General features: G+C 55.8%; 45 protein-coding genes, 1 other RNA gene and 1 pseudogene (1 of these 47 cut by a window edge). 36 read left to right on the top strand and 11 right to left on the bottom strand.

The genetic code is table 11. From position 1 onward, the window contains the following. Positions 1-42: 42 nt before the first annotated feature. The 6 genes from rpsI (at position 43) to ACN0V1_RS17445 (ending at position 4,471) form a co-directional block, all read left to right on the top strand. Positions 43-435, top strand: a complete 393-nt coding sequence (gene rpsI / locus ACN0V1_RS17470) for a 30S ribosomal protein S9 (RefSeq protein ID WP_096783517.1) — start codon at positions 43-45, stop codon at positions 433-435. Positions 436-678: 243 nt separating this feature from the next. Then, positions 679-1,272, top strand: a complete 594-nt coding sequence (gene petA / locus ACN0V1_RS17465; protein ID WP_417546217.1) for a ubiquinol-cytochrome c reductase iron-sulfur subunit — start codon at positions 679-681, stop codon at positions 1,270-1,272. Continuing rightward, the gene (locus ACN0V1_RS17460) at positions 1,272-2,504 is read left to right on the top strand and encodes a cytochrome b (RefSeq protein ID WP_417546216.1); all 1,233 of its coding nucleotides are present in this window, start codon (positions 1,272-1,274) and stop codon (positions 2,502-2,504) included. Before petA ends, ACN0V1_RS17460 begins: the two co-directional genes overlap by 1 nt. Next, a complete protein-coding gene (locus tag ACN0V1_RS17455) occupies positions 2,504-3,259 on the top strand; it encodes a cytochrome c1 (RefSeq protein ID WP_417546215.1) in 756 nt (251 codons plus the stop codon). Before ACN0V1_RS17460 ends, ACN0V1_RS17455 begins: the two co-directional genes overlap by 1 nt. Before the next feature lie 109 nt (positions 3,260-3,368). Next, the gene (locus ACN0V1_RS17450; RefSeq protein ID WP_417546214.1) at positions 3,369-3,998 is read left to right on the top strand and encodes a glutathione S-transferase N-terminal domain-containing protein; all 630 of its coding nucleotides are present in this window, start codon (positions 3,369-3,371) and stop codon (positions 3,996-3,998) included. 59 nt (positions 3,999-4,057) lie between these two features. After that, positions 4,058-4,471 (top strand): ClpXP protease specificity-enhancing factor, encoded by a 414-nt coding sequence (locus ACN0V1_RS17445; protein WP_417546221.1) that lies wholly within the window; start codon positions 4,058-4,060, stop codon positions 4,469-4,471. A gap of 53 nt (positions 4,472-4,524) precedes the next feature. Here the strand turns inward: ACN0V1_RS17445 and ACN0V1_RS17440 are convergent, their stop codons facing one another. Genes ACN0V1_RS17440 through ACN0V1_RS17430 form a run of 3 tightly spaced genes read right to left on the bottom strand, consistent with a single transcriptional unit; the run spans position 4,525 to position 7,384 of the window. Next, complete coding sequence (locus ACN0V1_RS17440; RefSeq protein WP_417546213.1) at positions 4,525-5,115, bottom strand: SIS domain-containing protein; 591 nt, start codon at positions 5,113-5,115, stop codon at positions 4,525-4,527. 6 nt (positions 5,116-5,121) lie between these two features. Further along, positions 5,122-5,490, bottom strand: a complete 369-nt coding sequence (locus ACN0V1_RS17435) for a YraN family protein (RefSeq protein WP_417546212.1) — start codon at positions 5,488-5,490, stop codon at positions 5,122-5,124. Positions 5,491-5,521: 31 nt separating this feature from the next. Further along, complete coding sequence (locus ACN0V1_RS17430) at positions 5,522-7,384, bottom strand: penicillin-binding protein activator (RefSeq protein WP_417546211.1); 1,863 nt, start codon at positions 7,382-7,384, stop codon at positions 5,522-5,524. A 159-nt stretch (positions 7,385-7,543) separates the two neighbouring features. Between ACN0V1_RS17430 and rsmI the strand changes: the two genes are divergently transcribed. From rsmI to lpxC, 18 genes and pseudogenes are all read left to right on the top strand, one after another. Beyond that, positions 7,544-8,413 carry a 16S rRNA (cytidine(1402)-2'-O)-methyltransferase gene (gene rsmI / locus ACN0V1_RS17425; RefSeq protein ID WP_417546220.1) on the top strand — a complete coding sequence of 290 codons (870 nt, stop codon included), beginning with the start codon at positions 7,544-7,546 and terminating at the stop codon, positions 8,411-8,413. Between the two features lie 56 nt (positions 8,414-8,469). After that, an RNA gene (gene rnpB, locus ACN0V1_RS17420) (RNase P RNA component class A) lies at positions 8,470-8,831 on the top strand. 306 nt (positions 8,832-9,137) lie between these two features. Next, a complete protein-coding gene (mraZ, locus tag ACN0V1_RS17415) occupies positions 9,138-9,590 on the top strand; it encodes a division/cell wall cluster transcriptional repressor MraZ (protein ID WP_144780444.1) in 453 nt (150 codons plus the stop codon). Further along, positions 9,587-10,570, top strand: a complete 984-nt coding sequence (gene rsmH / locus ACN0V1_RS17410) for a 16S rRNA (cytosine(1402)-N(4))-methyltransferase RsmH (protein WP_417546210.1) — start codon at positions 9,587-9,589, stop codon at positions 10,568-10,570. The genes mraZ and rsmH overlap by 4 nt, the downstream gene beginning before the upstream one ends. Before the next feature lie 2 nt (positions 10,571-10,572). After that, the gene (ftsL, locus tag ACN0V1_RS17405) at positions 10,573-10,977 is read left to right on the top strand and encodes a cell division protein FtsL (RefSeq protein WP_417546209.1); all 405 of its coding nucleotides are present in this window, start codon (positions 10,573-10,575) and stop codon (positions 10,975-10,977) included. A 59-nt stretch (positions 10,978-11,036) separates the two neighbouring features. After that, positions 11,037-12,749 carry a peptidoglycan D,D-transpeptidase FtsI family protein gene (locus ACN0V1_RS17400; RefSeq protein ID WP_417546208.1) on the top strand — a complete coding sequence of 571 codons (1,713 nt, stop codon included), beginning with the start codon at positions 11,037-11,039 and terminating at the stop codon, positions 12,747-12,749. Positions 12,750-12,753: 4 nt separating this feature from the next. Then, a complete protein-coding gene (locus ACN0V1_RS17395) occupies positions 12,754-14,238 on the top strand; it encodes a UDP-N-acetylmuramoyl-L-alanyl-D-glutamate--2,6-diaminopimelate ligase (protein ID WP_417546207.1) in 1,485 nt (494 codons plus the stop codon). Then, complete coding sequence (locus tag ACN0V1_RS17390) at positions 14,235-15,626, top strand: UDP-N-acetylmuramoyl-tripeptide--D-alanyl-D-alanine ligase (protein WP_417546206.1); 1,392 nt, start codon at positions 14,235-14,237, stop codon at positions 15,624-15,626. The genes ACN0V1_RS17395 and ACN0V1_RS17390 overlap by 4 nt, the downstream gene beginning before the upstream one ends. Beyond that, entirely contained in the window at positions 15,611-16,696 is a 1,086-nt protein-coding gene (gene mraY, locus ACN0V1_RS17385; RefSeq protein WP_417546205.1) for a phospho-N-acetylmuramoyl-pentapeptide-transferase, read from the top strand. The genes ACN0V1_RS17390 and mraY overlap by 16 nt, the downstream gene beginning before the upstream one ends. Positions 16,697-16,711: 15 nt before the next feature. After that, complete coding sequence (gene murD / locus ACN0V1_RS17380; RefSeq protein WP_417546204.1) at positions 16,712-18,067, top strand: UDP-N-acetylmuramoyl-L-alanine--D-glutamate ligase; 1,356 nt, start codon at positions 16,712-16,714, stop codon at positions 18,065-18,067. After that, on the top strand, positions 18,067-19,269 hold the full coding sequence (gene ftsW / locus ACN0V1_RS17375; protein WP_417546203.1) for a putative lipid II flippase FtsW: 1,203 nt from the start codon (positions 18,067-18,069) through the stop codon (positions 19,267-19,269). The genes murD and ftsW overlap by 1 nt, the downstream gene beginning before the upstream one ends. Next, positions 19,262-20,368, top strand: coding sequence for an undecaprenyldiphospho-muramoylpentapeptide beta-N-acetylglucosaminyltransferase (gene murG / locus ACN0V1_RS17370; RefSeq protein WP_417546202.1), 1,107 nt, complete (start codon positions 19,262-19,264; stop codon positions 20,366-20,368). The genes ftsW and murG overlap by 8 nt, the downstream gene beginning before the upstream one ends. After that, positions 20,361-21,806: a UDP-N-acetylmuramate--L-alanine ligase gene (gene murC, locus ACN0V1_RS17365; protein WP_417546201.1), complete on the top strand. Its 1,446-nt coding sequence runs from the start codon at positions 20,361-20,363 to the stop codon at positions 21,804-21,806. The genes murG and murC overlap by 8 nt, the downstream gene beginning before the upstream one ends. Beyond that, positions 21,799-22,773: a D-alanine--D-alanine ligase gene (locus ACN0V1_RS17360; protein ID WP_417546200.1), complete on the top strand. Its 975-nt coding sequence runs from the start codon at positions 21,799-21,801 to the stop codon at positions 22,771-22,773. Before murC ends, ACN0V1_RS17360 begins: the two co-directional genes overlap by 8 nt. Then, positions 22,766-23,605 (top strand): cell division protein FtsQ/DivIB, encoded by an 840-nt coding sequence (locus ACN0V1_RS17355; protein WP_417546199.1) that lies wholly within the window; start codon positions 22,766-22,768, stop codon positions 23,603-23,605. The genes ACN0V1_RS17360 and ACN0V1_RS17355 overlap by 8 nt, the downstream gene beginning before the upstream one ends. A 36-nt stretch (positions 23,606-23,641) precedes the next feature. Beyond that, a complete protein-coding gene (gene ftsA / locus ACN0V1_RS17350) occupies positions 23,642-24,877 on the top strand; it encodes a cell division protein FtsA (RefSeq protein WP_417546198.1) in 1,236 nt (411 codons plus the stop codon). A 95-nt stretch (positions 24,878-24,972) separates the two neighbouring features. Next, a pseudogene (gene ftsZ / locus ACN0V1_RS17345) lies at positions 24,973-26,014 on the top strand (cell division protein FtsZ); the annotation flags it as partial. A 323-nt stretch (positions 26,015-26,337) separates the two neighbouring features. Then, on the top strand, positions 26,338-27,255 hold the full coding sequence (gene lpxC / locus ACN0V1_RS17340) for a UDP-3-O-acyl-N-acetylglucosamine deacetylase (RefSeq protein ID WP_417546197.1): 918 nt from the start codon (positions 26,338-26,340) through the stop codon (positions 27,253-27,255). Between the two features lie 11 nt (positions 27,256-27,266). On the opposite strand, the gene ACN0V1_RS17335 is transcribed toward lpxC, so the two are convergent. Then, on the bottom strand, positions 27,267-27,713 hold the full coding sequence (locus tag ACN0V1_RS17335) for a DciA family protein (RefSeq protein WP_417546196.1): 447 nt from the start codon (positions 27,711-27,713) through the stop codon (positions 27,267-27,269). 212 nt (positions 27,714-27,925) lie between these two features. Here ACN0V1_RS17335 and ACN0V1_RS17330 point away from each other — a divergent pair, with 212 nt between their 5' ends. The 6 genes from ACN0V1_RS17330 to ribA all read left to right on the top strand — a co-directional run bounded on the left by ACN0V1_RS17330 (position 27,926) and on the right by ribA (position 35,442). Continuing rightward, the gene (locus ACN0V1_RS17330) at positions 27,926-28,879 is read left to right on the top strand and encodes a M23 family metallopeptidase (protein ID WP_417546195.1); all 954 of its coding nucleotides are present in this window, start codon (positions 27,926-27,928) and stop codon (positions 28,877-28,879) included. 178 nt (positions 28,880-29,057) lie between these two features. Continuing rightward, positions 29,058-31,808, top strand: coding sequence for a preprotein translocase subunit SecA (secA, locus tag ACN0V1_RS17325; RefSeq protein ID WP_417546194.1), 2,751 nt, complete (start codon positions 29,058-29,060; stop codon positions 31,806-31,808). Between the two features lie 115 nt (positions 31,809-31,923). After that, positions 31,924-33,141 carry a bifunctional glutamate N-acetyltransferase/amino-acid acetyltransferase ArgJ gene (argJ, locus tag ACN0V1_RS17320; protein WP_417546193.1) on the top strand — a complete coding sequence of 406 codons (1,218 nt, stop codon included), beginning with the start codon at positions 31,924-31,926 and terminating at the stop codon, positions 33,139-33,141. Positions 33,142-33,143: 2 nt separating this feature from the next. After that, positions 33,144-34,127 (top strand): Nudix family hydrolase, encoded by a 984-nt coding sequence (locus tag ACN0V1_RS17315; RefSeq protein WP_417546192.1) that lies wholly within the window; start codon positions 33,144-33,146, stop codon positions 34,125-34,127. A 108-nt stretch (positions 34,128-34,235) separates the two neighbouring features. Beyond that, positions 34,236-34,718: a cyclic pyranopterin monophosphate synthase MoaC gene (gene moaC, locus ACN0V1_RS17310; protein WP_417546191.1), complete on the top strand. Its 483-nt coding sequence runs from the start codon at positions 34,236-34,238 to the stop codon at positions 34,716-34,718. A 109-nt stretch (positions 34,719-34,827) separates the two neighbouring features. Then, on the top strand, positions 34,828-35,442 hold the full coding sequence (gene ribA, locus ACN0V1_RS17305; RefSeq protein WP_417546190.1) for a GTP cyclohydrolase II: 615 nt from the start codon (positions 34,828-34,830) through the stop codon (positions 35,440-35,442). A gap of 75 nt (positions 35,443-35,517) precedes the next feature. On the opposite strand, the gene dxs is transcribed toward ribA, so the two are convergent. The 4 genes from dxs to ACN0V1_RS17285 form a co-directional block, all read right to left on the bottom strand. Further along, a complete protein-coding gene (gene dxs / locus ACN0V1_RS17300) occupies positions 35,518-37,449 on the bottom strand; it encodes a 1-deoxy-D-xylulose-5-phosphate synthase (RefSeq protein WP_417546189.1) in 1,932 nt (643 codons plus the stop codon). Positions 37,450-37,564: 115 nt separating this feature from the next. After that, on the bottom strand, positions 37,565-38,461 hold the full coding sequence (locus ACN0V1_RS17295; protein ID WP_417546188.1) for a polyprenyl synthetase family protein: 897 nt from the start codon (positions 38,459-38,461) through the stop codon (positions 37,565-37,567). Next, positions 38,461-38,715 carry an exodeoxyribonuclease VII small subunit gene (locus ACN0V1_RS17290; protein ID WP_417546187.1) on the bottom strand — a complete coding sequence of 85 codons (255 nt, stop codon included), beginning with the start codon at positions 38,713-38,715 and terminating at the stop codon, positions 38,461-38,463. The genes ACN0V1_RS17295 and ACN0V1_RS17290 overlap by 1 nt, the downstream gene beginning before the upstream one ends. 55 nt (positions 38,716-38,770) lie before the next feature. Further along, positions 38,771-39,544, bottom strand: coding sequence for an NRDE family protein (locus ACN0V1_RS17285; RefSeq protein WP_417546186.1), 774 nt, complete (start codon positions 39,542-39,544; stop codon positions 38,771-38,773). A 103-nt stretch (positions 39,545-39,647) separates the two neighbouring features. On the opposite strand from ACN0V1_RS17285, the gene ACN0V1_RS17280 reads away from it, so the two are divergent. The 4 genes from ACN0V1_RS17280 to ACN0V1_RS17265 all read left to right on the top strand — a co-directional run bounded on the left by ACN0V1_RS17280 (position 39,648) and on the right by ACN0V1_RS17265 (position 42,775). After that, complete coding sequence (locus ACN0V1_RS17280) at positions 39,648-40,445, top strand: sulfite exporter TauE/SafE family protein (RefSeq protein ID WP_417546185.1); 798 nt, start codon at positions 39,648-39,650, stop codon at positions 40,443-40,445. 10 nt (positions 40,446-40,455) lie between these two features. After that, entirely contained in the window at positions 40,456-41,244 is a 789-nt protein-coding gene (gene lgt / locus ACN0V1_RS17275; RefSeq protein ID WP_417546184.1) for a prolipoprotein diacylglyceryl transferase, read from the top strand. Then, complete coding sequence (locus ACN0V1_RS17270) at positions 41,241-42,080, top strand: thymidylate synthase (protein ID WP_417546183.1); 840 nt, start codon at positions 41,241-41,243, stop codon at positions 42,078-42,080. Before lgt ends, ACN0V1_RS17270 begins: the two co-directional genes overlap by 4 nt. A gap of 179 nt (positions 42,081-42,259) precedes the next feature. Further along, positions 42,260-42,775, top strand: a complete 516-nt coding sequence (locus tag ACN0V1_RS17265) for a dihydrofolate reductase (RefSeq protein ID WP_417546182.1) — start codon at positions 42,260-42,262, stop codon at positions 42,773-42,775. Here the strand turns inward: ACN0V1_RS17265 and ACN0V1_RS17260 are convergent. Beyond that, complete coding sequence (locus ACN0V1_RS17260) at positions 42,754-44,283, bottom strand: DEAD/DEAH box helicase (protein WP_417546181.1); 1,530 nt, start codon at positions 44,281-44,283, stop codon at positions 42,754-42,756. The two genes, ACN0V1_RS17265 and ACN0V1_RS17260, sit on opposite strands and share 22 nt — an antisense overlap. Before the next feature lie 196 nt (positions 44,284-44,479). Between ACN0V1_RS17260 and ACN0V1_RS17255 the strand changes: the two genes are divergently transcribed. After that, positions 44,480-45,268 (top strand): acyl-CoA thioesterase, encoded by a 789-nt coding sequence (locus tag ACN0V1_RS17255; RefSeq protein ID WP_417546180.1) that lies wholly within the window; start codon positions 44,480-44,482, stop codon positions 45,266-45,268. A gap of 32 nt (positions 45,269-45,300) precedes the next feature. Here the strand turns inward: ACN0V1_RS17255 and ACN0V1_RS17250 are convergent, their stop codons facing one another. Next, a complete protein-coding gene (locus ACN0V1_RS17250) occupies positions 45,301-46,200 on the bottom strand; it encodes a haloalkane dehalogenase (protein WP_417546179.1) in 900 nt (299 codons plus the stop codon). 97 nt (positions 46,201-46,297) lie between these two features. Further along, positions 46,298-46,645, bottom strand: a complete 348-nt coding sequence (locus ACN0V1_RS17245) for a hypothetical protein (protein ID WP_417546178.1) — start codon at positions 46,643-46,645, stop codon at positions 46,298-46,300. 121 nt (positions 46,646-46,766) lie between these two features. Here ACN0V1_RS17245 and ACN0V1_RS17240 point away from each other — a divergent pair, with 121 nt between their 5' ends. Then, positions 46,767-47,467 carry the 5' portion of an AI-2E family transporter gene (locus tag ACN0V1_RS17240; RefSeq protein ID WP_417546177.1) on the top strand. The gene runs 355 nt beyond the window's last position, so the window shows 701 of its 1,056 coding nt (coding positions 1-701); the start codon lies at positions 46,767-46,769; its stop codon lies beyond the right edge, outside the window.

Raw genomic sequence — 47,467 nt, 5'->3', positions numbered from 1 at the left:
GCCCAGCAGCCCAAAGAACTCGACATTTAACGGAAGGCGGATATGTCTGTAGCACAAAATTACGGTACTGGTCGCCGCAAAACGTCCACGGCTCGGGTGTTTATCAAGCCGGGAAGCGGTAATATTTCTATCAATGGTCGCACCATCGAAGATTTTTTCGGTCGTGAGACGCTGCGTATGATCGTGCGCCAACCTCTGGTTGTAGCAGAGTCTGCAGATCGTTTTGATATCAACATTACCGTAAAGGGTGGTGGTATCAGTGGCCAGGCAGGCGCTATTCGCCACGGCCTGACCCGCGCTCTGATGGATTACGACGAAACTCTGCGCCCAGCGATGCGTAAAGCGGGTTATGTTACCCGTGATGCTCGTGAAGTTGAGCGTAAGAAAGTTGGTCTGCGCAAGGCGCGTAAGCGTCCTCAGTACTCCAAGCGTTAAGTTTCGCTGGAGCAGATCTCAGGAAAACCCGGCTATTTGGTCGGGTTTTTTTGTTTCAGGGTCAATGGTGGTCAAATTGATCTGGAGCAGAGAAGAGGCTCTGGCGGCGGCTTTCCGACTTGTAAGGACATGGTAATTTCATTACCATTTGAGCGCTTATATTTTTGGATTGTGAAGTCCTTTTCGATGCACACTGTCGGCTTTCTTGCGGGCTGTGACATCGCCTGATGGGAGAAAACCATAATGAATAATGGCGACGTGAGCCAAGGTCGACGCCGGTTTCTGATCGGTGCTACGGCTGCGGTAGGTGGAGTCGGCGTCGTCGGTGCGGCAGTTCCTTTCGTGGCATCCTGGAATCCCAGTGCCAAAGCGGAAGCAGCTGGAGCGCCGGTAACCGTCAATATCAGTAAGATTGAACCGGGTCAGCAGATCACCGTCGAGTGGCGAGGTAAGCCGGTTTGGGTTATCCGCCGTACTCAGGAAATGCTGGATAATATTGTAAAGCTCGACGATAAGGTAAGAGATCCCCAGTCAGAAGAGTCGCAACAGCCAGGTTATGCCAGTGATGAGTACCGCTCAATCAAGCCGGAGTTCGCCGTGCTGGTTGGTTTGTGTACCCATCTGGGTTGTGTGCCTAGCTATCGCCCGGACGTCGCTCCGGCAGATCTGGGTAGCGAGTGGTTGGGTGGTCTGTTCTGTCCTTGTCACGGTTCCCGCTACGATATGGCCGGCCGGGTCTATAAAGCGCAGCCTGCTCCGCTGAACCTGGAGGTCCCACCCTATCGTTACGACGATGATGAGACTCTCACGATTGGTCTTGATCCGGAGGCAGCGTAATGCAGAAGCTTCTTAATTGGGTGGACGAACGTCTGCCAGTTGTGGATGCCTGGAATAAACACCTGGCAAAATATTATGCGCCGAAAAACTTCAACGTCTGGTATTTTTTCGGTTCTCTGGCGATGCTTGTACTGGTGAATCAGTTGGTAACCGGTATCTGGCTTACCATGAGCTACAACCCGACAGGCGAGGGGGCGTTTGCTTCCGTTGAGTACATCATGCGTGATGTACAGTGGGGTTGGCTCTTGCGCTACCTGCACTCCACGGGTGCCTCCGCTTTCTTCATTGTGGTTTATCTTCACATGTTCCGCGGCCTTATGTACGGTTCGTATCAGAAGCCGCGGGAGCTGATCTGGCTATTCGGCATGCTGATTTACCTGGTGCTGATGGCAGAAGCTTTCATGGGCTATCTGCTGCCTTGGGGTCAGATGTCCTACTGGGGCGCGCAGGTGATCGTAAACCTGTTTGGTGCCATCCCTGTTATTGGTGAGGATCTGTCTCTGTGGATTCGTGGTGACTACCTGATCTCCGGTATTACCCTGAACCGCTTCTTCGCCTTGCACGTGGTTGCGCTTCCGATCGTGCTGCTTGGCCTGGTTGTTCTCCACATTCTTGCTTTGCATGAAGTGGGTTCCAACAACCCGGACGGCATCGATATCAAGAAGAACAAGGATGAAAACGGAATTCCCAAAGACGGTATCCCGTTCCATCCCTACTACTCTGTGCACGATCTCGTGGGCGTGGCGGTATTCTTCTTTATCTTCTTTATTGTGGTGTTCTTCTTCCCTGAGATGGGCGGACTATTTCTTGAGGCACCGAACTTTGAGCCTGCGAACTCGCTGAAGACGCCTGCGCATATTGCGCCTGTCTGGTACTTCACGCCTTTCTACGCCATGTTGCGCGCGGTCACGATTGATCTCTTCGGGTTGCCGGCGAAGTTCTGGGGTGTGGTTGTCATGGGCGGTGCGATTGCGATCCTGTTTGTTTTGCCCTGGCTGGACAGAAGCCCGGTGCGCTCCATTCGCTACAAGGGTTGGCTGAGCAAGATTGCACTGGCGCTGTTCGCAATAAGCTTCGTTATTCTCGGCTATCTTGGCCTTGTGCCTACAACCGAAGGTCGTATCATTGTTGCCCAGATTCTGACAGCAGTGTACTTCCTCTACTTCATTCTGATGCCGTTCTATACGCGCATGGAGAAAACCAAGCCAGTACCAGAGAGGGTGACAGGATAATGAGAAAGCTGATTTTTGGTCTTTTCATCGCATTCCTGCCGGTTCTCGGACTGGCAGCCGGCGCTGGTGTTCATCTTGATCACATTAAGACGGACCACACAGACAAAGCATCTCTCCAGCGTGGTGCTACCACGTTCACTAACTACTGCATGGGGTGTCACTCCATGGAGTACGCTCGTTACAAGCGGGTCGCTGACGATCTGGAGATTCCAGTCAAGCTGTTCGAGGAGAATCTTATTTTCACCGGCGCTCAGATTGGCGAACTGATGAAGAACTCCATGAACAAGGATATGGCAGCAGGCTGGTTTGGTGCTCCGCCACCTGACCTTACCCTGGAAAGCCGCCTGCGTGGCGAGTCCTGGGTTTACTCCTACCTGCGTGGTTTCTATAAGGATGAAACCCGCCCTTTGGGTGTAAACAACGTGGTGTTCGACAAGGTGGGCATGCCCCATGTTATGGTCGAACTGCAGGGGTTGTGTGCAGTGGAGCCTAACATCGGTAAAAAAGCCAGTGTTGAGCCGCTGAGTGGCAATGTCAATAACGGAAATGTCTGCCCCGAGTATGCCATTGAAGGTAGCATGACCGGCGCCGAGTTTGACCGTGCCATGTATGACCTGACGAATTTTATGTCTTACATGGCGGATCCTATCAAGGTTGAGCGTGAACGCCTCGGGATTTTCGTATTGATCTTCGTTGCTATTTTCTTTGTCTTTACCTACCTGCTCAATCGTGAGTACTGGAAGGACGTGCACTGAAAAATAGGGTATAATCCCGTTCCCTGAGTTCCAGTGGGCGTTAACCGGCCCGCTGGAATTTTTGCGTTTTTCAGGACCATTTCGGTTTGTTTATTTGTGAGGTAGTTCTATGGGCGTTGTGACCAAGCGGTCATCGATGACATTTTTCTCAGACCCGACCAGCCACTATAGCCACAGAGTGCGCATTGTGTTGGCAGAGAAGGGTGTTACCGTTGATGTCGTTGATGTTGACCCGGACAGTCCGCCAGCCGAGCTGGCTGATCTGAATCCGTATAACGCCCTGCCGACTCTGGTGGATCGTGATCTGGTTCTGTATGAGCCTAACATCATGATGGAATATCTTGATGAGCGCTTTCCGCACCCGCCGTTGCTGCCGGTTTACCCGGTTGCCCGTGCCAACAGTCGGCTGATGATTCACAGAATCCAGAAAGACTGGTGTGGTTTGGTGGATCAGATTTTGCACCAACCAAACGTCAAGGCGTCAGAAGCCGCGCGTAAAGAGCTGCGCGAAAGCCTGCTTGCTACGGCGCCGTTGTTTGGTGAAATGCCGTTTTTCCTTTCTGAAGAATTTACCATTGTGGATTGCTGTATTGCACCTATCCTCTGGCGTTTGCCGTCACTGGGTATTGAACTCAATGACAAGCAAGCCAAGCCGCTGCAGAAGTATATGGAGAGTATTTTTGATCGCGAAGGTTTTAAGGCAAGCCTTTCTGATCTTGAAGAAGACATCCGTAGCTGAATTGGCGGGGTTTTGCCATACGGAACAGGAGGCAAGCAGTGTCTGATAACAAGATCACCATGACATCCAGTCGTCCGTATCTGGTACGTGCATTCAATGAGTGGATACTGGATAACGACTGCACGCCCTATATAGTTGTGGATGCGGGCGTTCAGGGTGTTCAGGTGCCCACGGAGCATGTCGCGAACGGGCAGATCGTTCTGAATGTCAGTCCTGGTGCTGTGCGTAACCTGGTAGTGGGTAATGGCGCTCTGGAGTTCAGCGCCCGTTTCGGCGGTGTGCCTATGCAGGTATTCATTCCACTTCAGGCAGTGATGGCTATCTACGCCAAGGAAAACGGTGAAGGTATGGTTTTTGGCAGTGAGCCGGGCTCTCCGGATCCTGACGGCACTAATGATCGGGATGGCGGTCGGTCGTCTGAAGGCCAGGAAGAGCGCCCGTCGGGTCGTCCGACTCTCAAGGTCGTTAAGTAGGTTTTAGCCAATAACTGTGCTGACAAAAAAGCCGGCTGATGCCGGCTTTTTTGTCAGCCCCCAAACAGTTTCCCGTCTACCAATGAGCACAGCGCATTGATCACAAGCAGTAGCAAAGGCGTAGCCTCTGCAGGCGAGAGGTCGTTCAGAGCGATCTCGTGGTCTTCTGAATGCATCAGGGAGGTGATGTCAGACTTCTCCCTCGCGCTCAACACCACCACGTTCATTTCCCGGTCATGGGCTGCCTGAATGGCCTGAATAAGGTTCGCTTTGTGGCCATCATCAACTATCACGAATAGTAGGTCGCCGGGCTTACCGATAGCTTTGACCTGGCGTGAGAAGGTATCGTTGAAGCGGTTGTCGCGGCAGATGGCCGAGAAAGTAGTTGCGTCGGCTCCCAGGTTGATTGCCGGCAGCGCCGGCCGATCCTGCTCGAAGCGGTTCAGAAAGGCTGTGCAGAAATACTGGGCGATTACGTTGGCATTGCCGTTGGCGCAGGTGACAATTTTCCCGTCATTGAGAAGGGCGTTTACAAACGCCTCTGCAGCATGCTCGATAGCGGGCCCCACGGTACTGGCTGCTTGGGCAGTATGCTCCATGTGGCTCGCAAACAACTGGTTGATCAGGTTTCCCGTTTCGTTCATCAGAATCTATACGTCCGCCTGGATTGCATTTTTGATCCATTGTACCCGGTATTTTTTTACGGTTCCCGGACTGATTGCCACCACGTCTATCCGGCTGAGCGCGTTCCAAAGGTTGTGTCGGTGCAGATAAAACGAAGCGGCTTTTAGCAGCCGCTGTCGTTTCGGATAGGAAATGGAGCTTGCCGGATCGACAAGGCTGTCCGTCCCCCGGTAGCGCACCTCAAAGAAGACAAGCGTACCCTTGTCTTGCCCTATCAGGTCGATTTCACCGCCGCGGTTATAAATGTTGCGCTCAAGTATCTCCACGCCTCGAGAGCTGAGGTACCGTGCTGCAACCCCTTCAAAATGTGTTCCGATTGCTTTGCTGCCTTCCATGGCGCTTATCTTGTCCTTTTGCGACTCAGGGTTAGTTTGTCAACGACTGCGCCGGTTTGTCATCTTCGGCACCAAGAGGTTTGGGCTGGGGTAGCAAGTTGGGCGTTCCACTGCGGAATTGCGCCCAAAGCTGGGTCCTGTGAATGCTGCCCTCGCGAGTCATGCTTAGCTGGCCGGTCTGGCCATCCACTTGCGCGGTTTGAACCTGGCGCAGTAGAGGCAGTCGTTTGCTCAGTTGCCATGCGTCCGCTCCCATGGCAAACAGCCTTCCCAGCTGACCTTGAGTGCCAGGCAAAACCTTGGTGGCTTCTTCGCGCAACGGGTTTTTGGCGTCGAGTACCCAGGGAATATCGGTGAATATAACCTGATTGAGGTCGCGATCCCGGGCAGCGTCCGGTGTGCCTTCGTAAATGATCGAAGGGGAGTACACAGGCAGGTCGCCGCCAAAGTAAAACGCAAACAGGGGTTTGAACTGGCGCGCTACTGCTGGCTCGGCCACCATAACAATCGCTTCAGCATCCTGCCGGCGCCGTGGTTCGAACTCAACATTGAGGCCAATGGTGCGTTCTACCTGAATGGCGCGGTCCCGGGATACGGTAATGCCCAGCAGGTCCGCCGTCACCGCGCGCAGGTTATCTTCTCGAAAGAACCGCTCGATATCCAATGCAATCGCGCCGTTGTGCTGCATGCGTTTCAGCAATGCGGCCTCTACGCGATCACCCCACTCACCCTGCGGGATGAGCACCAGAACCTGGTTGATGTTCTGCTCCGAGAGCCGGTCAGCAATCTGTCGGGCTTCGTCCTCTGCGGAAAGACCAAACTGATAAAGGCCGTCCGGTGCCTTCTTGTCTGCAGCCAGATAGTTTAAGCCCAAAGCGGGAACTGGAAGCGTTTTCATGCTGGTAAGGCTTGCCAGCGCTTCTTTCTCAAGCGGCCCGATAATCAGATCGATATCCTGAGTGGCCAGTTCCCTGTAGAGCTCATCAAAGGGTTGGCCTGAGGTGTCCACAATACGGATGTCAGTTTTGCTGCGGTCTGCAGAGCTATCCTGATAGTAGGCGGCCAGAAATCCGTCGCGAATGGCTTTGCCAGCGCTCGCCAGGGGACCTTGAAGCGGCAGTGCCAGGACAACTTTTTCGGGCCGGTTTGCGGCAAGGCTGGCAATGAGCTGCAGTTCGGATGGCAGTATCTGTGCGGCAGGGTGGCCGGGCCAGTTGTTTTGCCAACGACGGATAGCCTTGCCCTGATCGTCAATGCTCAGCCCGGGAGCGCGCACGTTGGCGGCGAGTTCGAGCCACCCCTCGGTCTCGAAACCGATGGTGTTCTCACCTGCGGCAGAGAGTTTCTGGTCCGGAACGGCTTTCAGAAAGGTCCAGATCTGATCGTGGATCTGCTGCGGGTTAACCTTGCCGTCTGTCTGTGAAAGAAGCATCAGGGTCATGGCGGCCGAGAGACGGTCGCCCGCGAGCGCGTACGTTTCAGCCTGAAGGCCTGCCGCGCGGTTCACGAGATCCGAGTTGTAGCCTCTGAAATTGTCTGGTGAGAGTTTTGTCACGATACTGCCCGCCCACTCTCGGTCTTCCAGTGCTACAGCGCCGGCCATGGCAAGTAGCTGTTTTTGGGCTTGCAGTGATGGCGCAGGTTGCGCCAGTTGAGTGCTCTGCAGTAATGTGCGGGCCGCCCGATGGTCGCCGCGCTCCTGAAACCGGCTTGCGACCTTCAGCAGGTATTGCTGCGCCGTTTCAGTGTTTCGCTCCTTTGCGGCAAGCTCAAGAGCCTGCGACGGGGATTGGGCAACGTGTGACTCCAGGTCGATACTGGCGCAGCCTGCAAATAGCAGGGTCAGGGTAAATATACCGGCCAGGGCGCGATGGTTAATACGGTTCTTAGTCATGGCAAGCTCTATGGATTCCGGGGTTTGGGGCTTGTAGCGCCGATCTGATGGTGGCAAGTTTAACAGCTCCCGGGCCAATTCACATGACGCAGGTGTCATGGTAATGCTGCCCCTGTGCTCGAGGCATACATTTTGAAAACTGAATCGGATCAGTCAGTCATGCAGGTAATAAAGCCGGGCGATACCCGTGGAACGCTCTATATTGTCGCTACCCCTATTGGTAACCTGGAGGACATTTCTGCGCGCGCGGTGAGCGTGCTCTCGGAGGTGACGGTTATTGCTGCAGAGGATACCCGTCACAGCGGGCGCCTGCTGCAGCATTTAGGGCTTAACAAGCCGTTGATTGCATTACATGATCACAATGAGCGCGGCAGGGTTCAGGGCATCCTGGATCAGTTATTGGCGGGCGCTGATGTTGCGTTGATTTCAGACGCCGGTACGCCGCTGATCTCTGATCCGGGCTATGTGCTGGTTCGGGAGGCAAGAACCGAAGGGCTGCGGGTAAGTCCGATTCCCGGGCCATGTGCGTTGATTGCCGCGCTGAGTGCTGCGGGCCTCCCCACGGATCGCTTTTTGTTTGTCGGCTTTCTTCCTGCAAAGCGCTCTGGCCGACGCACCGCTCTGGAGGAGCTTCGCAAGGAGAATGCGACTCTGGTTTTTTACGAGTCACCCCACAGGATACTGGATGCCGTAGCCGACATCGTTGAAATCATGGGGGGGCATCGTGAGATTGTGCTGGGGCGTGAGATTACTAAAGCTTTCGAGACGTTCTACTCCGGGGAAGCGACTCAAGTACTGGCGACCCTCACGAATGATCCGCACGGCAGTCGGGGCGAATTTGTTGTCATGGTGCGGGGTGCTGAAAAAACGGAAAGCTCCCTGATGGCCGGCGCACTTGATGTAGATCGACTGCTGAGTCTGCTGATGGAGGAGCTGCCGCTCAAGAAAGCGGCAAAGATTGCCTCCAATCTGACCAGCCTGGGTAAAAACGAACTGTATCAACGGGCGTTGGATCTCAAAGACAGTTGACCACCGGAGCGGTGCTTTTCCTTGCATGGCGCGTGGTGCAGGAGTATTGTCTCGCCCGAGCTCGCCAGACAGTCGCCGCCGGTTTATCCGGGGGAGGAAAGTCCGGGCTCCGCAGGGCAAGGTGCCAGGTAACTCCTGGGCGGCGTGAGCCGACGGAAAGTGCAACAGAAAGCAGACCGCCTAAGTTTTCGTGACACGTTTGCGAGGACCGGTAAGGGTGAAACGGTGCGGTAAGAGCGCACCGCGTGACTGGCAACAGTTCACGGCGATGGTAAACCCCACCTGGAGCAAGACCAAATAGGAGTCCTATGGCGTGGCCCGCGCTGGACTCGGGTAGGTTGCTTGAGGCCTGTGGTGACGCAGGCCCTAGATGAATGACTGTCCACGACAGAACCCGGCTTATCGGCGAGCTCACCTTCTTTTCCTCAGTGCATAAAGCGTGTTCATTCTCATGGCACGCTTCTTATAGCCAAAAAATCTTAAACCTCACTTGTCTTCTTCAGACCTTTTTGCAGGTGGTTGATTTTCCTTCTTTTCTTATTCGTAATGTCACGTTTTGCTCACGCCATTCTCTCTAACCTGTTGTCATAAAAGGAACTTTCCCAAGAGGGACGCTGTTTGCGGCGCTTGCATTGTGAATTGCGTGTTTCTATAGTGTGCACAAGTGGGAAAAAGTGGTTTCTAGTGGTTATTTGTGGTTTTCAGGTCCCCAGAGACAGTGTAAATGAGCAATTTTCTCGGCAGTCATGCCATCAATATGGATGCAAAGGGTCGCCTGGCGATCCCCACCAAGGTGCGCGAAGGCCTCGCGCAGGCCTGTGGTGGGCGCATTGTATTGACGGCGAATGCTGATGAAGAGCGTTGTCTGCTGGTTTACCCGGAGCCAGAGTGGGAGATTCTCCGCCCCAAAATCGAAGCACTTCCCAACATGAATAAAGCGGCACGACGCCTTCAACGCCTGCTGCTGGGTAATGCTGCACCCATGGAGATGGATTCTGCCGGGCGCATTCTGGTGCCGCCCACACTGCGCAGCTACGCCCACCTTGAGAAAAAGCTGATGCTCATCGGGCAGGGCAAAAAACTGGAGCTTTGGAGCGAGGAGCGCTGGTTTGCATGGCTTGATGAATCCTCTGGTGACGAAGATATGCCGCCTGAGATGGAGGCGCTTTCCCTATGACCACCGATCACCGTCAGGAGGTCGGGGCAGAGTTTTCGCATCGCTCGGTCCTTCTGGACTCGGCGGTTGACTATTTGGTCCGCGATCCCGATGGCAAATATGTAGATGGCACCTTTGGCAGAGGCGGTCATAGCCAGCTTATTCTCGGCCGCCTGGGTACGTCTGGCCAGTTGCTGGGTATCGATAAGGACCCTGAGGCCATCACTGTAGCTGAAGAGCTGGCTGCAGATGATTCGCGATTTGGATATTTTCATGGCTCCTTTGCTGAGCTCAGTCGCGCGGTATCCGATGCTGGCTGGGAGCAGGTTGATGGTGTGCTGATGGATTTGGGGGTGTCTTCGCCGCAGCTTGACGATGCGTCGAGGGGCTTCAGCTTTATGCGTGATGGCCCGCTCGATATGCGCATGAATCCGTTGCAGTCGCCAAGTGCGGCTGAGTGGCTCGCTTATGCGGAAGAGCGCGATATCGCGGATGTGATCTTTCGCTACGGTGAGGAGAGATTTTCTCGCCGCATTGCCCGCCTGATTGTCGAGCGCCGCAAAGAAGTGCCGATCGAAACAACGCTTCAACTGGCCGCGCTGGTCAGCGAAGCAGTACCGAAAAAAGAGAAACATAAACACCCGGCAACCCGCACTTTCCAGGCGGTTCGCATTTTTATCAATCGCGAGCTGGAAGACCTGGAAGCAGGACTGCAGGCGTCCGTTGATCGGCTTGCGCCGGGTGGCCGGTTAGTTGTCATCAGTTTTCACTCGCTGGAAGACCGGCTGGTGAAGCGTTTCATGCGAGACCTCGCTCGTGGCCCAAGGTTGCCCAAAGGCATACCCGTGACGGCAGAGCAGGAGGCTTCGGATTTCAGGTTAATAGGCAAGGCCAGCAAGGCCGGTGTTGGTGAAGTCAGTGAGAATGTTCGCGCCCGCAGCGCTGTTATGCGGGTTCTGGAACGTATCGACAAAAAACAGACATCCCAGGGGAGCGCATAAATATGGGCGCAGTAGCCATAGAGCCGGCGGTAAAACCGGCCAAGCTGAATAAAGAAAAGGTTCGCGAGGGTGTCGTTGCAGCCGTGCGGATTTCGCGGCGTGTTTTTGAAGCCACGCGGCAGAAGCGGGTTCTGGTATCGCTGGTCCTTGCCGCGCTGCTTGTGAGTTCATCGATTGGCGTTGTTATTAGTGCCCATGAGAACCGTGTGCTGTTCAACACGCTGTCCCAGCTTCAGGCAGAGCGTGACAGCTTTCAGGCCGAGTGGAGTCAGCTGCTTTTGGAGCAAAGTTCCATGGGTGGCCACGGGCGGGTAGAGAAACTTGCAGCAGAGCGCTTCAATATGGTGGCTCCCGGGCGCCAGGACATTGTTCTGGTGCCTTTGATGTCACCGTTGGCGTCCCGGTAATTCACGATAATCACAATCTCAGGGTGATCTGATTGTCCACTCCGGAATCAGCAAGAACAATGGGTCAGAAAGTGGCGGCAGGCATGAAAGCCTGGCGCTTTGGCTCTGTGCTGGGAGTGTTCCTGGTGGTCGTGCTGGCGCTTGGCTGGCGCCTGGTCGACCTGCACGTTGTCGATAACGATTTCCTGCGTAAGCAAGGTGATGTTCGCACCATCCGTGTAGAAACAATCGATGCTCACCGTGGGGTGGTCACTGATCGGTACGGCGAGCCTCTGGCAGTGAGCACTCCAGTGCAGACGCTCTGGGCCAACCCTTCAGAGACAGATCCCGCCGAGCCGCGTCTGGCAAACCTGGCGCGGGTGCTGGAAATCAGCGAGGCAAGACTGCGCGAGCGCCTTGCAACTTATGCTGGCCGCGAATTCATTTATCTGCGCAGAAAAGTCCAGCCCGGATTGGCCGCAAAGGTCATGGAGCTGGATATCCCGGGTATTTATACGCGCCAGGAGTACCGTCGTTATTACCCGGCTGGCGAGGTAACGGCGCACGTTGTCGGGTTTACCAATATTGATGAGCGCGGCCAGGAAGGAATGGAGCTGGCCTATAACGAGTGGTTGTCTGGTGAGTCTGGCCGCAAGCGTGTTTTGAAGGACAATCGCGGACGGATTATCAAGGACCTGACGTTAATCCGGGATGCGGCCCCCGGTCATAATCTTGAGTTAAGCATAGATCTGCGCCTGCAGTACCTGGCTTATCGCGAGCTGAAAGCTGTTGTCAGCGCCCATGGCGCCCATGGCGGCACCCTCGTTATGCTCGATGTCGAGACCGGTGAGGTGCTCGCTATGGTCAATCAGGGGTCTTATAACCCCAACGACCGCAGTCAGTTTGCACCGGAAAATCTCCGCAACAAAGCCATCACGGATCTGTTTGAGCCCGGCTCAACCATGAAGCCGATTTCGATGGCTGCTGCGCTTGAATCCGGCCAGTACTCCGTTAAGGCAACAATTGATACTTCGCCCGGTTATCGGCGCTTTGGCAGGTTTACGATTCGTGATTACCGGAACTACGGCGTCATTAGCCTGACAGACATCATTGTCAAATCCAGCAACGTAGGTATCAGCAAAATCGCCACCGAGTTGGGTGGCGATACGATTCGCAACCTGTACGCTCGGCTTGGATTTGGCCAGCCAACCGGTATCGGATTCCCGGGAGAGGCTGTGGGTGTGTTACCCGCACCACCAAAGTGGCGCCCTTCGGAAGAAGCAACGCTCTCATACGGTTACGGGATGAGTGTGAATGCACTTCAGTTGGCCCAGGCCTATATGGTTATTGCCAATGGCGGTGTGCGGTATCCGCTAAGTTTGATGAAGCTGAATGAAAAGCCCATTGGCGAGAGGGTGCTCTCCGAGCAGGTAACAAGCGATGTAAGAACCATGCTTGGAGAAGTGGTTGCCAGGGGGTCTGGTAAGCGTGCTCAGCCAGGTTTCTATAGCGCTGGAGGCAAAACCGGAACCGTTCACCTGGTCGGCTCCCAGGGTTATGAAGACAGCCAGTACAAGGCAATTTTTGCCGGAATGGCGCCTATTGATAATCCGAGAATTGTAACGGTTGTGGCGGTGGATGCGCCCCAGTCCGGCGAATACTACGGTGGCGAAGTTGCCGCGCCGGTGTTTTCACGGGTGATGAGTGACGCCCTCCGGCTGCTTAATGTGAAACCGGAGCTTGAAGTGGGCACAGCGGGCTCGCAAACGGGACAGACAGGGGAGAGGGGGTAAGCCTATGAGCATGACATCTCTCAGTACCTTGTTGCAGGGTATTGTTTCAGTGCCTTCGGTTTTCGATGTAACGATTCATGGTCTACAAACCGATAGCCGTGAAATCAGCCCCGGCGACGCGTTTGTGGCCTTGGCTGGCGCCGCGACGCCGGCGAACCAATACGTCGATAAAGCCATAGCCGCCGGGGCGACGGTTGTGCTGCTGGAATCTGACGAAGAGCTGGAGTGTTCGGAGCACCACGGTGCGCTGATAGTGCCAGTTGTCGGGCTCAAGCAGTTGACTGGCAAAATTGCAGCCCGCTTCTACGAGCACCCTTCCCGGAGGCTGCGGCTGATAGGTGTTACCGGTACTAACGGAAAGACCTCAGTTAGCCATTATGTGGCCCAGCTAATGAGCCAGGCCGGCACGCCTTGCGGCATTCTGGGAACCCTCGGTTATGGCATGCCAGGTGCCTTGAAAAAATCCACGCACACTACGCCAGACGTGGTTCAGATCAATCGGGCATTGTCGGGGATTATTGCCAAGGGCGGGCGTGCTGCGGCGATGGAAGTGTCATCTCATGGCCTGGATCAGGGGCGTGTGGATGGGCTGACCATAACCGCAGCTGTCTTTACCAATCTGACGCGGGATCATCTCGATTACCACGGTTCCATGGACGCCTATGGTGCAACCAAGGCCCGACTGTTTGAGCGTGAGGACGTGCACTTCTCGGTGATCAACTTTGATGATCCTTTCGGTCGTCAGTTATACGAAAAGCTTGAAGGCAAGTGTGATCGCGTTCGCTATAGCCTTCACGAATCCGAGATGGAGTTGTGGCTAAAGGAGTTCCACCCTACGGACGAGGGCTTTGATGCAACAGTCGACGGGGAATGGGGCAGTTTTGAGTTCTCGGCGCCTCTTATGGGCAGTTTCAACGCCAGTAATGTGCTCGCAGCAATTGCAACAGTTATGACACTGGGGGTGACGGTAGAGCAGGTTCAGCAGGCGGTGAAGCAACTGACGCCGCCTCCTGGCCGACTTGAGCGCTTCTCTGGCGCAGACGGTGTTCGTGTCGTTGTGGATTACGCCCATACACCGGATGCCCTGGCGAATGCTCTGGCTGCGTTACGACCGCACGTAACGGGCAGGCTGATCTGTGTGTTCGGTTGCGGAGGCGACCGTGACAGCGGAAAGCGCCCGGAAATGGCGAGGGAAGCAGAACAGTGCGCGGATGTCATCGTCGTTACAGACGACAACCCACGAACGGAAAGCCCGGTGGCGATTGTGCAGGGTATTCTGGCTGGCTTCTCCCGCCCGGACGCTGCAACGGTCATTCACGACCGGGCTGAGGCGATTCGTTTTGCTATCAATATGGCCGGGCCGGACGATCTTGTTCTTATCGCAGGAAAAGGCCACGAATCCTGGCAGGAGATCGCGGGTCAGAAGCTTCCGTTCAGCGACGCTGCCCAGGTTCGCCATTGGCTGAAGCTCGAAGGAGGTGTCGCATGATGCGTGCTTTCTCCCTCACCGAGGCTTTGCGCTTCACTGGCGCAACCTGCGAAATCCAAGGGTTGGACGAGATCCAGTTTGAGAGTGTTTCCACGGATACACGGTTTTTGAAGCGGGGTGATCTGTTTGTTGCTCTGCGCGGCGAGAATTTTGATGGTCACAAGTTTTTGCCGACTGCGCAGGAACTTGGGGCGTGTGCTGCGGTGGTTGATGCGTTCGACAGCAGTCTCGATATGCCTCAGTTGGTCGTGGCCAGCACCGTTCAGGCGCTGGCCGATCTGGCGGCGGGCAACCGGAGCGAGAGTGATGCGAAGCTGATTGCCATCACTGGTAGCAGTGGTAAAACCACCGTGAAAGAGCTGACTGCAGCCATTCTGGTGCGTATGGGCGATACCCTGGCGACCCGCGGCAATCTGAATAATCACATTGGTGTGCCGCTGACTCTGTTTGGCCTGAAACCGGCACACCGGTATGGCGTTATCGAGTTGGGTGCCAGCGGTCCTGGTGAAATTGCTCGCACCGTAACAGTCACAAAGCCTCAGGTCGTGATTCTCACGAACGCGGGCCAGGCGCACCTCGAAGGGTTTGGCAGTTACGAGAATATTGTTCAGGCCAAGGGCGAGATTATTGAAGGCGTTACCGAAAGCGGCTTGGTGGTTCTGAACCGGGACGATCCTGCGTTCGATCAGTGGCTTGCCCGAGCTGGCAAGCGTCGGGTTGTCAGTGTCAGCCGTTTTGATCACCCGGATGCGGACTACCGCGCTGATTTAAAAAAGCCGCATACCGAGAAGCCGCAAATTGCGGTTGCGGGGCCTGGCAGTTGGTCTTGCACATTCAAGCTGCCTCTGGAAGGCGAACACAATATAACCAACGCGCTGTTAGCGATTGCGGCCACGCGTGAACTGGGTGCGCCGGATACGGCCATTGTTGAAGGTTTGGCCAGCGTGCAACCGGTAAGCGGGCGTCTGCAGATGGTCAACTTGCCGGGCAAGTTGTCGGTGATCGATGACAGTTACAACGCCAATCCTGCCTCCATGAAAGCGGCGCTGAACGTTCTTGTAAAACGCGAAGGCAAGCGCGTTGCGGTTTTGGGTGCCATGGGCGAGCTCGGGCCCACTGCTCATGAGTTGCACCGTGAAGTCGGCGCCTTTGCCTTCGAGCTGGGTATTAACCGCCTTCTGACGGTAGGCGTTGGTTGCGAAGGCTATGCCGATGGTTTTGGTGCCGCAACCGAGATGTATCAAACACACGACGAAGCCGTGCAGGCCATCGTTCGCACTCTTGAACCGCCTATGACCGTGCTGGTGAAAGGGTCCAGAAGTTCCGCCATGGACCTCGTGGTGGAAGGGATAAAAAACAAGGTGAATAACGCATGCTGCTCTGGCTGACAGAGGTTCTATCACAATATTTTTCGGCGCTGACGGTGTTTCAGTACCTCACCGTGCGCGGGATTCTGGGAACATTGACTGCGCTCCTGATCTCGCTGGTTATCGGGCCGTTGATGATCCGCAAGCTGAGTCAGTATCAGATTGGCCAAGCCATCCGTGATGACGGGCCGCAGACGCACCTTAGCAAAGCAGGCACCCCAACCATGGGTGGTGCTCTGATTCTGGTATCTATCGGCATCACCACAGTACTGTGGGCGGATCTGTCCAATCGTTATGTGTGGGTCACTTTGCTGGTTACCCTATTATTTGGTGCGGTTGGCTGGGTTGATGATTACCGCAAGGTAGTTGAGCGTAACCCTCGCGGCCTGCCTGCGCGCTGGAAGTATTTCTGGCAGTCGCTGATTGGTGCCGCTGCAGCCATCGTGCTGTATTTCAGCTCCGCGCTGCCTCAGGAAACATCACTGTACCTGCCGTTTGTCAAAAACGTGTCACTGACCCTCGGGCCGGTGCTTTTCATACTGCTGACGTATTTTGTGATCGTCGGGAGCAGCAATGCGGTGAACCTGACAGACGGTCTGGATGGTCTCGCAATCATGCCTACGGTTATGGTCGCCGGCGCTCTCGGCATTTTCGCGTACGTATCCGGCAACGTTCAGTTCGCTAACTATCTGTTGATCCCACACTTGCCTGGAACTGGCGAGCTCATTGTGTTTTGCGGGGCCCTGGTTGGGGCCGGGCTAGGCTTTCTCTGGTTTAACACCTATCCCGCTCAGGTGTTCATGGGCGACGTTGGCGCGCTTGCACTGGGTGCAGCCCTGGGTGTGGTGGCGGTGATCGTGCGCCAGGAAATCATTCTTTTCATCATGGGCGGCGTGTTCGTGATGGAGACCGTGTCTGTGATTTTGCAGGTGGCTTCCTTCCGGCTGACCGGTCGCCGGATTTTCCGGATGGCGCCATTGCACCACCATTTTGAACTCAAAGGCTGGCCGGAACCGCGGGTGATTGTGCGCTTCTGGGTGATCACTGTAATTCTCGTTCTGATTGGCTTGGCCAGTCTGAAGTTGCGATAGGAAACCGGACTGATTATGAGTGTCATCACGTCAGATCGTCGCACACTGGTAGTAGGGCTCGGTAAAACCGGGCTCTCCTGCGTGCGCTATCTGTCTGCTCAGGGGCGGGACATTGCGGTGGCGGATAACCGCGAAGCACCCCCAGGGCTGGATGACCTGCGTACCGGGTGGCCGGATATTCCGGTTTACCTGGGTCAGTTTGATCAGGACCTGTTTGCTGGCTTTAACGAGCTGATTGTGAGCCCCGGAATTAACATAGCCGAGCCCGCTATCGCACGGGCTGCTGAGCAGGGCGCGCGCATCCGGGGCGATATCGATTTGTTTGCAGAGGCTGCCGACGCGCCTGTGGTGGCCATAACTGGCTCCAACGGCAAAACCACTGTCACCACACTGCTGGGCGAGATGGCCAGGGCTGCTGGTCGCAAAGTTGAAGTTGGCGGAAATATTGGTACTCCTGCACTGGATTTGCTGGGCCGGTGCGCTGATTTGTACGTGCTTGAGCTCTCCAGTTTTCAGCTGGAAACCACTGCGGAACTGAATGCACTGGCGGCAACGGTATTGAACGTCAGTGACGATCATCTGGATCGTTATCCGGACAAACTGACGTATTTCCAAGCCAAACAGAGAATTTTTCATGGATGCCAGAACGCCATTGTGAATCTGGACGACGCTCTGAGCACACCCATGGCACGGGATAATCTGCGCTTTATCTGCTTCGGATTCCATCGGGTCAATCCGCAAACGTTCAGCACCCGGGAAGACGATCAGGGTCTCTGGCTAACCTTCGGGTTCGATAACGTTTTGAACGCCAGCGAGCTCAAGCTGATGGGCCGGCACAACCTCAGCAACGTAATGGCGGCGCTGGCGCTGGGTCAGGCGGCTGGGTTGCCGATGGAAGCCATGCAGAAGGCGGCCCGCGAATTTAACGGATTGCCGCACCGGTGCGAGTTTGTCCGCCGGGTCAACGGTGTCGATTATATCAACGATTCCAAAGGTACGAATGTCGGAGCCACCGTCGCAGCGATAGAAAGTCTCACCCCTGAGGGCGACGGACAAATAGTTCTGATCGCAGGCGGTGAAGGTAAAGGCGCAGAATTTTCCCCGTTGGCGGGGCCGATCAGAACCGGATGCAGGGCGGTCGTATTGATCGGAACGGACGCAGATCGCATTGCTGAAACGCTAGGGTCGGATCTGCCGGTATATCGGGTCGCCTCTCTGGCGGAGGCCGTGAAAAAGTCTGAAGCGCTTGCTTTGGAAGGCGACAGGATTCTGTTTTCCCCTGCCTGCGCAAGCTTCGATATGTTCCGGGATTATATTGATCGCGGTGATCAGTTCCGCACACTGGTGCAGTCTCTCGGGGAGGTGCTGTGATGCAGGCAGGACTATCGGCAGCACCCGCACGGACTCAGTGGGTGGGTGAGATTCAGCCTTTGGCGGTACTGGTGATCACCTCGGTTGCTCTGCTGATCATCGGCGTTGTGATGATTTCTTCAGCGTCCATGGATATGGCTGTCGAGGTGATGGGCAATGGTTATCACTACGTCATTCGCCAGCTTATATTCGCCGCCATGGGCTGCATGCTTGCACTGGTAGCGGTCAACGTCCCGGTGGCCTGGTGGGAGCGCAGTGGCTGGTTATTGCTTGGTATCGGTTTGTTGGTGTTGGTGCTGGTTCTTACGCCTCTGGGTCGCACGGTTAATGGATCAACCCGCTGGATTCCGTTTGGTTTGTTCAACGTGCAGGTCTCGGAAGTGGCAAAGCTTTGTCTGATTGCCTATCTGGCTGGATACGTCGTCCGTCGGCGCGATGAATTACTGAATACCTGGGCTGGTTTTCTGAAGCCTCTGGCGGTCCTGGGTGTGGCTTCTGCGCTGCTGGTTATCCAGCCAGACTTCGGGGCCACGGTGGTTCTGGTTACGGCGGCGGCCGGCATGATTTTCCTGAGCGGCGTGCGTTTGAGCCGGTTTGTGCCATTGATTGCGACACTGGTGGTTATCGGCGCCGTATTGATCCTGACCCAACCCTACCGCCTGAAGCGCGTAGTGAGTTATCTCGATCCCTGGAAAGATCAGTTTGATACCGGCTATCAGTTAACCCAGTCGCTGATTGCCTTCGGGCGTGGTGAGTGGGGTGGCGTTGGTTTGGGTAACTCGATACAGAAGCTGTTTTTCTTACCCGAAGCGCATACCGACTTTATTTTCGCGATTATTGCGGAAGAGTTCGGGTTGTTGGGTTCATTGATTGTGCTTGGGCTGTTTACCGTGCTTGTTGTAACCGGTTTCGTGATAGCCCGTCGAGCCGAAAAGGCGCATATGCCGTTCGGTGCCTGCTTCGCCTATGGCATTACCCTGCTGATCGGGCTGCAGGCCGGTATCAATATGGCGGTCAGCACCGGATTGCTACCCACCAAGGGGCTGACCTTGCCTCTGGTGAGCTACGGCGGCTCCAGCCTGATGATCAGCTGCGTTTGTATCGGGATTCTGGCAAGGGTTGAAATGGAACGGCTCGACAAGGAAAAACAGGCTACGGAAAAGACCGGTTCCCGTAAGCGGGGAGGAGCGCGTTATGACTGAGTCGCGCCGGTTTTTGATGATGGCGGGAGGTACCGGAGGCCACGTGTTCCCGGCACTTGCGACTGCCCGGGCGCTTGAAGCGAAGGGGCACGAATTGTACTGGCTGGGCGCCACGGGAGGCATGGAGGAGAGGTTGATTGCCGACACGGGCATTCCGCTGTCGCTTATTCACATCTCCGGGCTCAGGGGTAAAGGCAAGCTGGCTCTCATCATGGCGCCTTTCCGCCTGATGCGGGCATTGGGGGAAGCCTTCACCATCATGCGTCGCATCCGCCCGGACTGCGTGGTTGGCATGGGTGGCTTTGTGACAGGCCCCGGCGGTCTGGCTGCATGGCTGACACGAACGCCCTTGGTTATTCACGAGCAGAACGCCGTTGCCGGAATGACCAATCGCATTCTGGTCCGGTTTTCGAAAACCGTGCTGGAAGCCTTTCCCGGAAGTTTTGGCAAAGACGTCATCACCCGGTGCACAGGCAATCCAGTGCGCGAAGATCTTGCAACTCTGCCAGAACCGGAACAGAGAATGGCCGGGCGTTCGAGCGAACACGGTGAGCAGAACAACCCGCTGCGTATTCTGGTGGTGGGCGGCAGTCTGGGAGCTCAGGTGTTCAACCAGCAGCTACCAGAAGCCTTGGCAATGCTGCCCGAACAGAAGAGGCCGCAGGTTCGCCATCAGTGCGGTGAAACGCACCTCGAAGCTGCGCGTGCTTCTTATGAGCAGCACGGTGTCGATGCCGATGTGGAGCCGTTCATTAAAGATATGGCAGAGGCCTACAGCTGGGCGGATATCGTGTTATGCCGAGCGGGTGCACTGACGGTTTCAGAACTGTGTGCGGCAGGCATTGGTGCAGTGTTGGTGCCATTTCCTCACGCGGTAGACGACCACCAAACGAAAAACGGTCAGCAAATGGTGAATGTCGGTGCGGCCGTGCTGATACCACAGTCACAGCTTACGCCGGCGATACTGGCTGAGACCCTGGGCGATCTCGCGAACAATCGCGCCCGGGTTATGGATATGGCAGAGGCTGCACGCACGCTGGCTCGCCCCGATGCAACGGAGAGAGTCGTGAATTATTGTCTGGAGGCCGCAAATGGTTGATACAACCAATCCGCCGCTTGTTTTTCAGGTACCGGAAATGCGCCGGATTCGTCACATTCACTTTGTGGGTATCGGCGGCGCAGGTATGAGCGGTATTGCTGAAGTCCTGAAAAACCAGGGCTATGAAGTGTCGGGATCAGACCTGAAAGAAGGTGTCGTTACCAGCCGTCTCAAGGCCATGGGTATTGAGGTTCAGATCGGCCACCGCCAAGAGAACAGCGCCAGAGCCGATGTGGTTGTGGTGTCTTCGGCGGTAGGTTCAGATAATCCCGAGGTGGCTTCGGCCCGCAGTCGGCGGGTGCCCATCGTGCCCCGTGCGGAGATGCTGGCGGAGATTATGCGTTACCGCCATGGCATTGCTGTCGCCGGAACCCATGGGAAAACCACCACCACCAGCCTGATTGCTTCAGTGTTTGGTGAGGCAGGGCTTGATCCTACCTTTGTGATCGGCGGCAAATTGAACAGCGCGGGCACCAACGCCAAGCTGGGCGGTTCTCGTTATCTGGTTGCAGAAGCAGATGAAAGCGATGCGTCGTTCCTTCACCTGACACCGGTGATCTCTGTGGTCACGAACATCGAAGCGGACCACATGGATACCTACGACGGCGACGTCGAAAAGCTCAAGCAGACCTTTGTGGACTTCCTCCACAACCTGCCCTTTTACGGCGTGGCAGTAATGTGCGTCGATGATGACTATGTGCAGGAAATTATTCCGCGTATCTCCCGCGCGATTATCACCTATGGCATCGACAATCCCGACGCCGATTATCGCGCCGAGAATATTGTAACAGACGGTCTGAGAACCCATTTTGTTGTGAAACGCCCCGGCGGGCGCAGTGATCTGACGGTCGACCTGAAGATGCCCGGGCGCCACAACGTGCTGAACTCACTTGCGGTGATTGCGGTTGCAACAGATGAAGGCGTTGCTGACGAAGCCATTTGCCAGGGGCTGGCAGCTTTTGCGGGTGTCGGGCGGCGTTTTCAGGTCAATGGCGATTATAAAACACCGAAGGGCACGGTCACCCTGGTGGATGACTATGGCCACCACCCGACTGAGGTGGAGGCTGTGATTCGTGCAGCTCACGATGCCTGGCCGGGACGGCGGCTGGTGATGTTGTACCAGCCCCACAGATTCACCCGTACTCGCGATCTGTATGAGGATTTTGTGCGGGTTTTGTCTGAGGTCGATGGCTTGTTGCTGATGGATGTTTACTCCGCTGGCGAACCAGCTATTCCTGGCGCGGACGGCCGTGCATTGTGTCGAAGCATACGGCAGCGCGGCAAAGTGGAACCCGTGTTTGTAGACGATAACCGCAAGATCGAGAGCTTGCTGGAAAGCGTGCTTCGGGACGGTGATCTTTTGATTACACAGGGTGCTGGCGACATCGGTGGTGTGGCGAGTCGGCTGGCAGCAGCAGGAGTAATTTCAGGTGAGTGATATACAGCATCCCAGGATACCAGCGTATCAGGCCGAGCCGGAATTGGTCCGGGCGCTGGGGCGTGTGGCTGTTTTTATGGGGGGAGACTCTGCTGAACGTGACGTCTCGCTCAAAAGCGGTAAGGCAGTTCTTGCTGCCCTGGTATCTGCCGGCGTTGATGCGTTTGGCGTGGATGTTCAAGGCTGCCTGTTGAAAACCGTAGAAAACCCCGCGTTTGATCGGGTTTTTATAGCGTTGCACGGCCGCGGTGGGGAAGACGGAACGCTGCAGGCGATCCTGTCTCAGGCTGGTATTCCTTACACCGGCAGTGAAGTGATGGCGTCTGCCCTGGCGATGGACAAGCTGCGTACCAAGTACGTGTTCGCGGGTTGCGATTTGCCGACACCGAAATTCAGAACCATGACATCAGTTGATGATGCCGAACAGATTGTCCGGGAATTACGCCCGCCGCTGAGCGTCAAGCCTTCCCGTGAAGGTTCCAGCATCGGCATCCGCAAGGTGAACACCGTTGCCGAACTGGTTGAGGCGTACGAAGCCGCAACAGCGCTGGATACCCTGGTGCTGATTGAAGAATGGATCGAAGGCCCCGAGTTTACCGTCAGCCTGCTGCAGGACAGTGCACTCCCGGCAATAGGGCTTAGCACAGATCACGTGTTCTACGACTATGACGCGAAATACCTGGCGGATGACACCCGTTACAGAATTCCATGCGGCCTGTCGCCCCAGGACGAAGTGAAGCTGCAGAATCTTGCTCTCGAGGCTTTTCGGGTAGTGGGCTGCCGCACCTGGGGCCGTGTAGACATCATGCAGGATGCAGAGGGTGAATTCTGGTTGCTGGAAGTGAATACGGTACCGGGCATGACCGATCACAGCCTTGTACCTATGTCTGCGAAAGCGGCCGGTATCAGCTTTGAAGAGTTGGTCGTACGGATTCTTCGCGACACGCTGGAGGGTGCCAATGCTTGAAACACTGCTGATCCGGAGTCGGGCGATACCGTCCGACCCTCCCCGGCGCCGGGGAGCAACCTCCCTCGGGCCGGAGAAGGACCGGTTTGGCGTGCTGAGGGCGGTGCTGGCAGCGGTGCCTTGGCTGCAGGCCGGTATGGGTATTGCGATTCTGTTTGCAGCGGGCCTGGTGCCTTGGGCAACCGGCAAAGTACTGGGGGCTATGGATCAGCAAATACTGGCAATTGATGTGAACGGTGAGTTTGTCGGAGACACTCGCGTAGCCATTGAACGTCAGGCGGGGAACTGGATCGGTAAGAGCTATTTCTCGACCGATCTCGCCGACATCAAGGCCGATCTCGAGAAGCGGCCCTGGGTTGAGACAGTTGCGGTACGCCGGGTGTGGCCGGATCGCCTGGAAATCAACATCCGGGAGAAAAAGCCGCTGGCCTACTGGACCGATGGTCGCCTGGTCAGTCGCACTGGCGAGCTGTTTATGCCGCCTAACCCCGACGTGGCCGGGCGCTTGCCGCAGCTTTCCGGGCCTGATGGGCGGGTCCGTGATGTGATCGCCATGGCGCGGACCATGAGTGACAAGCTGGTGGGGCATGGCCTGGGGTTTTCCGGGCTGACACTGGAGCGGCGAGGGGCCTGGACTCTTCGTCTCTCAAATGGAATTGAAGTGGTGCTGGGCCGGGATCAGGTCGCGAAGCGCTTTGAACGTTTTATAACGGTTTATGAAAACCGGCTTATATCACGGTCGGACGAAGTTAGCCGGGTAGATGCCCGCTACACGAATGGTGTAGCGGTTCAGTGGAAGCCAGCACAGGCTGCTTCCGGCCCGAAAACATAGAAACAGTAAATTCAGACCTACGGTTTGGTGGAATACATGTCATCGGTTGAAACGGAAAACATGATTGTCGGCCTCGATATCGGAACCTCAAAGGTGGTTGCGATCGTTGGCAAGCGCAAGATGGACGGAACCATTGAGGTGGTGGGTATTGGTTCCCATCCGTCCCGGGGGCTGAAGCGGGGTGTGGTGGTCAATATCGAAACCACGGTTCAGGCGATCCAGCGCGCGGTTGAGGAAGCCGAGCTGATGGCGGGTTGCCGCATTCACTCGGTGTATGCGGGGATTGCCGGCAGCCATATAAAAAGCCTCAATTCACACGGCATCGTTGCCATCCGAGATCGGGAAGTAACTCAGGCGGATATCGACCGGGTCATTGATGCGGCGCAGGCTGTCGCCATTCCTGCGGATCAGAAAATCCTGCACATACTGCCGCAGGAATTTGTGATTGATAATCAGGAAGGGATCAAGGAGCCCATGGGTATGTCCGGTGTACGCCTGGAGGCGAAGGTGCATCTGGTGACCTGTGCCGTCAACGCAGCTCAGAACATTGAAAAATGCATTCGCCGCTGCGGTCTGGAGGCCGACGACATCATCCTGGAACAGCTGGCTTCCAGTCACGCGATCCTCACCGAGGACGAAAAGGAACTGGGTGTCTGCGTTGTGGATATGGGAGGCGGTACCACGGACATCGCCGTGTTTACTGGCGGTGCTATCCGCCACACTGCGGTTATTCCCATTGCCGGTGACCAGGTCACTAACGACATTGCTATGGCTCTGCGTACGCCTACGCAGAACGCTGAAGAGATCAAGATCAAATACGCCTGTGCCTTGACGCAACTGGCTGGCGCTGACGAAACCATCAAGGTTCCGAGCGTTGGCGACCGTGCGCCCCGTGATCTTTCACGCCAGGCGCTGGCAGAGGTTGTTGAACCACGGTACGAGGAGCTGTTTACCCTCGTGCAGTCGGAGCTGCGCCGTTCAGGTTTTGAGGATCTGGTTCCGGCGGGCATCGTTATTACAGGCGGCGCCTCCACCATGGAAGGTGTAGTGGAGCTGGCGGAAGAAATCTTCCATATGCCGGTACGGCTGGCGTGTCCGCATGCAGTCTCCGGTATGACAGAAGTTGTTAATAACCCCATCTACGCCACCGGCGTCGGGTTGTTGATTCATGGTTTCCGGCAGATGGATCTTGGCCGGGCACCGGTGCTCAAGGGTGAAGATGCACCCACGCTGTTTGAGCGCATGAAGGCCTGGTTCACCGGTCATTTCTGACGGTGCCGGGAAGGCAGTAACGAAGGTATCTCGAAAAATACACTCTTGAATTAACAGCCTGGAAAAGGCTGAAAACAGCACGAAGGAGAAGGGGAATGTTTGAACTAGTCGATAATGTCCAACAAAACGCTGTCATTAAAGTAATCGGTGTTGGCGGCGGCGGCGGTAACGCGGTGCGCCACATGCTGAACAGTGACGTTGAGGGTGTGGATTTCATCTGCGCCAACACAGACGCCCAGGCACTGGCTGGTATGGATGCCCGCCAGATTATTCAGTTGGGTGGAAACATTACGAAAGGACTGGGAGCAGGAGCAAACCCGGAGATCGGCCGTCAGTCCGCTCTTGAAGACCGCGATCGTATCGCCGAAGCCATCAAAGGCGCGGATATGGTGTTTATCACCGCTGGCATGGGCGGCGGTACCGGCACTGGTGCCGCACCGGTAGTTGCCGAAGTTGCGCGGGAAATGGGCATACTGACCGTTGCCGTGGTTACCAAACCTTTCAATTTTGAAGGTGGCAAACGGATGAGCCTGGCCGACGTGGGGCTCAAAGAGCTCGAAGAATGCGTTGACTCGCTGATCACCATTCCCAACGAAAAGCTGCTCGCCGTGCTGGGTAAAAAGACCAGCCTGCTGGACGCCTTCGCTGCTGCGAATGATGTTCTGCTCGGTGCGGTTCAGGGTATTGCTGATCTGATTACCCGCAATGGCATGATCAACGTCGACTTCGCTGACGTTAAGACGGTTATGTCCGAGATGGGTATGGCCATGATGGGCACAGCGACCGCGACCGGCGAGAACCGCGCACGGGAAGCTGCAGAAGCAGCCATTCGCAGCCCCCTGCTGGAAGATGTAAACTTGCAGGGTGCCAAAGGTATTCTGGTCAACATTACCGCAGGTATGGACCTGAATCTGGGCGAATTCTCCGAGGTTGGCGATATTGTGCGTGAGTTTGCGTCCGATTCTGCCACCGTTGTAGTCGGTACCGTCATCGATCCGGAAATGACCGAAGAGCTGAAAGTCACGGTCGTTGCGACAGGGCTTGGTGGGGATCGTGAAAAGCCTACCAAAGTAGTTGATAACACCCGTACTCTGGATGGCAAAACGGATTACAACCAGCTGGACCGCCCTGCAATCCTGCGTCGTCGTGCCGTATCGCACGGTAATGTGGCGGTTGACCAGAGCAAAGAAAGCGAGGAGCAGGGCGTCGACTATCTCGATATTCCCGCATTCCTTCGCAGGCAGGCGGACTGATAACCTGTTGCAACTGACATCCGGTTAGGGTTCATATTTGCGCAGTCAGGACGCAACGCCGGATAACAAAACGCTGACAGCCAAGGGCTGATGTTGCATGAATTTCAGGCAATGTCGGGCGGGGCAAATGGTACTCAGTCTTATTTTTTGATATTCTGCGCCCAGATTTTTGTTTGGAATATCGCCATTTTACGGAATAACGAACTGATGATCAGACAACGGACACTAAAAAACACGATCCGTGCTACCGGCATCGGGCTGCACTCGGGGGAAAAGGTTTACCTTACCCTGAAGCCGGCGCCAGTAGATTCGGGAATCATTTTCCGGCGCACCGATCTTGACCCAGCGGTTGAGATTCTGGCCTGCGCTGAAAATGTGGGTGAGACCATGCTGTCAACGACGCTGGTAAAAAACGGTGTCCGTGTGGCGACGATTGAGCATTTGCTATCTGCCATGGCTGGTCTCGGTATCGATAACTGCTTTGTTGAATTGAGCGCTGCAGAAGTGCCGATCATGGACGGCTCTGCCGGCCCGTTCGTCTTTCTGCTGCAGTCTGCCGGCATCGCTGAGCAGGAAGCTGCCAAGCGATTCATTCGCATCAAGCGCGAAGTAACCATTGAAGAAGGCGACAAGAAGGCTACCTTCCTGCCGTTTGAAGGCTTCAAAGTGAGCTTTGGCATCGACTTTGATCATCCTGTGTTCAAAGGCCGTGCCCAGACCGCGACCGTCGATTTTTCAAGCACGTCTTTCGTGAAGGAAGTCAGCCGCGCACGGACTTTCGGTTTTATGCGTGATATTGAAAAGCTGCGGGCGATGAATCTGGCGCTGGGCGGCAGTGTGGATAACGCCATTGTGGTAGACGACTACAAGATTCTGAACGAAGACGGTCTTCGTTACGAGGACGAGTTCGTCAAACACAAAGTACTGGACGCAATCGGGGATCTGTACCTGCTAGGCAATAGCCTGATTGGTGAGTTTCGTGGCATCAAGTCCGGTCACGATCTGAATAATAAGCTGCTGCGCAAGCTCAGGGCAGAAGAGGATGCATGGGAGGTGGTGACGTTTGATAATGAAGAAACCGCGCCTATCTCCTACATGAAGCCTGTGCTGGCGGTGCCGGCTTAGGGCTGGATGCCTTAATCCCGGACGTGGCTTGCGAGTTTTTCGAGAACCTCGCGTAGTTTTTTATCCTTCGTGTGCCCGGCTTCCTCTTTGAGGAGTCGGGCATTTTCTTTGCTCAGAGGTATTTTTTTAGCCGGCGGCTTTTCACTAAACCTTGGAGGAGCCACTTTTACCTTGAGTTTCCAGACAAAACGGAACAGGTCGTTTTCACGGAGTTTTTCCATAATCTCGTGCTGTCGGAAACGAATCTGGCTGGCGTTGCCTGCATTCTCCGCAGATAAGGTGAGCTCTCCCTCGTGGCAGCAAACAAACCGGGTGCCAGTCACAAGCGCAGGCGGTAATGAGGCCATAACCTGTTCTTCCGCCTGGTGGTGCATATCGGCTTTTGCCACCAACTCTCGAAGAACCGGTGTCCTTCCCAAGTTGTCGAAGGTCATTTTTTGATCATTTTTTCGTTTCATAAGGCGTTTTCTTCTCGACGGCCACGATAACGATTGGTTACACTTCGGCACGTTTTGTGCGTAGTGCCAAAGCTGCTCTTGTTTTACCTTGTTGTAATTGAGTATGTCTACCGGGCGCTGCGATTTATCAGTACGTAGTTGTTGTCAAGGATGGCTGACCCACTTGGAACATTCAGGGCTGAAACACTACAGGACACGGTTGCAGCTCGTCGATGAAACCAGAAGACAATATGAATATCATTCTTGTAGGCAAAAGCCACGGCAAGTCCCGTGTGCTGGCGCTGAATGGCACGGTTGCTTTTGCACTGGCGCTTGCCGCCGCTGCATTGATTGCAGCAGCAGGCTGGGGCGGATACAGCGTGGCGGTAAGCCAGGCAGAGGCCGTCGAGCCTTCAGACTCCGAACTCGTAGCAGAGTGGCAGAGCAAACTTAGCGAACAAAAAGCTGAGCTTGCCGGGCTGCAGCAGAATGTGCAGGATCAGGTAGATGCCCTGACACTGCGTCTTGGAGAAATTCAAGGCCGTTTGCTGCGTCTTGATGCGCTGGGTCAGCGCTTTGTAGAGTCCGGCCTGGTTGCCAGTGATGAATTCGATTTTAACCAACCGGCAGCGGTTGGTGGCCCCGAAGATTCACTGCTTGCAGATTCCTTCTCAGCACCCGAGTTGACCCGGATGATAGACGAGCTGGAGCACAAGATACAGGATCGCGAGCAACAACTGCGCCTGCTGGATCAGGTCTCCTCCCGGCAGAAGCTGGAAGACGAATTGTACCTGGAAGGCCGCCCGATCACCTGGGGCTGGTTATCTTCTCGTTATGGTTACCGTTCTGATCCGTTCACCGGAAAGCGTACCTGGCATGCCGGCGTTGATCTTGCGGGAAAGGACGGCAGCGATATCATCTCTGTAGCGGGTGGCGTTGTATCCTACGCAGGTGAGCGTCATGGCTACGGCAATCTGGTGGAGATTGATCACGGCGATGGCCTGATTACCCGCTACGCTCACTGCAAAACGATCAAGGTTAATGTGGGTGATGTCATCCAGAAGGGACAGGTGTTGGCGTTGATGGGGAGCACGGGTCGCTCCACCGGGCCCCACGTTCACTTCGAGGTTATTCGTAACGGAAAAAGCGAGAATCCGGAAACCTACATCAAGAGAGCCAGTCGCTAGGATTTCAGGTTTAGCCTGACGTTTACCCAGTTCCCGCCAGTTTCATCAGGTTCGTTACCCCCGGTATTTGGCACAGCATAGCCGTGGAACTTTGGCTATGAGGGCCCTGCCTTTTTACTGTTACAAAATAAGGTTAGAATGCCGGCTTCCTCCGTTTAATCTAAAGAAGCAGTGGTCTATGTTCTCAAAGTTTGCAACCAAGATGTTCGGCAGTAAAAATGCCAGAGAAATCAAGAGAATGCGCAAAACAGCCTTGCGCGTTAATGAGCTTGAGGAGCAGTTTGGTAATCTGGCGGACTCCGAGTTGCAGGGCAAGACGGCCGAGTTCCGTCGCCGGCTCGAGGAAGGCGAGAGTCTGGATGCGCTTTTGCCCGAGGCTTTTGCGACGGTCCGTGAAGCCGGGCGGCGTGTTATGGGCATGCGCCACTACGATGTACAGTTGGTTGGCGGTATTACCCTGCATGAGGGTCGGATTGCGGAGATGAAGACCGGTGAGGGTAAAACGCTGGTCGCGACCGCTGCTGTTTATCTCAATGCCTTGCCTGGCAAAGGCGTGCATGTTGTAACCGTTAACGATTATCTGGCCAGCCGTGATGCCGAATGGATGGGCAAACTGTATCGCTTCCTTGGCATGCAGGTAGGCGTGGTCGTTGCCGGTCAGGCACCGGAGCAAAAGCGAGCCGCGTACCAGGCCGATATTACCTACGGCACGAACAATGAATTTGGCTTTGATTACCTGCGTGACAACATGGCGTTCAGCACCGATGACAAGGTGCAGCGTGGCCTCCACTATGCGATTGTGGACGAAGTCGACTCGATCCTTATCGACGAAGCCCGCACCCCTTTGATTATTTCAGGCGCAGCTGAAGACAGCTCGAAAGCTTATCTGGCTATTAACGAACTGATCCCCAATCTGCAAAAAGGTGAAGTCAGTGAGGAGGGTGAATCCACCGGCGATTTTACCATTGATGAAAAGTCGCGCCAGGTCGAACTTACCGAGGCGGGCCATGAGCGGGTTGAAGAACTGCTGCTGAGCCGCCAACTTCTGGAGGACGGCGAGAGTCTATACTCCGCAGCAAACCTCAGCCTGCTGCATCACGTGCATTCTGCGCTCCGGGCCCATCACCTGTTCCAGAAAGATGTGGACTACATTGTTCAGGGTGGCCAGGTCGTCATTGTTGATGAGCATACCGGCCGAACCATGCCGGGCAGACGCTGGAGTGAGGGTCTGCACCAGGCGATGGAAGCCAAAGAAGGCTTGAAAATCCAGGCCGAGAGCCAGACGTTGGCTTCGACGACCTTCCAGAACTATTTCAGGCTTTATGAAAAGCTTGCCGGTATGACCGGTACTGCTGATACAGAAGCTTTCGAGTTTCGGCAGATTTACGGCCTCGATGTGGTGGTCATACCGCCCAACAAGCCGATCCAGCGAGTTGATTTCAACGACCTTGTTTACCTGACTCAGGATGAAAAATTCCACGCCATCATTGATGAGATCAAGGATGTGACAGGTGAGGGGCGGCCAATCCTTGTGGGTACGGCGTCTATCGAGGCATCTGAGCTGCTCTCCATGCTGCTGAAAAAGGCGCGTATAGAGCACAAGATTCTCAACGCCAAGCAGCACGAATCGGAAGCCCAGATCATTGCTCAAGCCGGCCGTCCGGGCGCTGTTACCATTGCTACCAACATGGCTGGTCGGGGCACAGATATTGTGCTGGGTGGCAATTGGGAGCACGAAGCTGCTGTCCTGGATAGTGCCTCTGAGGAAGAGGTTGCTCGCCTCAAGGCAGAATGGACGGAGCGCCACAATCAGGTACTGGAAGCCGGTGGCCTGCACATTGTCGGCACCGAACGCCACGAATCCCGTCGGATAGATAACCAGTTGCGCGGCCGGGCCGGCCGTCAGGGTGATCCGGGTTCTTCCCGCTTCTTCCTGTCACTGGAAGATAACCTGATGCGGATTTTTGCGCCGGATCGGGTGAAAAGCCTGATGCAAGCCATGGGCATGAAGAAGGGCGAGGCGATTGAGCACCGTATGGTCACCAACGCCATCGAAAAGTCTCAGCGCAAGGTCGAAGGCCGCAACTTCGACATGCGTAAAACGCTGCTTGAGTACGATGACGTTGCCAACGATCAGCGTACCGTTATCTATGATCAACGTAATGAGGTGATGTCTTCCGAAGACGTTTCGGAGATGGTTGATACCATCCGTGAGGACGTTGTCGATGCGTTGATCAGCGAACATATACCACCCCAGAGCATGCCCGAGCAGTGGGATGTGGCGGGGCTCGAGACTCAGCTACAATCTGAGATGTCGATCGATCTGCCGATCCAGGCTTGGCTGGAAGAAGACAAGAAGCTTTTCGAGGACAACCTGCGCCAGAAAATTCTGGACGAAATTGTTGCGGCATACCGGGCCAAGGAAGAGGTGGCGGGCGCCGAGTCCATGCGCAAGTTCGAAAAGCAGGTGTTCCTGCAGGTTCTGGATACTCTGTGGAAAGAACACCTCTCCAACATGGATCATCTGCGTCGTGGTATTCATTTGCGTGGTTACGCTCAGAAAAACCCCAAGCAGGAATACAAGCGCGAAGCGTTTAATCTGTTTGAGAGCATGCTTGATACCATGAAGCGTGATGTAACCCGCGTGCTGTGCCACGTTCGGGTTCAGAGCCGGGAAGAAATGGACGAGGTTGAGCGGCGTCGCAAGGAAGAGCTTGAGCAGGAGCTTGCCAAAGCTCGCTTGCGCCACGATGAGACCAGCGCGACCGCACAGAGTGAAGCTGAGCGAGCGGGCAACAGTGGCGCTGGAGATTCCCGGCAAACCATGCCTGAAACCTTCGTGCGACAGGAGCGTAAGGTGGGTCGCAACGAGCCTTGCCCATGCGGATCCGGTAAAAAATTCAAGCAGTGTTGCGGCAAGGTGAGCTGACCACACTGCGCTGACAGAACGCAAAGTACGGAGCCCGCAATCGACCAGTTGACTGGCAGACTGCGGGCTTTTCGTTTTCAGGCTTATTTATTCCAGAATCAGAAGGAGTAGCAGGATGGCGGTTGGACCAGGAACCTTACCCGAATTTTTCCCGGTAGCAGGTGTCAGGCTGGGAATTGCCAGCGCCGGCATCAAAAAGCCCGGGCGTAAAGATTTGGTGGTGTTTGAGCTGGCACCGGGTAGCCGGGTTGCCGGTTTGTTCACCCGTAACCAGTTCTGTGCTGCACCGGTTACCCTGAGCCGCAAGCATCTGGCTGAGAAGGCGCCACGTTACCTTTTGATTAACACAGGAAATGCCAACGCCGGTACTGGCAAGCATGGTATGGAAGATGCGCTTGCCTGCTGCCAGGCGTTGGCGCAGCAGGCGGGTGTCAGTGCTGCCGAAGTGCTGCCATTCTCGACGGGTGTGATTGGTGAACCTTTACCGGTTCAGAAAATCGTCAGTGCTCTGCCAGATGCGCTGGCAAGCACCGCGGATAATCGTTGGGCGGAAGCCGCGAACGGCATAATGACAACGGACACACGCCCAAAGGGCGCATCGGCTCAGGTTGATCTGGGTGGCCATACCGTCACCATTTCCGGCATCAGTAAGGGCGCGGGTATGATTCGCCCCAACATGGCCACCATGCTGGGTTTTATTGCCACCGACGCCCTGATTGCGCCGGATGCGCTGCAGGCATTGGCATCGGAACTTGGGGAGCAGTCTTTCAATCGGATCACTATCGACGGGGATACTTCCACCAACGATGCCTGCACGTTGATAGCCAGCGGCCAGTATGGCGGCCCTGAAATTACTCTGGATAGTCCTCAGCTGCCGACCCTTCGGGATGCGCTGAGAAAGATTTATCTGGATCTCGCTCACGCTATTGTGCGCGATGGCGAGGGCGCGACCAAGTTTGTCACTATTCATGTCAGTGGTGCGGCGGTCCAACAAGAAGCGTTGGATGTGGCGTATGCGGTAGCCCACTCGCCTCTGGTGAAAACGGCGCTGTTTGCGTCGGATCCCAACTGGGGTCGGATTCTGGCGGCTGTCGGGCGGGCTGGCGTTGTTGATCTGGACGTCAATGCGCTGGAAATCCACCTTGGGGATGTTTGTCTCGTAAGGGATGGTGGCCGCGCCGAGGATTATTCCGAGGCTCGTGGGCAGGCAGTCATGGATCAGGAAGAGATCACCATCGCTATTGACCTTAAACGGGGTGGTATAAGCGAAACGGTCTGGACCTGCGACTTTTCTCACGATTATGTCACTATCAACGCAGACTACCGCAGCTAAGCATGGCCACAGCAAAAAACGATGTCCGAGAGGTGCATGTCGCGGTCGGTGTTATTGTCCGCGAGGGGCGCGTGCTTATTGCCCGCCGCCCGGATCATGTTCATCAGGGTGGCTTGCTGGAGTTTCCGGGCGGCAAAGTTGAGTCGGAAGAAGCTGTACAGGCTGCGCTGATCCGTGAGATCGCGGAAGAGACAGGGTTAGAGATACCACTGGGCACATTGCGGCCTGTGATTGGTGTCCGCCACGATTACGGTGACAAGCACGTATTTCTGGATGTCTGGAGAACAGATCAGGCGCAGGGCGAAGCCCACGGACGTGAAGGGCAATCCATAGACTGGCTGAGCCCTGAAAGCTTGCGGGATGAAGACTTTCCAGCGGCAAACCGACCGATTATCCGGGCGCTGAAATTGCCTTCATTGCTGGCGATAACTGGTGATATTAGCGCTGGTGACATTGGCATTGAGCAACTGCGCAAGGCACTTGTGCGGTTGCCAGCAAGTGATCGCTTGCCGCTGGTAGTGCTGCGCGCGCCGATTTTGGGCGCGGAGGGCTATGGTTCCTTGGCTGAGGCTGCGTTGGAGCTGTGCGAGGCCGCTGGTGTCGGCCTTGTGCTTCACGGGCCAACTGACGTGTTTGATGACAACCCGGATGCGGCGGGGCTGCATCTGCCTTGGCGTGAAGCCGAACAACTTGAGGCGAGGCCCGTTCCGGAGGGTGTCTGGCTCGGTGTGTCCTGTCACAATGCTCAACAAATAGATCACGCTGTAGCCATTGGTTCCGATTACGTGACCCTGGGCCCGGTAAAACCGACGGCAACGCACCCCGGAGCCCCGGTGTTGGGCTGGGCAAAGTTCCGTGACCTGGTTTCTTGCGCGCCGATACCGGTTTTCGGGCTGGGCGGGCTGGAACCAACTGACCTCGATGACGTACAGCAGGCGGGCGGCCAGGGCATGGCCGGAATCCGTTACTGGTGGCCACAAAGCTGAGGATGATCATAAGTGCCGGAGGGCATTTCTGATATGCTCGCTGGCTCGTTTCTTGTTTATATCACAATATTTTTGATCATTTATTGAATCTGAACCCCGGGAGACACCGTGAGCAAACTGACCCATCTCGACGACAAGGGCGAAGCCCGCATGGTGGACGTTACGGATAAGGCCTTAACGGAGCGTGAAGCCCGCGCAGAGGCACGAATTCACATGAAAGTTGAAACCCTTCGGATGATCACCGAAGGCGCGCATCCGAAGGGCGACGTGCTGGCAGTCGCCCGTATTGCCGGAATCATGGCGGCCAAAAGAACGCATGACCTGATTCCGTTATGCCACGCCCTGAATCTGACTTCGGTGAAGGTTGAACTCACTCCGGGCGAAGATGGCGCATCGGTGCATGTAATGACCCACTGCAAGCTTTCCGGTCAGACGGGTGTCGAAATGGAAGCGCTGACCGCAGCCAGCGTCGCCGCACTGACGCTTTACGACATGTGCAAGGCCGTCGACAAGGGTATGGAGATCAGTGGAGTGCGCCTGTTGGAGAAAAAAGGCGGGCGCAGTGGGCACTGGGTTGCTGACAATCAGTGATGCAGGATCTGCACTGCGCCATGGCTCGTAGATATGTTCCGCAATTACGCCTCATCGCCGGCCCATGGTAGAATGTGCGCCCCGATTTACTGAACCACGAGGAAACACTGTGGCTGTTCGTTACATCCAAAGCTGTCGGTTGCCTACCCCGTTCGGGGTATTCGATATGCATGGCTTTGAGGAGCCGGATACAGGAAAGGAGCACGTTGCCCTCACGTTGGGGTCCCTGGACAGTGACGAACCCATGTTGGCCCGCACGCACTCCGAGTGTCTCACTGGCGATGCCCTTTACAGCATGCGCTGTGATTGCGGCTACCAGCTGGAAGAAGCACTGCGCAACATTGCGCGTGAAGGGCGGGGTATTCTGATGTACCTGCGCCAGGAGGGTCGGGGTATTGGTCTGCTTAACAAGATCCGCGCCTACCATCTTCAGGATCAGGGTGCGGATACTGTGGAGGCTAATGAACGCCTGGGGTTTGCTGCAGACCTGCGTGATTACAGCATGTGCAAGGATATGCTTGAGCATCTGGGCATCAAAAGCCTGCGCCTGATGACCAACAATCCCCGCAAGGTGAAGGCGCTCACTTCTTATGGCATTGAAATTACCGAGCGTGTTCCGCTGCACGTCGGCCGTAATCCCCATAACGAGCACTATTTGGATACCAAGCAGAGCAAGCTTGGGCATTGGCTGGAAACCCATCAGGACGATGATCCCCAGCAGTAGGTGCAGTCTGTAGATACGCAAACACAAAAAAGCCCACCTGAGCGGGCTTTTTGCATGCAGGCTTTAACGACCGCGTTATTTGACCGCTTTAAGTCGTTGGTGCTGAAGTCGCTCCATGCGGGTGCTTATGGCAGAGAATATGCCATGAGCATCCAGCCCGCACTCCTTGAGTAGCTCTTCGTGCTTGCCGTGATCAATGAAGGTATCCGGTAGCCCGAGTTGAAGCACGGGCATTGAAACCTCTTGCCTGTTCAGGAATTCCGTAACAGCGCTTCCTGCGCCGCCGGCAACAGCGTTCTCTTCCAGCGTGACCAGCAGATCGTGCTGCTCTGCGAGTTCGAGAACCAGAGCCTCGTCCAGCGGTTTGACGAAGCGCATGTCGACCACTGTTGCTCCCAGCTTTTCTGCAGCGTCCAGAGCCGGGGTAAGCAAGGTGCCAAAATTGAGAATGGCGATGCCACCGCCTTCACGAACTTTGCGTCCCTTGCCAATCTCCAGCGGGGTAAGTTCTTTCTGGATCTCCGCCCCGGGTCCGGTTCCTCTCGGATACCGAACGGCGGCCGGGCCCTCAAACAGCAGGCCGGTATGAAGCAGCTGACGCGTTTCATTTTCGTCAGATGGTGTCATCAGCACCATGTTCGGAATGCAGCGCAGATAACTGATATCAAAGGCCCCCGCATGGGTAGGGCCATCTTCGCCAACCAGGCCCGCCCGATCGATAGCAAAAAGCACATCCAGATTCTGGATGGCGACATCGTGTATGAGCTGATCGTAGGCTCGCTGCAAAAACGTGGAGTAAATCGCAACCACGGGTTTTGCGCCGTCACAGGCCATGCCAGCCGCAAGCGTTACGGCATGCTGCTCGGCAATCGCAACGTCGAAATAGCGCTCCGGGAAGCGCTCGGAGAATTCCAGCAGGTCAGAGCCTTCGCACATAGCGGGGGTAATGCCGTTTACGCGCTCGTCCAGCTCCGCGGCGTCACACAGCCATTGCCCGAACACGTTGGCGTACTTCTGTTTCGATGCTACTGGCTTGACTGGCTCCGGTTTGCTGGCGGGCACAGGTTCAATCTTGTTAATGGCATGATAGCCAATGGGGTCCGCTTCGGCAGGCGCGAAGCCTTTACCTTTTGTCGTGACCACATGCAGAAACTGCGGACCTTCCAGCTCGCGGATATTTTCCAGGGTCTCAACCAGCAAGGGCAGGTCGTGTCCATCAATGGGGCCTATGTAATTGAAGCCCAGCTCCTCAAACAGGGTGCCCGGCACAATCATGCCCTTGAAGTGCTCTTCGGTTTTCTTTGCCAGTGCCATCAGATGCGGCGCGCCCTGAAGGACTTTCTTGCTGCTGTCGCGAACCTGGTTGTAGGTGCGGCTTGAAAGCAGTTTGGCGAAATAGTTGGACAGACCACCGACATTGCGCGATATCGACATGTCGTTATCGTTCAGGATTACCAGCATATCGGCGTGCAGGTGGCCGGCGTGGTTGAGTGCTTCAAACGCCATACCAGCAGTCATGGCACCATCACCGATAACGGCAATGCTCTTGCGACCGGTACTCTGCTGACGGGCGGCCACGGCCATGCCGAGCGCTGCGCTGATAGAGGTGCTGGAATGGCCTACACCGAAGGTATCGTACTCACTCTCAGCGCGCTTCGGGAAGCCGGCCAGGCCGTTCTTGCGCCGGATGCCGCCCATCTGTTCACGGCGGCCTGTGAGGATCTTGTGGGGGTAGGCCTGGTGGCCCACATCCCATACCAGACGGTCTTCCGGTGTATTGAAAACATAGTGCAGCGCCACCGTGAGTTCGAGTACACCAAGCCCGGCGCCAAAATGGCCGCCGGTTTGCCCGACAGACCACAACAAGAACGCTCTCAGCTCTCTGGCAAACTGAACAAGCTGCTCAGGCGGCAGTTCCCGCAATTGGGCGGGTACGTCAACCCTGTCCAGCAACGGCGTATTTGGACGCTGCGACGGGATTTCCTTGAAAATATAAGTGTCCTGCATCTACTCGGGTCTTTTCCGGAATGTTCGGTAACTGGCTGCCATTATAGAGGAACAGAGGTGCCTGTTTCACATTTGGAGCCATATGTTACGAAATTGTACTTGGTTAACAGAAGGCTCAATGCGTTCTTGCCACTACATAATCCGCCATGGCCCTGAGCGCATCGGCTTCCGGCCCGAAGTCCTGCAGGCTCTCCAGAGCACTGCTGAGCAGTGTAGAAAGGTGCTCCCTTGCGCCTTTGAGCCCCAACAGAGCAGGGTAAGTCGGTTTGGCCCGGGCGACATCGGAGCCTTGGGGTTTGCCGATAGTTTCTGTGTCTCCCTCAATGTCGAGGAGATCATCCTGAACCTGAAACGCCAGCCCAAGTGCTTTGGCGTAGCGCGTCAGAGCATCCATAGAGCCTTCACTGACGCCGGGCGCGGTCAATGCGCCAATGCGCACGCTGGCTTCAATCAGGGCGCCGGTTTTATGCCGGTGCATGGTTTCGAGCTGGGCCAGAGTCAGGCTCTTGCCTACTGACTCCAGATCAATCGCCTGACCACCCACCATGCCGCGGTGCCCACTTGCATGAGCGAGCTCCTGAATCATGGCGAGCCGAGCAGATATCTCAACGCCGGGAGCCTCGGCCAGCCACCCAAACGCCAGCGCCTGAATGGCGTCGCCGGCCAGAATAGCCGTAGCTTCATCAAAGGCAATGTGTGCGGTTGGCCGGCCCCTGCGCAACTCGTCGTTATCCATCGCCGGGAGATCGTCATGAACAAGCGAGTAGGCGTGAATCAGTTCCACTGCACAGGCTGGAACCAGCGCTGCATCCAGGCTCTGTCCCAGGGCACCTGCGGCCGCAATGGCCAGCGCGGGGCGGATACGTTTGCCGCCGCCAAGCACGCTGTAACGCATGGCTTCCTGAAGTTGCTCAGAGGCAGAGCCGGATTTAAGGCGGCGATCCAGTTCCGCGTCCACGCGGCGGCGGCAGGTTTCCAGAAAATCCATGGTAGACGGGGCCCCGTTTTGCATTAGTCGGCGTCATCCGGTGAAAATGGTCGGGTTTCCAGAGTGCCATCGTCGTTCTGCACCAATTGCTCAACCCGTTGTTCGGCGATTTTGAGAGCCTGCTGGCATGCGCGGGTCAACTTAACACCTCGCTCGAAGGCTGTAAGCGATTGCTCAAGGGACAGCTCTCCCTGCTCCAGGTTACGTACCAGCGTTTCCAGCTCATCAAGAGATTTCTCGAAATCAGCAATGGAAGTGGCGTCTTGTTGACCGGCCATCGGCGGTCCTCCGATCGGGTGAACGAATTTCGCGGATTATATCAGAGGCAGAGCGCTATCGCTGCCAGTGGAACTCCCGGTATCCTTCTGCCTCACCTCGGGCTGCCCAGCTCTGTTCGGTAACATGGATTTCACCGGCGTGAGAGAGGCTGATCACCGTGGTGGCGCGGGTGCCGTATTCGGGTCCGGTTATAAACGGAGACGAAAGAAACCGCTCGGTCTCACGATTTACGCCAGTATCAGGCAGCAGGTGATCCGGCGCTGGTGTTCTGTCTTGCAACAGTATGCCGAGATTGCTGTGCAAATCCGCAGCATCACCTCTTGCGGATTTTACGGTTTGGCCCACCGCTTCCCTGAGGCGTATCAGTTTTGGCCAGGGGGTCTGAAGCAAATGGTTGCTCAGGCCGTATATGCCGCGATGAATAGTGCGCCCCGGGTGGGCGTCACGGTTGCTGAAATACCAGCCCGCCGTCTCAGAGAGGCTGACAAGGTTGAACCCGGCGTATTGGGCAGCTGACGTTGCCAGGCTCTTCTGCAAGTGTGCTCCGGATTCCGAGAGCGCCCGCAGGGGCAGCTCGCCACGGCTTATCTTGCCTGCTTCAGGAGTACCCTCGCGAACATTGGTCACAGCGGCGACCCGGCCTTCCGGTGAAATCGCCAGCCACGTGCCTCCGGATTGCAGATCTCTGCCGGAAAGCACCCGGTGGCCCGATTCTGTTGTCCACCAATCGAGTGGCGTGGTGGGTCTTCGATAAAATTCATCCCGGTTGGCAGCGACCACCAGGGGGAATCGGGCGCTTTGGCCGAGGGAAAATGCAATCAGGCACATGCGAAGTCAATCTCCGGAGCTAATGGGGGCAATCCTCAGTGGTGAAGTTGCCACTGCCGGTGTGTATCATACCAGCCTTGTTTTCCCGGATGTGTGAGCGACTATGTCCCTGTTGTCTGTATTTGCCATTTATATGGTGCTTGGAGCCTTTGCCGGCACCCTTGCTGGCCTGTTTGGCATTGGCGGTGGTCTTATTATTGTGCCGGTGCTGATTTTCAGCTTCGGGGCTCAGGGCTTCAGCCCTGAGATTACTGCTCATATGGCCGTTGGGACTTCGCTGGCGACCATCGTTTTCACATCCCTCAGCTCCATCCGCTCGCACCACGGTCACGGCGCGATCCGCTGGGATATTTTCCGGCCGATGGCCTTCGGCATCATAGTCGGCGCCCTCATCGGCGCCTGGACAGCGGCACTGTTGAGTGGTGCGGCACTGGAACTGATTATCGGACTATTTGTCATTCTGGTGGGCCTCAAAATGCTGTTCGACGTCAACCCCTCGCCAGGCAGGAACGTTGCGGGTAAGCCAGGACTTGCGACGACCGGCGCAGGCATTGGCTGGGCCTCCGCCATTTTCGGTATAGGCGGTGGAACGCTCACCGTGCCCTATTTGAGCTGGAGCAACGTCCGGATGCAGCAGGCCGTAGGCACCTCTGCGGCGTGCGGCCTGCCGATTGCGATTGCAGGCGCTGTTGGCAATGCCTGGACCGGATGGGGTCAGCCGGCGTTGCCGGAATACAGCCTTGGTTTTATCTATTTTCCTGCCCTGATCGGGATCATTCTTACCAGTGTCCTGTTTGCGCGTGTAGGGGCTAACTTGGCGCACCGGCTTAACGCCAAAGTGCTCAAGCGCGTTTTTGCCATCATGCTCTTGCTTGTTGGTCTTCGTTTTCTTTTGAGTTGAGAGGTTATTGATGCTTCAGCATCCACAGATAGATCCCGTTGCTATTGCCATCGGGCCACTCAAGATTTACTGGTACGGACTGACTTACCTGGTGGGCTTCGTCGCCGGCTGGTGGTTGGGTCGCCTGCGTGCCCGCAAACCCGGATCTCCGATTACCGAAGAGCAGATGGGCGATCTCCTCTTCTACCTGGCGCTCGGCGTTATTCTTGGCGGTCGTTTTGGCTATGTCATTTTCTACAACTTTGATGCTTTTCTGGCGGACCCTCTGTGGCTCCTGCGGGTATGGGAAGGCGGAATGTCCTTCCATGGCGGGCTGCTAGGCGTCATGTTTGCCATGTGGTGGTACGGACGCAAGATCGGAACAGGATTCTGGCGCCTTGCCGATTTCGTCGCGCCTCTGGTGCCGGTAGGCCTTGGGGCAGGGCGAATTGGCAACTTTATCAATGGCGAACTATGGGGCAAGCCCACGGACGTGCCATGGGGCATGGTGTTTCGCCAAGCGCCGGATGCGCTGGCACGACATCCATCCCAGCTTTACCAGTTCGCCCTTGAAGGCGTGGTGTTTTTCATCATTCTCTGGTGGTTCTCGTCCAAACCGCGCCCAAGAATGGCGGTCTCCGGACTGTTCCTGGTTTGTTACGGAATCTTCCGCTTTCTGGTGGAGTTTGTGCGCCAGCCGGATGCGCAGCTGGGTTACTTGGCTTTTGACTGGCTCACCATGGGGCAGGTGCTTTCCTTCCCGATGCTTGTGGCCGGGTTGGTCCTGATGTTTATTGCTTACCGGAGAAACGCGGAATGAAAGCCTATCTAGATCTGATGCGGGACGTAGTCGATAACGGGTTCGACAAAGGCGATCGCACCGGCGTAGGCACCCGTTCTGTCTTCGGGCGCCAGATCCGCTTTAACCTCCAGGATGGCTTCCCTCTGGTCACCACCAAGAAAGTACACCTGCGCAGCATTATTTATGAACTGCTCTGGTTCCTGAAGGGCTCCACAGACAACAACTGGCTGAAAGAACGAAAGGTTTCCATCTGGAATGAATGGGCGCTGGAAAACGGTGACCTCGGGCCTATCTACGGCAAGCAATGGCGCAGCTGGCAGTGTCCGGATGGCCGCGTGGTGGACCAGATCAGCGAAGTCATTGAGCAGATTCGCAACAAGCCAAACTCCCGCCGCCTGATAGTATCCGCCTGGAACCCGGCAGAACTCCCGGACGAATCCGTCGGCCCCCAGGACAACGCCCGCGAAGGCCGCATGGCACTGGCCCCTTGCCACTGCCTGTTCCAGTTCTACGTGCTTGACGGCAAGCTCTCCTGCCAGCTGTATCAGCGCAGCGCTGATTTGTTCCTTGGTGTGCCGTTCAACATTGCATCCTATGCGCTACTAACCCACATGATTGCCCAGCAGTGTGATCTTCAAGTTGGCGAGTTCGTGCATACCTTTGGTGATTGCCACCTGTATCAAAACCACCTCACTGATGACATCGTTTTTGAACAGTTGAAGCGTGAGCCAAAAGCGCTCCCGGAACTCGTTATCAAGCGTAAACCAGACTCAATCTTTGATTACGAGCTGGAAGACTTCGAATTCGAAGGCTACGACCCTTATCCCGGCATTAAAGCACCTATAGCAATATAAAACTGGCAGGCTTCCTCCGGGGTTCGACCGCAAGGATGCGGAAAAGGCTCTCCGGAAATGTGCGGAGCCATGGATGGCGGAGCCAAGCGTACACGGACGTATTTACAGCGGTTTCCGGAGAGCCTTTTTCGCATCCTTGCAGCCCCCGAAGCCAAAGCCCGAGTCAAAGGAACCCTATCATGCGTAAAGCCCTCATAGTAGCCATGTCCCGAAACCGGGTAATCGGCAAAAATAACAATCTACCTTGGTACCTGCCAGGCGACCTGAAGTACTTCAAACAAGCCACCATGGGCAAGCCCATCATCATGGGCCGAAAAACCTGGGACTCCATTGGCAGACCCCTACCGGGCCGAATGAACGTTGTTATTTCCCGTGATGCAGAGCGAGAATCACCCGCAGGAACCGTTGGCGCCCAATCGCTGGAAGAGGCTCTGATAAAAGCAGAAGCACAGGCCGAACTCGATGGTGGTGACGAAGTAATGATTATCGGGGGAGGGCAAATCTATACGGAAGCGCTACCCAAGGTAGATCGCATATACATCACTCAGGTGCACGCCGAGGTCGATGGCGATGCGTATTTTCCGGAAGTGAACTGGGATGAGTGGGAAGAAATCGGACGGGAGGATTTCTCCGCGTCCGATAACAATCCTTACGACTACAGCTTCGTCGTCTATCAGCGCTTGGCGTCTGACTGACGAGGAGGCCGCTTACCGGCTGGCTTGCCACCTTTGCCAGGCGGTTTGCCGCGAGCACCAGCGCCGCCGGGGCCGCTACGACCCTTATTGAAACCGCCTTTCGGTGGTCCCTTGCGGAACTCGCCAGGGCGACCGCCTTTACGATCACGGCGCGGAGGCGGAGCCGAAGATACTACTGGCAGGGCTTCAGGCTGCTCCAAAGGCAGTGAGCCAGGCTGCATGGCTTCCATCCAGCAGGCGAGAGCACCGGCAACCATGGCGATGTCCATTTCGTTGCGTTCAGCGATCTCATCCAGCAACGCCATCGACTTCGCAAGCTTTTTATCTTCGGCAAAGCCCAAAAGCTGGGTTTCAAATTGCTCTTCGCGCATTTTCTTCAGTTCAACAGGCGAAGGCAGTTCGTAGGCTCCCATGGGCGAGTTGGTGGCGCGTTCAAGAGTGCGCAGCCAGCTCCGCTCACGGGGTGTTACCAGAAGAATGGCTTTTCCTTCGCGCCCTGCGCGGCCAGTACGTCCAATCCGGTGGATGTAGGCTTCGGTGTCGTAGGGTACATCGTAGTTGATAACGTGCGTGATTCTCGGAACGTCCAGGCCACGGGCGGCTACGTCAGTAGCAACGATAATGTCTTTCTTACCGCGCTTGAGATCCTCAACGGTCTGTTCGCGCTGGCGCTGGTTCAGATCGCCGTTCAGGGGCGCCACGGCGTGTCCACGGGCGCTAAGCTTCTCGGCCAACAGGGTGGTTTCGGCCTTGGTGCGGACAAAGATAATGGCACCTTCGATAGGCTCCACTTCCAGAATGCGGGTCAGCGCATCCAGCTTGCGCTCTGCATAAACCGGCAGAACAAACTGCGAAATACGCTCAACGGTGCGGGTTTCGCTTTCGATTTTCACTTCGACCGCATCGCGCAGGTAGGTTTGAGCTACCTTCTTGATTTGCGGTGGCATGGTGGCTGAGAACAGCGCACGCTGACAGTTTTCCGGGGTCTTGGCGAGAATGGCCTCAACGTCATCAATAAAGCCCATGCGCAGCATTTCATCAGCTTCGTCCAACACCAGCGCCTTCAGGTTGCCAAGTCTCAGCGTGCCTTTGCGAAGATGGTCGAGCATACGGCCAGGGGTGCCCACAATAACCTGCGCACCACGCCTGAGGCCTTTGATCTGAGGATAAAAATCCTGGCCACCGTAGATAGGCAGCACGTGAAAGTTGCGAAATTTTGAGGCATAGGAAGTGAAGGCTTCAGCGACCTGAATGGCCAGTTCCCGTGTAGGTGCCAGAACCAGAATCTGAGGCTCAGTGACAGTTGCATCAACCCGGCTTAATAGCGGCAGTGCAAAGGCGGCGGTTTTACCCGTGCCGGTCTGGGCAACGCCCAACAAATGTTTGCCAGCGAGCAGGGCGGGTATGCACTGGGCCTGGATGGGCGTCGGGGTTTCATAGCCAATAGCAGATACAGCTTCAAGTACGGCTGGATCAAGCCCCAGTTCGGCAAAAGACAATTCAGACATTGATTTACTCGGTATTCGGAAGGTAGAGCATTGCCGGGCAATGCATTATGTGGCGATATTATAACCGCTTTTTGCTGGATTTAATACGTCAAATCTATTGTGATCTGTAGGTAGTTGCCGGGGCGGCGTCGTTGCATTGCTCGCGACTTTTGGGCAATCTCTTTTTCTGCTGATAGGTTGCTAACAGGATAGTATTATGACCTTTGATGAATTGATTGCCGCTGGCCGCGCCAGTAAAGAGCTGGTGATGCCCCCAAACTGGTCTCAGGGGCGCGCAACGTTTGGCGGCCTCGTAACGGGTCTGCTATTCGATCGTATGGAGCGGGTGGTTGCTGATAACAGGCCGGTGCGATCCATGCACGTGTCGTTTGTTGGGCCGGTAGAGGCAGATGTTCCCGCTGTTTTTGATGCGCAGATTCTGCGCGAGGGCGGGTCGGTTAGTCAGGTAGAAGGACGAATTATCCAGAACGGAGAGCCCCGGGTGGTCTGTATTGGCGCTTTTGCGGGTGGACGAGAGTCAGTTGTGCGGATTGAGGGAGTGCCAGCCCCGTACGCAAAGCCAATCGATCAATGCCAGGGGCTGCCGTTTATTGAAGGTGTGACCCCGGGGTTTATTGGTCATATTGAGATGCGCTGGGCATACGGAAGTCTGCCGTTCTCGGGCGGAAGCGGTCGTGAAATGGGTGGATGGATGCGGTTCCGGGAAGTGCCCGACGTTTTGACCGATGCCCACATTGTGGCGTTGATTGACGCCTGGCCTGCGCCAATCATCCAGCATTTCAAATCGCGTGTGCCGGCCAGTTCGCTGTCCTGGGCGTTTGATATCATCCACCCAAGGCCCGCTTTGGAGGCTGATGACTGGCTTCTGTACAAGGCGACAATTGATCAGGCAGGGGATGGATATTGTCATTTCGATGCCCGAATCTGGACGCCGCGAGGGGAGTTGCTGGCGGTCAGTCGCCAGACCGCTGCTGTATTCGGTTAACGGTTTCAGGGACTCCTCGAAAAAATGGCGGCTCAGGCCGCCATTTCTGCTTTTAACGCGTCAATAATGATCCGCGCAAAGTCTTCGGGGGAATCTTCCTGCAGGAAGTGCCCGCCCCGCAGGATAATGTGGGGCTGCCCGAGTGCACCGGGGATACGGCGCTGCATGTGGCGGTCTCCTCCGCGCGTTATGGGGTCGCCGCTGCTGAAGCAGGTAATAAAAGGCTTGCGCCATTTTTCCAGGACTTTCCATGCGGCCTTGTTGGCATCGCTTGCCGGGTCTTCAGGTGAGACAGGTACCAGCTTGGGGAATGCTCGTGCGCCTGCTTTGTATTCCGTTGAGGGGAAAGGCGCCTCGTAGGCCGCCAGCTCGTGTTTGTTGAGTGTCCGCTCGGTGCCCAGTTGCACAATGCGGCCAACGGGAAACCAGGGGCTGTGTGTAGCAAATGCCTTCCATACGCTGAATGTCGCAGGCGCGCGGGTTTCGCCGGTTGGCAGCATGCCATTGCCGACGATGATCCGTTGGAACCTGTCAGGAAGTTCAGCGGCAAGTCTAAGGCCCAGCAACGAGCCCCAGTTCTGACATACCAGTGTGATATTCCTGAGATCCAAAGCTTCCAGCCAATGAGTCAGCCATGCCATGTGGCGGTCATAACTGTAGTCATCTATATCTGCCGGTTTGTCAGACTTGCCAAAGCCTATAAGATCCGGTGCCAGTACCCGGTGGCCGGCATCAGCGACCAGAGGAATCATGTGGCGGTACAGGTACGACCAGGAGGGCTCTCCGTGGAGCATAAGAACGGGCGACGCAGTAGCTGGGCCCTCGTCGACATAGTGCATCCGGAGGCCAGGCTCGACATCCAGATAATGAGGAATAAAAGGGTAGTCCGGGAGACCTGCAAAGCGGTCTTCATCCGTTCTCAGAATACGCATGCCATCGACTGTCCTGACTGATTGGTTGCGAGCTCAGGATAAGTCAGTTAGCGATTTCATGTGTTTGAGTTGCGTAACAGAGCGTTGTGGCTTTGAATCAGGCGTTGTCAGGATCAATTGTTGGCCGCCGGTTGGAACGCTTGTCTTCCCAGTTCAGATCTTTCGGGTCGTACCAGCCGATAGCGTTAAGTACCTTCTCACGTGTGGTCATTGACAGCGTGGGCCAGAGCTCCTGAAAATCGTCCAGCCCCTGTTCGCGAAAACGCTGTTGTTTGCTCTGCAGGCGATTAATAATGCGCGGCAGTTGCAGAGCCTCGCCCAGTTGGCCCGGCACCCGAACCTCCTGGCCCAGAACCTTCCGGCGATGGGTTCTGGCGGCCAGCACCCGGCGCAGTTCCGTCGCAGCATCCAGAGCAGTTTCCGTGGTAAAGATTTCCAGTTCCAACGCCGTGACCTGTTTAATAGCTGACCAATAACGTTTCACTATAACCTGAAGCAGGCGCCAGTGGCCATTTGGTCGTGGTAGGCTAATGCGCGTCTGAACCTGACTGGGATAAAACGGAATTATGTACGCAAAACTTGAGACACGAACCTTTCTTGCCATGTTGGTCGGGGTATCCCTGGCTTTCGTGCTTCTCATGAAGCCTTTTTTCGGGCCTATCTTCTGGGCAATAGCTATCGCGCTGATTTTTCATCCGTTCCAGATGTTTCTGGTGCGCCGACTCGGTGACCGACCAAACGTGAATGCGTTGATTACGTTAACGGTTTGCATGTTGATTGTGGTGATCCCCGTGCTGGTTCTGGTGACGTCCCTGGCAGCTGAAGGGGTGGGGATCTATCAGCAGATTCAGGACGGAGAAATAAAGCCCGGTGAGTATATTGATCAGGTAAACCAGTCCTTCCCGGCTATTCAGTCATTTCTGGCGCAGTTTGATGTCAGCTTCAGTGAAATCCGTGATCGCGTGGTCAGCGTGTTCGTGGGCGGTAGCCAGTTCCTGGCGAAGCAGGCTCTGGGTATAGGCCAGAACACCTTCCAGTTTTTTCTCGGGCTGGCGCTTATGGTGTACCTGGCCTTCTTTCTGCTGCGCGACGGCAGAAAGCTGGTTGAACTGTTGATTCGCGCCCTTCCTCTGGGGGATGAGCGCGAACGATTGCTGTTTGCCAAGTTTGCAGAAGTAACCCGTGCAACGGTCAAAGGCAACCTGCTGATAGCCATCATTCAGGGCGCCTTGGGAGGCATTATTTTCTGGATTCTGGGCATCGGTGG

It is taken from the genome of Marinobacter sp. (assembly GCF_048266785.1).
Lineage (GTDB): Bacteria > Pseudomonadota > Gammaproteobacteria > Pseudomonadales > Oleiphilaceae > Marinobacter.
The sequence above is the reverse complement of the archived record's forward strand: the minus strand, read 5'-3'. Positions and strand labels throughout refer to the sequence as shown.

Excerpts from the sequence above, each read along its gene's own strand:
- rpsI (WP_096783517.1), top strand. The coding sequence starts at position 43 with ATGTCTGTAGCACAAAATTACGGTACTGGTCGCCGCAAAACGTCCACG.
- petA (WP_417546217.1), top strand. The coding sequence starts at position 679 with ATGAATAATGGCGACGTGAGCCAAGGTCGACGCCGGTTTCTGATCGGT.
- ACN0V1_RS17460 (WP_417546216.1), top strand. The coding sequence starts at position 1,272 with ATGCAGAAGCTTCTTAATTGGGTGGACGAACGTCTGCCAGTTGTGGAT.
- ACN0V1_RS17455 (WP_417546215.1), top strand. The coding sequence starts at position 2,504 with ATGAGAAAGCTGATTTTTGGTCTTTTCATCGCATTCCTGCCGGTTCTC.
- ACN0V1_RS17450 (WP_417546214.1), top strand. The coding sequence starts at position 3,369 with ATGGGCGTTGTGACCAAGCGGTCATCGATGACATTTTTCTCAGACCCG.
- ACN0V1_RS17445 (WP_417546221.1), top strand. The coding sequence starts at position 4,058 with ATGACATCCAGTCGTCCGTATCTGGTACGTGCATTCAATGAGTGGATA.
- ACN0V1_RS17440 (WP_417546213.1), bottom strand. The coding sequence starts at position 5,115 with ATGAACGAAACGGGAAACCTGATCAACCAGTTGTTTGCGAGCCACATG.
- ACN0V1_RS17435 (WP_417546212.1), bottom strand. The coding sequence starts at position 5,490 with ATGGAAGGCAGCAAAGCAATCGGAACACATTTTGAAGGGGTTGCAGCA.
- ACN0V1_RS17430 (WP_417546211.1), bottom strand. The coding sequence starts at position 7,384 with ATGACTAAGAACCGTATTAACCATCGCGCCCTGGCCGGTATATTTACC.
- rsmI (WP_417546220.1), top strand. The coding sequence starts at position 7,544 with ATGCAGGTAATAAAGCCGGGCGATACCCGTGGAACGCTCTATATTGTC.
- mraZ (WP_144780444.1), top strand. The coding sequence starts at position 9,138 with ATGAGCAATTTTCTCGGCAGTCATGCCATCAATATGGATGCAAAGGGT.
- rsmH (WP_417546210.1), top strand. The coding sequence starts at position 9,587 with ATGACCACCGATCACCGTCAGGAGGTCGGGGCAGAGTTTTCGCATCGC.
- ftsL (WP_417546209.1), top strand. The coding sequence starts at position 10,573 with ATGGGCGCAGTAGCCATAGAGCCGGCGGTAAAACCGGCCAAGCTGAAT.
- ACN0V1_RS17400 (WP_417546208.1), top strand. The coding sequence starts at position 11,037 with ATGGGTCAGAAAGTGGCGGCAGGCATGAAAGCCTGGCGCTTTGGCTCT.
- ACN0V1_RS17395 (WP_417546207.1), top strand. The coding sequence starts at position 12,754 with ATGAGCATGACATCTCTCAGTACCTTGTTGCAGGGTATTGTTTCAGTG.
- ACN0V1_RS17390 (WP_417546206.1), top strand. The coding sequence starts at position 14,235 with ATGATGCGTGCTTTCTCCCTCACCGAGGCTTTGCGCTTCACTGGCGCA.
- mraY (WP_417546205.1), top strand. The coding sequence starts at position 15,611 with ATGCTGCTCTGGCTGACAGAGGTTCTATCACAATATTTTTCGGCGCTG.
- murD (WP_417546204.1), top strand. The coding sequence starts at position 16,712 with ATGAGTGTCATCACGTCAGATCGTCGCACACTGGTAGTAGGGCTCGGT.
- ftsW (WP_417546203.1), top strand. The coding sequence starts at position 18,067 with ATGCAGGCAGGACTATCGGCAGCACCCGCACGGACTCAGTGGGTGGGT.
- murG (WP_417546202.1), top strand. The coding sequence starts at position 19,262 with ATGACTGAGTCGCGCCGGTTTTTGATGATGGCGGGAGGTACCGGAGGC.
- murC (WP_417546201.1), top strand. The coding sequence starts at position 20,361 with ATGGTTGATACAACCAATCCGCCGCTTGTTTTTCAGGTACCGGAAATG.
- ACN0V1_RS17355 (WP_417546199.1), top strand. The coding sequence starts at position 22,766 with ATGCTTGAAACACTGCTGATCCGGAGTCGGGCGATACCGTCCGACCCT.
- ftsA (WP_417546198.1), top strand. The coding sequence starts at position 23,642 with ATGTCATCGGTTGAAACGGAAAACATGATTGTCGGCCTCGATATCGGA.
- lpxC (WP_417546197.1), top strand. The coding sequence starts at position 26,338 with ATGATCAGACAACGGACACTAAAAAACACGATCCGTGCTACCGGCATC.
- ACN0V1_RS17335 (WP_417546196.1), bottom strand. The coding sequence starts at position 27,713 with ATGAAACGAAAAAATGATCAAAAAATGACCTTCGACAACTTGGGAAGG.
- ACN0V1_RS17330 (WP_417546195.1), top strand. The coding sequence starts at position 27,926 with ATGAAACCAGAAGACAATATGAATATCATTCTTGTAGGCAAAAGCCAC.
- secA (WP_417546194.1), top strand. The coding sequence starts at position 29,058 with ATGTTCTCAAAGTTTGCAACCAAGATGTTCGGCAGTAAAAATGCCAGA.
- argJ (WP_417546193.1), top strand. The coding sequence starts at position 31,924 with ATGGCGGTTGGACCAGGAACCTTACCCGAATTTTTCCCGGTAGCAGGT.
- ACN0V1_RS17315 (WP_417546192.1), top strand. The coding sequence starts at position 33,144 with ATGGCCACAGCAAAAAACGATGTCCGAGAGGTGCATGTCGCGGTCGGT.
- dxs (WP_417546189.1), bottom strand. The coding sequence starts at position 37,449 with ATGCAGGACACTTATATTTTCAAGGAAATCCCGTCGCAGCGTCCAAAT.
- ACN0V1_RS17295 (WP_417546188.1), bottom strand. The coding sequence starts at position 38,461 with ATGCAAAACGGGGCCCCGTCTACCATGGATTTTCTGGAAACCTGCCGC.
- ACN0V1_RS17290 (WP_417546187.1), bottom strand. The coding sequence starts at position 38,715 with ATGGCCGGTCAACAAGACGCCACTTCCATTGCTGATTTCGAGAAATCT.
- ACN0V1_RS17285 (WP_417546186.1), bottom strand. The coding sequence starts at position 39,544 with ATGTGCCTGATTGCATTTTCCCTCGGCCAAAGCGCCCGATTCCCCCTG.
- ACN0V1_RS17280 (WP_417546185.1), top strand. The coding sequence starts at position 39,648 with ATGTCCCTGTTGTCTGTATTTGCCATTTATATGGTGCTTGGAGCCTTT.
- lgt (WP_417546184.1), top strand. The coding sequence starts at position 40,456 with ATGCTTCAGCATCCACAGATAGATCCCGTTGCTATTGCCATCGGGCCA.
- ACN0V1_RS17270 (WP_417546183.1), top strand. The coding sequence starts at position 41,241 with ATGAAAGCCTATCTAGATCTGATGCGGGACGTAGTCGATAACGGGTTC.
- ACN0V1_RS17265 (WP_417546182.1), top strand. The coding sequence starts at position 42,260 with ATGCGTAAAGCCCTCATAGTAGCCATGTCCCGAAACCGGGTAATCGGC.
- ACN0V1_RS17260 (WP_417546181.1), bottom strand. The coding sequence starts at position 44,283 with ATGTCTGAATTGTCTTTTGCCGAACTGGGGCTTGATCCAGCCGTACTT.
- ACN0V1_RS17255 (WP_417546180.1), top strand. The coding sequence starts at position 44,480 with ATGACCTTTGATGAATTGATTGCCGCTGGCCGCGCCAGTAAAGAGCTG.
- ACN0V1_RS17250 (WP_417546179.1), bottom strand. The coding sequence starts at position 46,200 with ATGCGTATTCTGAGAACGGATGAAGACCGCTTTGCAGGTCTCCCGGAC.